This window comes from Paenibacillus lutimineralis (assembly GCF_003991425.1).
Classification (GTDB): Bacteria; Bacillota; Bacilli; order Paenibacillales; family Paenibacillaceae; genus Fontibacillus; species Fontibacillus lutimineralis.
In genome coordinates, this window is the sequence record NZ_CP034346.1 from 2,827,377 (window position 1) to 2,885,047 (window position 57,671).

Here is a 57,671-nt window from a genome sequence, read left to right on the forward strand (position 1 = left end):
ATTATACAAATGAACTGCTCTTTTGGGCAGTTTTTTGTTGCCTTGATCGCTCCCTTGAACCGTAGAATTACTCCGTCTAGTGGTGGAGAGAGGGCTTTAATCCAAGGTAATATGAACAAGTGATAATGAAAATCATTCGCATTGATGGATGAGGTTCGAAAACAGCGATAGATAGGAGTGAAAAGATATGAAATACAGATTCACTGTAATGTTTCTTATTGTATTGTGTGGCATGATATCGATCGCTGCCTTCAATCCGATTATCGGTCCGCTATCCCGAAATTTGGGTCTTAGCGAGCTTCAGTCGGGATGTCTGGTGTCGGTAGCAGGTCTTTGCTGGCTGCTTGGAGGGTACTTCTGGGAGAAACAAACCTTCATGAGCAGGAAGAAGATGCTGGCGTCCATTATGTTCGTCTATTTGATCACGCTGGTCGTATTTGCTCTGCTTGCCGATTATGCAGCAGATCACTGGCAGGGTTCGTCGGGGCTATTCTGGATTTTCTTCCTGCTGCGCGCTGTCGCAGGCTTTTTCTTCGGCGGAATTCCGGCTAAGGCGCAATCTTATGTAATGGGATGGACAACACAAGAGACGCGGACGAAGGGGATGGCTTTATTCGGAGCGGCGAACGGACTCGGGTTCGTATTAGGCCCGGCGATGAGCGGAGGCATGGCGTCGATTGGACTGACCGCTCCGATGTACGCTGTAGCCATAATGCTTGCCCTGATGATGATTCTACTGGGGTTGTTGATCAAGGACGAACCGGAACAGAAGACGATCCGTAGCGCCAAGGCTTCTTCACTCTCGCCGCTGGACGGAAGAATTCGCCTGTATCTATGGACCGGTCTGATGCTCTCTTTTGCCTTGAATATTGTTCAAGTGACAATTGGTTTCTATGTCCAGGACAATCTTGGATATGATGCCCGCCAGGCCACACAATTGATCGGGCTGGGACTGGCTCTGTCAGGAGTCATGGTCGTACTCTCACAGATCGTAATCAGTAAGCTGAAGTGGAAGTCTGATCATGTGCTGCGGGTTGGATTGCTGTTCGTTGTACTCGGACTGCTGGGGCTTGTCGCTTTCATCCGCTATGCCTATGTCGATTTCCTTCTTCTCGGAATCGGGATTGGCTTTACATTGTTAGGCTATAGTGCAGGAGCGTCGCTGGCCGTACGGGATGAGGAACAGCGGAGTGTCGCTTCCTATATCGCTGCTTTGCAGGGAGGGGGTTCCTTCCTGGGACCTGTGACAGGAACCGCATTATATACGGCAAATATAGCCGCTCCATATTCGTTCTGTGTGCTGTTGATCTGTGTGACCGGGCTCTTCTCATTAAGAAGAAAGACGGTTCGTGTTCCATCTGACCTATCACAATAAGACTTCAAATGAAGCGCGCGAGAAGGAAACAAGAAGGGAAATTATAAATAAGGGAGTAGGTTGGATCCAAACACTCTCATCGGCGGTTGGTTCCAGACTGAAGTGGATGTAGAGGCCGTGATGGCAGCCGAACCGGACTTGATTCTGGCTGGCCCAACGCAGGAGAAAATCTATGATCAACTGTCAAAGATCGCCCCGACCGTTAGGGTTCCGTATGGATTTAACGCTTTTCGGGACCGCTTTGCTTTTGTCTCCGAAGTGCTGGATAAGCATAAGGAAATGGAGGACTGGACGGCGGAATACGAAGCTCAAGCTACGAAGGACAAGGAGAGAATTCTAGCAAAGACCGGGACAGAGACGTTCGCGATCATCGAGGCGACGCAGAAGGAGATTAGAATTTATTCCCGCACCGGCATTGCTGATATGATCTATAACGATCTCCAGCTTCCACAAGCCCTGGGCCTGCCCGAGCCAGACGCATGGGGCGGCAAAGGGACCAGCCTTGAGGGGCTGTCCACGCTGAATCCTGATCATCTGATTTTGATGGCCGATAGCTCGGACAACGTACTGGAGAAGAGCAGTATCTGGAACAGCCTGAAGGCCGTCCAGGCAGGCAAGATATATCGTATGACAAGCCGCCAGAATTACAATGAAGCCTTCTTTGCCCTGGGCAAGAAATCGCTGATGAACCAGCTTGTCGAGGATATCCTGAAAGGCTCGCAATAAGCGTTTTGTGGAGGAGGGATTCAATTGACTCATAAAAAAGGCATGTCCCGATTGTTTGAAATCGCCGGGGAAAGACGAGGTTTGCTGATGCTCTCCGGTTTGTTGTCTTCGATAAGCGCCGTCTGTATGCTGGTGCCCTATGCCGCTGTATATTTTATTCTGAAGGAGCTGCTGGAGCATGCCGCCGAGCCGTCCATGGCCGATGGAGCGATGATGGTGCGTTGGGGGATTATCGCCCTCTGCGGTCTGCTGGGAAGCCTCGTCATGATGTATGCCGGAGGGATGGTCTCGCATGTAGCCGCTTTTCGAATTTTATATGGATTGAGGGTGAAATTGTCGGCCCACATCGGCAGGCTGCCGCTAGGCTGGTTGAATGGCACGTCAACGGGAGCGGTGAAGAAGACGATGGAGCAAAATGTGGAGAAGGTAGAAACCTTTATTGCCCACCAGCTACCCGATCTTGTTCATGTCGCGGTCACCACCCTATTCATGATTGTAGTCATGTTCCTGCTCAACGTATGGCTGGCTATCGCCTGCATTGTGCCTATCGTTCTTGCACTGGTTGTCCAGACCTTGCTGATGTCCGGCTCGAAGACGCAGGAGAATGTGCGGAAGTATCACGATTCACTGGAACGGATGAACGCTTCTGCTGTTCAATATGTAAGAGGAATGCCGGCCATTAAGGTATTCGGGCAAACGGTGCAATCCTTCCGTCAATTTTATGAAGATATGATTCGATATCGTGATTTTTGCTTGAAATACACCGACCAATTTCAGACCGGATATCTGGTATTCAAGGTGATTCTCGGCTCCTTCGCCGCGTTCGTTCTGCCGGTAGGCGTGTATCTGCTAAGTCGTGATCCGGGAAACGTTGCATTTGCTTCCGTGCTGCTGTTCTTCCTGATCATGGCCCCGGGCATCTCTTCTCCGATGTTCAAGATCATGTCCTTGACCTCAACGCTTAGAGATATCCGTGAAGGGGTAGAACGCATTGACCGTATTCTCGAAGAGCAGCCTGTATCGGAGCCGATACATCCGCAGCAGCCGGAGTTCTATGACATAAGCTTCGATCACGTCTCATTCGCTTACGATGCGGAGGCCGGAAGCATGGAGGTATTATCGGATATTTCGTTTACCGCCAGACAAGGGGAAGTTACGGCGCTTGTAGGCCCGTCCGGAGCGGGCAAATCGACGGTGGCAAATCTGGTGCCCCGGTTCTGGGATGTGAAGTCCGGAGCGATTCGCATTGGCCATGTTGATATCCGGGATATGGCTACCTCCGATCTGATGAATACCGTTGCTTTCGTGTTTCAAGATTCATTCCTGTTCTATGATACGGTGTATAACAATATTGCCGTCGGTCGGCCTGACGCATCACCGGAGGAGGTGCATGCAGCTGCGAGGGCAGCGCAATGTCACGCTTTTATTGAACAGCTACCGCAGGGCTATGACACACTGATCGGCGAAGGAGGCGTATATCTGTCAGGTGGGGAGGAGCAGCGGCTCGCCGTTGCCAGGGCGATCCTCAAGAATGCCCCTGTGCTTGTGCTGGACGAGGCCACTGCATTTGCCGATCCCGAGAATGAATACGAGATGCAGCTGGCCCTGAAAGAGCTGATGCAGAAGAAGACGGTCATCGTGATCGCGCATCGTCTGTCCACAATCAAGGATGCCGAGCAGATTCTCGTGATGGAAAGCGGACGCATCGCCGAACGGGGAGGGCATCAGGAATTGATCTCAGCTGGAGGAATCTATGCCCGAATGTGGGCCTCATACCTGCATACTGAGAATTGGAGCATTGGCCAGAAGGAGGGGAAGGCTGGACATGAACATGCTGCGCAACATTACCGCGGGTAATCCCCGCGCCTTAATTAGACCGGTACTGTATACGACGTTGGCCAATTTGATCGGTATAGTTCCTTTTGTGCTGCTTGTGGAGGCGATCAGGTTAATCTTTCAAACGTTTACCAATCCGGGAACTACTCTCGATACGACACGCCTGTGGTGGGTATGCGGAGGGATTGCAGTGTCATTGGTTCTCCTGTACATCAGTGAGGTTCCTGCCTATCGCGCCCAGTATCGCATTGCTTACAGCGCCGCCGCTGACGGCCGAGCTCGTCTGGCCGAGCATTTGCGCAAGCTGTCACTGGGCTTCCTGAACAAGCGTGATCCGGGGGACCTGGCCAATATGATGATGGGCGACTTCACGCTGCTGGAGCATGGCATCTCACATCTGGTCCCGCAGATGCTTGGAGCGATTGTCATGCCGCTCCTTGCTCTCGTAGGCTTATCGGTGCTCGATTGGCGCATGGCCCTGTCGTTGTTCGCTGCGCTTCCGGTCGCTATTTTGCTGCTGCTACTGACCACCCGCCTGCAACGCAGGCTGGGGGCTCAGCATATGCGGGCCAAGATCGATGCGGCCAACCGCTTTCAGGAATATTTGAATGGTATCCACGTCATTAAAGCCTATAATTTGAGCGGAGAGCGCTTTGCCCGCCTGGAATTCTCATTCAAAGAATTGATGCGGCAGAGCATCCGTCTTGAAGGATTGTTGGGGCCCATTGTATTGACGGCGATTGCCTGTATCCGGGCCGGCTTAACCTTTATGGTAATTGTCGGCGTTCATTTGCTGCTCGGCGGCAGCCTTGATTTGATGACCTTCGTGGCATTTCTGATCATCGGAACCCGGATATTCGAGCCGCTGACGATTGCGCTGGTAGGCTATGCCGAGTTCCGTTATCATGAGCAAGCTGGTGAGCGCATCGTCCAACTGCTGCAGGAACCTGTGATGCAGGGCGACAGACAGCCCGCAGCAGGACATGATATCGAGTTCAGGGAGGTTACCTTCGGCTATTTGGAACAGCCTGTTCTGCAAAATGTAAGTCTCAGTATGCCGACAGGTTCTTTCACTGCTTTGGTCGGGCCTTCAGGCAGCGGAAAGAGTACCATGCTCCGCCTCATTGCCCGCTTCTATGATCCGAATCAAGGGACAGTGACCATGGGCGGGGAAGCGATTCATGCGATGGATCCGGAAGCACTGCTGCAGAAGGTTTCCATGGTGTTTCAGGATGTGTATCTGTTCCAGGACACGATTGCTAACAATATCCGCTTCGGAAAAGCAGATGCAACCCGAGAAGAGATCGAATCTGCCGCACGGCTCGCCTGCTGCCACGATTTCATCATGAAGCTTCCTGACGGCTATGACACGCTGGTCGGCGAAGGAGGCAGCACGCTGTCAGGAGGAGAGAAGCAGCGGATTTCCATCGCCAGGGCGATTCTGAAAGACGCCCCCGTCGTGCTTCTCGATGAGGCGACAGCTTCGCTCGACCCTGAGAATGAAGCGGAGATTCAGAAGGCGATTGACCAGCTTGTGCAAGGAAGAACAGTTATCGTTATTGCGCATCGCCTTAAGACGGTACGTCATGCTGATCAGATTGCCGTATTGGATCAGGGGCAGATTGTAGAGACAGGCCGGCATGAAGAGCTGTTGTCATTGAACGGCCTGTATGCCCGTCTATGGGGTCGACAGCATGAGACCGGAGAGTGGAGTATTTCTTCCTGAGCAACGACTTGATCACATAGACCCTTTTAACGATTAGCTAAAGGGAGTTATAATAATAAAAGTTAATTTTTACAGCTTTTATGAGTATATCAAGCTCTCAATCGCTAATTGGCAAGTAGAGTGATCATCTATTGAAAGGGCTGTGCGACGATGTCCGTAATGACGAAGAAGGCTTTGGCTTCTACTCTTAAATCGATGATGGAACGATCCTCATTGGAGAAAATCACGGTGAAGGATCTGGTTGCCGAATGCGGAGTGAACCGACAGACGTTTTATTATCATTTTCAGGATATATATGATTTACTAGGCTGGATTTATAAGACGGAGGCGCTGGACGCGATATCCAACTGTCGTACCTATGATACCTGGCAGCATGGCTTCCTGAAAATATTCAATTATGTTTTAGACAACAAAAAATTCTGCCTCAGTACCTATCGTTCTATGGGGCGAGAGCATTTGGATCTCTTCCTGCATCAGGCGGTATTCGACCTGTTGATGGGTGTGATTGAAGAGGTCAATGCCGGCAAGCAGGTGCGATCGGAAGATAAGAAATTCATCGCCAACTTCTATACCTTTGCGTTCATCGGCATCATGCTGGAATGGATTCGCAATGGCATGGGTGAAGACCCCAGCTTGATTATTGATCGATTAAGCATCTTAGTTGAAGGCGATGTTGAGAAGGCGATCAGTAAATATGTGCACATTAGCTAGCGCGGGACCGGTTGAAATACAGAATCAAATATTTAGACATTTTAAGGGTTATGTATGAATTTTATACATAGCCCTTTTACTGTTTAGTGTAAACGTTCTACATGCGCAGTATAGTGAATTTGCAGGGAAGATAATCATGTGTAGGTTGCGCTAAAATGAAATTCTAAATGGAGGTTATAAGCATGTATTACAGCAATGGAAACTACGAAGCTTTTGCCCGTCCTAAAAAACCACATGGTGTGGATCAAAAATCTGCCTATTTGATTGGCTCAGGTCTAGCATCACTGTCCGCGGCTGCCTTCCTCATACGTGATGGTCAGATGAAAGGTGAGAATATTCATATTCTTGAGGAACTCGATATTTCTGGAGGCGGATTGGACGGCATCTACGATGACGGAAGAGGATTCATTATCCGCGGTGGTAGGGAAATGGAAAATCACTTCGAGTGCCTCTGGGATTTATTCCGCTCCATTCCTTCATTGGAAACAGAAGGTGCATCGGTACTCGATGAATTTTATTGGCTCAACAAAGAAGATCCGAACTACTCCCTACAGCGTGCGATTCTTAAACGTGGTGAGGATGCGCATACCGATGGCAAATTTACACTTACACAAACCGCTTCAATGGAAATTATCAAATTATTCTTCACCCCAGAAGAAGCGCTTGAAGATTTGAAAATTACAGATGTCTTCTCTGAAGATTTCTTCAACTCGAATTTCTGGCTTTACTGGCAGACGATGTTTGCGTTCGAACCATGGCATAGTGCGATGGAGATGCGCAGATATATTGCTAGATTCATCCATCATATCGGTGGATTGCCTGACTTCTCGGCACTGAAATTCACTAAATATAATCAGTACGAGTCACTTGCGTTGCCACTGATGAAGTACTTGGAAGACCAAGGTGTTACCTTCCAATATGCTACGACCGTAACCAATGTAGAATTTGAGATTACAGGTACAAAGAAAGTGGCTAAAAAGCTCGCATATGTTCAAAAAGGACAAGAAAAGCACATTGACCTGACTGAAAATGATCTGGTCTTCATTACGAACGGCAGCAATACGGAAAGCTCCACACTAGGAGATAACAACACACCAGCCGTAATGAATACTTCCCTCGGTGGAAGCTGGGAGCTATGGAAGAAAATCGCGGAGCAGGATCCTGCCTTTGGCCGTCCAGACAAATTCTGCGGCAACATTGCGGAAAGCAACTGGGAGTCTGCTACAGTTACAACGCTGGATGACCGAATCCCTCCTTACATCGAGAAAATTTGCAAACGGGACCCGTTCAACGGCAAAGTCGTAACCGGCGGTATCGTAACGGTGAAGGATTCGAAATGGCTGATGAGCTTTACGCTGAATCGCCAGCCTCACTTCAAATCCCAGCCAAAGGATCAGCTCGTCGTGTGGGTGTATAGCTTATATTGCGACGTGCCAGGCGATTACATCAAAAAACCGATGAAAGACTGTACGGGTATTGAAATCACAGAAGAGTGGCTCTATCATATGGGCGTACCTGAAGCAGAGATTCATGATATGGCCGTAAACTCCGCCAACTGTGTTCCTTGCATGATGCCGTATGTTACCTCTTACTTCATGCCAAGAGCAGCAGGCGATCGTCCGAACGTCGTTCCTGATGGCTGTGTTAACGCCGCCTTTATCGGCAACTTTGCTGAGACACCGCGAGATACGGTGTTCACTACGGAGTACTCCGTCCGTACCGCCATGGAAGCTGTATACACATTGTTAGACATAGACCGCGGTGTTCCAGAAGTATTTGGATCTGCTTATGATGTCCGTGTGCTGTTGGATTCCACAGCGAAAATGATGGATGGCAACAAACTCACCGACATGGAGCTTCCTGATACCGTCAAATTAGCTGCGATGACGGGAGTTAAGAAGATTTCTAACACAAGAATCATGCAGCTTTTGAAGGAGTTTAAGTTGATTTAGACTAGGGAGTATCAAGTATGGGAGATTGCCTGGACGGGCGGTCTCCTTATTTTTTATTTTTTTGATTGACTATTTAATCAATGAATATTATGATTCCTTTATAATCCATATTTACATCAAGGAGGCGGTACGTCATGTCCCCAAGAATCGATGAACAAAATCAGCAAATTCGTGATGCGCGCAAGCAGCAATTGCTCGAAGCCGGAGCGAAGGTGTTTGGGGAGCGAGGTTATGCGGGTACGAAAGTAAGTGATATTGTCGGAGAAGCACAGCTAAGCCATGGGTTGATTTATCATTATTTCGCTTCCAAAGAAGACATCTATATTGAACTCGCCAGAACTGCGTTTACAACGTCCTATGAGACGATCCGTCAAGTTGTAGAGAGCGGCGGAAGTCCGTATGAACGGCTGAAGGCGTTGACAGAAGGAATCTTTGCTCATACCGCAGGGAGTGGTTATTTCTTCCTCATCGCCTTGCAGACCAATACATCGAAGACGGTTCCAGACGAGGCCACGGCAATATCCAAGGAATACTCGGGACAAAGCCTGCAATTGCTTGAGCAATTATTTCGCGAGGGTCAGAAGCAAGGGGAGTTCATTGATACCGATCCGTTTAAGCAAGCACTTATGTACTCTTCCATGCTGAACGGTGTAGTTTTCACACGCTTAACCTATCCCGAGCTGGAGGATTTCCCGCAGGTAGATCAAATCTTGAGAATTTTCACGCATGCACGTGAAGAGGAGTGATCTGAAGGAAATGGAAATGAAGGGATTATCTATATATAGAAACGAACAGGGGAGAGACCGCTTCTTGGCAGCATATGACCAAGCGTTAAGCGAGTGGCCCATCCCCTACGAAATTAGCAATGTATCCACCGAATTTGGTGATACGCATGTCATTCGATGCGGGAATCTAGCCAATCCGCCTCTACTGCTTATTCATGGTATGACCGCTACGTCACTGATGTGGAGCGCGAACATCGCCGAATGGTGCAGGGACTATTACGTATATTGCATCGATGTTCCTGGAGATTTTGGGAAAAGCACGCTGCTGAAGCCATTATCCAGTAAAGAGGCGGCAGCACAGTGGCTGTTGGAGCTCACCCAGGAGCTTCGCTTGGAGAAGTTTCATTTACTGGGGCATTCGATGGGGGGATTCATATCCTTGAATTTTGCGCTGGTTCATCCAGAGCGAGTGCGCTCACTTACTTTGCTGGCACCTGCCGGTTCCTTCGCACCGCTGTCCAGAATGTTCTATCTGCATATGTTCCCAGCGGTGATGTTTAAGACGCAGTGGTTGATTGACCGGGCGTTTACCTGGTGTATGTCGAGACAAAATAGCCTTGATCTATTACCCGCATCCTACCGGGCGTTGATGTCAGCAAGCTATAAGAACTGTTTTCCTCGGCTTGGTCTACTTCCTACGGTTTTTACAGAGGCTGAACTCTCTCAATGCTCATTTCCAGCCTTATTTATCGTCGGGGAAGATGAGGTCATCTACCGTCACTCCATTTCGGATGTACAGGCGAAGGCTCGGATGATTCCTGATATGACCCTCGCAACCGTGCCCAAGGCCGGGCATCTCCTTAGTGTTGAACAGAAGCAGCAAATTAATGACCTGGTGATTGAATTCCTGAGCAAACAACAATGGGGGTGAAAGCGACTATAACATATATTTCAGATGTCCTAGATCCAACCGGATTTAAATCAAATCACGCTTGAACTTCCTAAGAAGGTATGTTAACTTTTAATAAAACTGATAATGATAATCATTATCAGTTTTATTTGTTTCAACTATCCATATCTTCACAAGGGGATGAAGACTGTGCATACCGAAGCACCGAATCATGGCTCAATGGCTGCAGACCACTTGCATAAAACAGATTTACAAGGAATCAGAGTGTTTATAGGAAGCCACTATGATGAACCACTGTCTATCACACAGCTGGCCAAGATGGCGAACATTAGCCCCAAATATTTTGTGGATTTATTTAAAAAAACGTTCGGCCAAAGTGCGATGGAGTATTTAACGGACGTTCGCATTCAACATGCCAAGCGATATTTGGCGGAATCCGAAGAGCGGTTGCGGGATATTGCCAAGAAGGTAGGGTATAAGGATGAATTCTATTTTAGTCGTAAATTTAAGAAGGAAGTAGGTGTGTCGCCCTCTGAATTCGCCAAAAATACTAGGAAGCGTGTGGCAGTATGTTCCCCCTCAGCCATCGGACATTTGCTTGCGCTCAATATCATTCCGAAGATCGCTCCCATCGATCCCAAATGGACTCCGTATTACTACAACCTTTACAGCAGCAAAATAAAGTCGCATCTTATTCCCACCAGCCCTTATTACAAATTAGCATTTGAGACCAATCTGGGTAAGCTGAGTCAGGCACGTCCGGATGTTATCATCGGTTCTGAACAGCTGCAAATGAGCGAGGACAGCAGGTTGAACTCGATTGCGCCGATACATTACATAACAGACCAAAAAGGCTGGAGAGATCAACTGCTTGATATTGCCGCTTACTTGGATAAAGAAGCTGTCGCACAGCAGTGGATACGAAATTACGAGAGTAACGTCCAAGCTGCACGGGAGCAGTTGAGGTCTTCGCTGGGGAATGATCGTATTTTGGTCCTGCGGATTTACCGTACGCAAATGTTCGCATACCGGAATCGGGGACTCCAGGAGCTGCTTTACGACGATTTAAATCTTCAGGATGCTTGCGACAGAGAACTGCACAGCCACCACTTGCCTATGGCACTGCAGGAATTGCAAGAGATAAATCCTGAGCGAATTTTGTTGACTATATGTCCGGAGGCTTCAACACGCAAATTTTGGTTAGCATTGCAGCATTCAGCCGGATGGAAGCAGCTCCAGGCCTTACAGAACGGTCATGTGTATATGATCAGTGCCGATCCTTGGTTTGAGTATTCAGCTATGGCCATGGCCCGGATGCTGGACGAAGTACTGCTCTTATTTACCGGAAATTGTCCAAATATACTTCTGGATAATGACTATGGCGAATCCCTAGTAAAATAAGTATACTCAAAGTCAATTGAGAACGATTATCAACTAAGGGGGATATATCATGTCGGGACTTTGGGGTATGAGAGAAAAGGGATGGAAAACTCTATTTTTAGTTCTATTAAGCTGTGCAATCATAGGGAGTCTGCTGGCGGGATGCAGTACCAAGGCGGAGAACGGCGCTGGGGCACCCGGACCTAAACAGCAGGCCGGAGAGGTCAAAACATCCGCCGAAGCGGACAAAGGGAATAGCAGTGAGGAATCCCAAGAACGAATCATAAAGGACGAGCTGGGGCATGAGGTCAAGCTAACGGGTACACCGACGAAGATCATTGCTCCTTATCTGGAAGAGTCTCTACTGAAGCTGGGGGTAATCCCGGTTGCACGATACTCTAATGCCAAGGATGGACATCGCGATTGGATAGAGGGACTAAGCGATGTGCCAATACTGGATTTCTCCGAGGGATTGCCTTCGCCTGAAGTAATGATGTCTTATAGTCCCGACCTTATCATATTGCAGACGGAAACCTTTGCGGCAAATGGGGTCTATGAAAACTATGCGAAGGTTGCACCGACCTATGTTTTTAAAAATGCCTCCGGAAATGTTGAGCAGTCGCTTGCTGCCATAGGAGATCTGCTCGGCAAATCCGCTGAAGCTGATGCGGCATTGCAGGATTACCGCGAGAAAATAAATGAAGCTAAAGAGAAATTGAGCAAGGTTATGGAGAATAAAAAGATTGCGATTATACGTTTTGCTCCTAAAGGAGTCAATATGATGGGAGGAAACTATTTAGCTGGATATGTGCTTCATCAAGAACTGGGACTCGGCAAAACGAAGCTGATCGGGGATGCAAACAGCGTCGCCCTCTCACTAGAGATTGTTCCCGAGCTGGATGCGGATTACATATTCGCTATAGATCAAGGGGGAGACCGTACTATGATGGATAGCTCGATTTGGAAGAGCATGTCGGCTGTCAAGCAGGGACATGTCTATGAAGTGGACAGCGGCTATTGGCTCGGAAGCGGCCTAATTGCTTATGAGAAAATTATCGATGATGTGCTGCAGTTTCTGATTCCCCAGGAGGGCTAGCGATGGAACCGATAATATCAGAAGCAACGCCTTCCGATTTTGCATATCACCAAGTGAACATCCCCCATGCAGAGCAATGGGCAATGACTTCACACGAGGGGCGGCGAACCTATCGGATTATTGTAGCCCGTCCTTTGGGAGAGCCTCCGCCAGACGGATATCCGGTTATCTACTTGCTAGACGGCAATTCAGTATTCGGCACGATGGTAGAAGCACTGAGATTACAGTGCCGCAGACCGGATCATACAGGAGTGATACCTGCAATAGTCGTCGGCATTGGGTATGAGACGAATGGTCCGTATGCGCCGGAACGCTTCTATGACCTTACACCGCTGCCATCGACGGAATTTCGCAAGCGTTCCGATAACGAACGGATTCCTGAGCAAGGCGGGGCAAGGGAATTTCTACACTTTATTGAAGAAGAGCTGAAGCCGCGAATTGAAGGGCGATTCCCGGTAGATCGCACGCGGCAAGTGCTATTCGGGCATTCTCTCGGCGGATTGTTCACCGTGTATGCGCTATTCAGTAAGCCAGAGTCCTTTCAATATTACATTGCGGGTAGTCCATCACTGCACTGGAACAAGGAATACTTGCTGGACTTGGAAAGGGAATTTATCGCTCTTACAAGAAAGTTACCAGTCCATGTCCGGGTACTCTTTGGCGTAGGTGAACTGGAAAAATCGCATGAATGCGGCAATTGTGCTCGGGTCCAAGCACTGACTGAACGCCTGACGGCGATTTCGACGGACATCGGGGTTAGGGCCGAATATAAAGAATTCGAACAGGAAGGCCATGTGTCAGTGTTGCCGGTATTGATCAGTCGGGCGCTGAGGTTCGCATTGCATCCTCACTCTGAAGAGGAATAATCAGGGAATGTTCATAACATAGACATTGACTCCTTATGCTTTTATCGTTATAGTACCTTTGTGCTTCAATGCAAGAAAGCCCGAAAGCAGAGAAGCGTAAAGGTGGTAAATCATTCTGTAGCTTCATTGGAGCTGAGAATATTATCCCTTGGCAACAACAATTGAATAAGGAGTCCTTACATCATGAACCGAGAGCTGAGTTTCTCAAAGAGTATTTTTCTTATTGTTTTTATTCTAGCGCTTTTATTTGTCTCCATTTTTCTCTTGAAATCGGAGCCGCATCTACCACTGTTGGCAACGACCGTTGGTACAGCAACGATGCTGCGCCTATTTGGCTTCCCCTGGAAGAAGCTCGAATCGGCGATTATTCAGGGAATCCAGACGGCAATTATGCCGATTCTCATTCTGTCACTGATTGGCATTCTTATCGCTGTATGGATGATGAGCGGAACAGTCCCAACGATTCTATACTATGGAATGGACTATATTAAGCCGCAATTCTTCGCGGTGAGTGCATTATTTGTTACGATCATCGTCTCCATGTTTACGGGGAGCTCATTTACTACGGTGAGTACGGTCGGTGTTGCCTTCATGGGCATTGCATTAACGACGGGAATATCACCAACTTTGGCAGCCGGAGCGATTATCTCTGGAGCCTGCTTCGGGGACAAAATGTCGCCACTATCCGATACGACGAATTTTGCACCTGCCGTAGCAGGCATATCCATATTCACACATATTCGCAATATGATGTACACAACGATCCCGGCACTGATCATTACTACTGTATTTTTCATGTTCGCGCCAAAGCCTGAAGCGATGGATCTATCTTCTATCCAGCAGATCAAGCTAGCCCTACAAGAAGGGTTCCAGATCCACTGGTTGACACTCCTGTCGCCATTTGCTGTTATTGCTTGCTCTTTTAAAAGGGTGTCTATTATTCCAACCCTAATCATAGGGATCGTCACCGGGCTTCTGATCACGGCATTCGTTCAGCATCAGACGGCAATCGATGTTTGGTTCAGTGTCATGCAGAGTGGTTATCATAGCTCGATCGCCAATGAGACCGTAGCTTCCATCGTTAACCGCGGTGGATTGCAGTCGATGATGTGGTCTGTATCGCTGATTCTGATCGCCCTTTCGCTAGGAGGATTGTTGCAGCATTGCGGCGTTATCGACGCTTTTTTCCGCAAAGTGATTCAGCCCTTGAAGCGAAGCAGCGCTATCGTTCTAATGACGGGAGCTTCGTCCATCGCGGTCAACGGGATGACAGGGGAACAATACTTGTCGATTCTGTTGCCTGGCCAAATGTTCAAGGACGAATATAATCGCAGGGGAATTCCAGCCAAGACGCTGTCGCGTACGCTGGAGGACTGCGGCACACTCGTGAACCCGTTGATTCCATGGGGAGTCAGTGGTGCTTTCTTTGCCGCGACCCTTGGGGTTCCTGTCATCGAATATCTGCCTTATGCGACTTTCTTGTGGATGAGTCCGTTCATCACTTTTGCCTATGCTCTCATCCCGAGATTGCAGAAAAATTCGCTTGGTCAGGAGCAGGTAGTCTCAGGGTAAATCATATGGAGCTTGGTTATGGATCTGGCTTTCAGACAAACAGGGTTTTGAAACGAGTAATTCCGTTTCAACCCTGTTTGTTTATTTTGTTGCCAAATCTATTGGAAGTGTTGGAGGATCACTTTTTTATGGTGCGCACTTTGTATATAATATTATTAATGCACCAATGGGTGGGAGGACAGGCCATGAACAAAGAAGAACAGGTCATGATGGCTTTAAGGGACGTATTCAACAAGATGGCTTGGCTTAATAAGTTTAAGATGGAAGACAGTCTTAAGGGGTATAAGCCTTCTGAAGTACATTGTATTGAATACATTGAAAAAAATGTGGATTCCAACGTCACAAAGCTTGCAGAATCCTTTTATATGACTAGAAGCGCTATGAGTAAAATAACTAAGAGGCTCATAGAAAAGGGCCTTATTGAAAGCTATCAGAAGCAGGATAATAAGAAAGAAATCTATTATAGGCTTACTGAGCAGGGGAAAGTCATTTATGAAATTCATGAGAAATTGCACAAAGGGTTTCAGGAGCGGGACAAAGGCGTATTTGAGCAGGTGACTGTGGAACAATTCGACAGCATGCTCAGGTTCGTGGAAAAGTATAGTAAGCATTTGGATGCAGAAATAAAAAAAATGGGTATGGACGTGAAGTCGGAATAAATTGAATAATGAAGATGAAACCACAGGCAGCCCAAACTCTATGGAGAACGGGCTGCTTTTTTCTCTGTTTTTTTGTTGACAAGGAAACAAAACTGCAATATTATTGTTGACGAGGAAACAAAACCACAGAATTTCGAAAGGAGAATGTAATGTTCAAACATCAATCACACAATAAACAGAACACAGATCAAATGGTAGATAAACACGCATTAATATTCGGTCTCATTTCTGTGTTTCTTTGTGGAATAGGCTTCAGCATCATCGCACCTGTTGTCCCATTCTTAGTGCAGCCTTATATAAGCAATCCGGGGGAACAAGCTATAGTTGTTACACTGCTCACCTCCGTTTATGCAGTCTGCGTATTTTTGGCGGCCCCCGTACTTGGAACTTTGAGCGACAAATATGGTCGTCGTCCATTACTCTTAGTATGCCTATTGGGTTCCGCAATCGGCTACTTCGTTTTTGGCATAGGAGGAGCTCTATGGGTACTATTCGTCGGGCGCATCATAGAAGGTATAACTGGTGGAAGCATAGGCACGATTTTCGCATATTTTGCAGACATCATTCCTCCAGAACAGAGAACCAAATATTTTGGATGGGTGAGTGCTGTTGTAGGTGTGGGCACCGTCATTGGCCCGACTTTGGGAGGATTACTCGCCAAGTTTGGTTATGCTGTACCCATGTATTTTGGAGCAATAATAACGTTATTGAATGTTGCTTATGGATTCTTCTTTATGCCGGAGAGCCTCGACAAGAAGAACAGACTGAAAGAGATTACCTTTGTGAGGCTGAATCCGTTGGCACAGCTTGCAAATATACTTTCTATGAAAAACTTAAAATGGCTGCTTGTCTCAGCGTTCTTGCTTTGGTTGCCTAACGGATCTTTACAGGCGGTATTCTCACAATTTACACTGGATACTTTCAGCTGGAAACCAGCAATAATCGGACTTATGTTCTCCATATTGGGTGTCCAGGATATCGTCTCACAAGGTTTCATAATGCCAAAGCTGTTGATAAGACTTAGTGATAAACAGATAGCAGTTCTTGGAATGGGATCAGAAATTATAGGCTACAGCCTTATTGCGATGTCTGCTTTGTTCTCTTTCTATCCACTTCTTATCGCTGGCATGTTCATATTTGGTTTTGGTGATTCGATCTTTGGGCCTTCATTTAATGGGATGCTCTCTAAGTCTGTAGATTCCAGTGAACAAGGGAGGATTCAAGGAGGTAGCCAATCTATTCAGGCTTTAGCAAGAATGATTGGACCTATCATTGGAGGTCAAATCTATGTATCACTTGGTCATGCCGCACCCGCTTTTATGGGCATGATCCTTATTGCAGCAGCAATACCCATTTTGTATAAGAGGACGCAGGTGGATATGAGTAATCCCTAACGAAACTACAGATCGTTATTTCCTCGAAAACGGTGGTAAATTTATTCTAACGAATCTCCATATCGTTATTTAAGAGAGAAACTAGCTTTAAGCCAGTAATTCAGTATAATAGCGATACCCAGTTTCGTTAGAATTTGAAACCACCTTTTTTAGGCTAGAATAGCGATACTCAGTTTCGTTAGAGAAGGTTCAATGATTCGTTAACCGAAGGATGTGAGCACGCTCTGCTCAATAATCTCCTTGAGTTCTTCGCTATGTGCTTCGTACTGCTTAGCGGTAATGCTACCGCTTTTTAGGCGGTCATCCAGTTGCTTCTGTAATTGATTGGTCTGCAGTTCAATGACTTGGTCAATATCGCCGTCTTGATCAGCCGCAATGTCATACAGCGATTTACCTTCATATAACGACTCATACAGCTCCTTGTCGGAAGTTTGATTCAGAGCTTCTAGCAAATCATCCTTTCCAGGATTTCTGTTGTCAACTGCTGACAGTCTGGCGACCGAACTTGCGCTTGTGATGGAGCCGCTTAACGCGGTGTTTCCGAAGGAAATTACGGCTACCATCGTTCCGACGATCATCACTCGCTTTATGTTCATAGTAGAACCTCGTTTCATAGTTTTAAGTACACATGATGTTGGGTTAAGTGAGAAATTAATCTTGATACTATTGTAGGCAGCCAACCTGAGGGGAACCTTAATTGTTCTTTAATATAATCTAAAAAAAATGGAAAACTGATGATTCAGTTTTCCAATCTAATTTCAATAATTACATCTTTTTCTCAAACCCCTCCATCGGTGCCAATGTAGCTTCATAGGTTTCTCCTTGTTCACCATCAGTAGTAAAATGAATCACATCTCGAAATGAGTTTTCCAAGTAAGCTTGCATCGCTAACGGAATGCGCAGCTGGTCCATATCGTAAGGCGAAATTTGATAACGTATACTGTTAAGTTCGCCGCTTGCCACTTTTTGTACCCATTTTGGTTCTCTAATGAATTCTCTTCCGATTCCGACCAGAGCTGCACCGGCATCGATAACAGCTTTTGCATCTTCTGGCCGCTCTACCGAGCCCACTCCAATTAGCGGTTTGCGGTTATTCAGGACTTTAACAAATTTAGTCAGGATCGGTTCTTTATCATCAGGTTGATTTAAGGAGGTCCGTCGATAACTTCCCATAGACAAATGAATATAATCCACAGGTGTATCTGTTAGAGCTTCAGCAAAGGCCAAAGAATCCTCAAGCCGAATTCCCGGGGTCTCCAGTTCTTCAGGGGAGAGACGGTATCCTAGAACAAACGGCCGATCTGCATTTGCCTTAATGACAGAAGAGACTTCTTCAATTACTCTCAGAGGAAATCTCATACGCTTCTCAAAATTTCCTCCCCATTGATCTGATCGTCGATTGGAGTTCTCTGAGAAAAATTGTTGAAGGAGATACGTATTGGCGCCATGAAGTTCAACTCCGTCAAATCCTGCCTTAATTGCCCTTAGAGTTGCTCTGCCAAAATCTTTAATCATATTTTCGATTTCCTCATTTGTTAACTCGCGTGGTTCCTCTGAATCCTTTGGATATGCAGCAGCAATAGGGCTCGCACTTGTCGGTTGAATGCCTCTTAGAATTTTTGAATTGGTCTTGCGGCCTGCATGAAAAATTTGAATTACCGCTTTGGTACCGTTTTGCTGGATGGCTCTTGCTATTTTGGAAAGTCCTTTGACAGTAGAATCATGAGCAATGGAAAGCTCGCCCTCAAACCCTTTTCCACCATCTGTAACATATGCGACACCTGTAATAATCATGCCGGGGCCTCCGGCGCGTTCCGCATAGTAATCCACCTCGTCATTTGTAATGGAGCCATCATAAAAGCTGGACATGGTTGTCATCGGTGCCATGACGACGCTATTATTTAATACTAGCCCTTTGGGGGAAAATGTGAATGGCTCCAGAAAGTTTTGGTTCTTCATACTCTACTCTCTCCTTAATAGGGGATTGCCCTATGAATATATTTTCGTTAACATAATACTTTGATATATTCAATATGAATAGTATGCACTTTTTAGGTAGATACTATCATAAAGGAGAGTGTAGAATGGAGGAAATGGAACCCGTAAATGTTGAACCGTTTGCTTACGCAATGTCATTGATCGGAGGCAAGTGGAAGATGCATATATTGTTCTGGCTGTGGAAGAAAGAGGTTTTGCGATACAGTGAGTTAAAAAGAGTGCTGGGGAAAATTACACATAAAATGTTAAGCAGTCAATTGAAAGAATTAGAAGAAAGCGAATTAATTGTTCGAAAAGAATACGCTCAGGTGCCGCCCAAGGTAGAATATTTCCTTTCGCCTAAAGGTTTAACTATAATGCCTGTATTGGAAAGCCTGTGTTCGTGGGGGAAAGAGCACATTGCCAATGATGAACGATACATTCATGATTTTCACTGAGGGTATTTTTCATAACCTGTGGAAATTTAGAAGCGGAGATCAGAAGTACTTCTGAGTCTTGTCTGCTTGTATAGCAATTATAGTGATAAGAAATGAAGAGAGGCAGCCTTATCGTGGAGGCAGCCTCTCTTCGTCTTGTATAGGACGGATATATGTGATTCTTTGATCAGTAAATTCGGAAATTGCCGCTTAGAGCGAGTAGGGCGAAGAAATACAGACAATTGTCGTAATAGCGCCGTTCGCCGCTGCGAAGAGGGGTATTCCAGAACAGGTGCACGAATCGTTCCGCATCTGGGCCGTCCGCGGCCAGAGATGCCATCGCGTTAGTCGCCAGCAGTCCGATGGGATGCAGCGCCGCTTCCTCAAAAGGCTCACCGTCAATCGTATAGCGACGGTAGTCCGACACATCAATATCATGGAAGAAATGTTGAATCCGGTTCGACTGCTCCACCTGCCAAGAGTCCTTGCGGAACCATTCCCAATCGAGGGCAATATTCGCGGCAACCCGGTACGCATCGCTGAAGAAATGACGGAAGTCGCCATGGGGCTGAGGGTCTGCAGGCGTTCCATCGTAATTTGCATATTCTGCTGCCAGTCCGGTGACGGGATGACAGGCCTTATGCAAATAGCTTCGGCTTGCTTCAGCAGCTTCGCTCCAAAATGCTCGATCCTGCTCATCAGCATGTAGAGCGAACAATTCATAGAAATGGGGGAGATGATAGGACGGATCGCTAAATGAAGACTCTGGCACAAATTTGATGAGCTTGGTTGCCGGATCAAACATGGGATCGCCTTCCCCATTCTCGCCTTGATGCAGGCAGGCGCGGAGAATTGTTCTCGCCTGCGCGGAGTAGTCGTACGGCTCTGGTCCGTCTCCCCAGCGATTCGAGGCGAATAATAACGCCATCGCAAAGAATTCTTCACCATCTGGTGCAGGTCCCGGAGACAACCGCGTGCCATCTGGCTTGCAATGCCAGGCGAAATAATCTTTGTAACGTCCTTCCGTATGCTGCATGAATTCCTTAGCGAATGCCCACAGTCGGTCAAATTCATCTTTTTTGTTCATCTGAACAGCCATCATCATTCCGTAGGATATGCCCTCGGTTCTCACATCAATATTGCCGGTATCAAGCAAATATCCTTTATTCTCATCCAACGGGTAGTAGATCCGCACATCAGAATCCCCGTAGAACAGTTCATTCCATGTGTCCTCAAGCTTTGCGTTAATTTCTTCCTCAGAATAGCCGATTTCCTTGAACAAATTTCTATATTGCTTTGTGTGATAAGCAGCTTTTTCGAAAGTTGTCATCGCTTCCTCCAGGATATCTTTTTGTCCAAAGTATACCATATGGGGAGGTGTATAAATTAAAGCGTTTCCCCTAATTAATATAGATTTTCGAAAGAGATCAGAAAGAATAAATCCATAATGTGATGAAATTCACATATTAAAGAAAGCTTATTTATAGAGGTTTGTAGGCGGATTAGTAAAGTATTGTCAGTAGGTATGCTGACAATATAGCGTTTTCATTTTGTTGAGTATCTCTCAGATGTCCAATACGATGGGTACATAACGAGCGGTAATTAGCCCAATAGTCCGCTCGCAAAAAAACTATAGGGAGGCTGTCATATGGCCCAAACAACATCTTCCACTTCGTCTGGTTCTGCACGGGTGGGAGTCCAAAAATTCGGACGTTTCCTAAGTGGTATGGTGATGCCAAATATCGGAGCGTTCATCGCTTGGGGCTTGATTACGGCTTTGTTCATTCCAACAGGTTGGATTCCGAATGAATACTTAGCCAAGCTCGTTGATCCGATGATCAAGTTTCTGCTTCCACTCTTGATCGGCTACACCGGGGGTACGATGGTACATAAGCAGCGCGGCGGGGTAATTGGTGCCCTAGTTACGATGGGAGTTATCGTCGGTACGGATATTCCGATGTTCCTCGGCGCCATGGCTGTTGGACCTGGGGCGGCCTGGGTGCTTAAGAAATTCGATAAAGCAGTAGAAGGCAAGATCAAATCCGGCTTTGAAATGCTGGTTAACAATTTCTCGCTGGGCATTATCGGCGGCGGGCTCGTACTGATCTCATACTCCATCGTAGGGCGTATTATTGAAGCGGTTACAAGCGCTCTCTCGACGGGTGTGGATTTTCTAGTCAGCAATCATCTGATTCCACTGGTCAACATTCTGATCGAACCGGCCAAGGTACTGTTTCTAAACAATGCGATCAACCACGGCGTACTAAGTCCGATTGCCGCTGAGCAAGCACTTAGTGCGGGTAAATCGTTACTGTATATGCTGGAATCAAACCCAGGCCCTGGTATTGGTATCCTGCTTGCTTACATGTTCTTCGGTCGTGGTAGTGCTAGACAATCAGCATCAGGAGCTGCGATTATTCATTTCTTCGGCGGGATTCATGAGATTTACTTCCCGTACATTTTGATGAAGCCTCGACTCATTTTGGCCGCTATAGCTGGTGGTGTAACAGGTACGCTTACATTCTCGCTGCTGAACGCTGGACTTGTTGGTCCGCCATCGCCGGGAAGTATTATCGCTTATCTAGCTATGGCTCCGCGTGGAGAGATTATACCAGCATTGAGCGGTGTTATTACGGCAGCGATTGTCTCCTTCGGTGTTTCAGCACTGTTGCTGAAGACGGAGAAGAAACAAGAAGAGGATCGGGATGAATTGGAAGAAGCAACCAAGCGTGTCAAGGATATAAAAGCGGCAGGGTCACTAGCTTCAAGTGGGGTTGCAGCAAGAGAAGCAAGCGCGTCCATCGCCATGGAAGCTTCTGGGGAACTGAAGAGTAAGGAAGAGGTTCGTAAGATTATTTTTGCTTGTGATGCGGGTATGGGATCAAGTGCAATGGGTGCTTCCATTCTGCGCAAAAAAATGAAAGCGGTAGGGTCACCGATCGAAGTTGGTAATACCGCGATTGGCGACATTCCGTCCGATGCAGATATCGTAGTTACGCATAAGACATTAACGGATCGCGCCCGTGGAATTGCGCCGCAGGCCGAGCATATTTCCATCGACAACTTCCTGAAGAGCCCGGAATATGACGTACTTGTTGAACGTTTGAAATAACATTACACGATAAGCCAAGGGTGAGCAATTGTCAGCATCCTACGCTTATTACGACCGCTTTTTTGGAGGCATGATCTATGGAAATTACACAGCGCATGAGACAGATCCTGGACTTGCTTCTCCGCAGTCCCTATGAATCCACCGTTGCCGAGATTGCCCAGAGTATTCGTGTGAGTCCACGAACGGTGCATAGGGAGCTTGATGCGGTAGAGAGCTTTCTGCATCGCAGGGGGATCTTGCTTCACCGGAAGGCGGGTTCGGGTCTTAGTCTGGATGGGGAGCCTGAGCGGCTTGAGCATATTAAATTGGAGCTCCTCACCCCAGCTAATGCGGAATACTCAGCGGAAGAGCGTCAGATCTTCCTGCTGTACAGACTACTTGAATCTCATGAACCGATTAAATTGTACGCACTGGCTCACGAGATGAAGGTAACGGTGTCCACCATTTCCGCAGATCTCGATGATCTGACCGATTGGATTGGCAAGCAGGAGCTTCGGCTTATACGACGACGAGGTTATGGAGTTGAGATCAAAGGTTCTGAACCAGCGATCCGTGAAGCCATTCGGGATCTTGTTGGAATTCGCTTCGATGACTTGACACTCATATCCGGAGCCGATCAGAGCTTACTTCATCCAGTGGATCGCCGGATTGCTTCGATGGCTTGTGTCGACTCGATTAAGACAATCGAAGAGATATTGTGGAAGTGGGAAGACCAGTCTCTGGAGGAGTCGTTCAGTGAAGAGGCTTATACTGATCTGCTGATCCACCTATCGATCGCTGCGGACCGTATAGGATCGAAGAAGGAAATCAGCGAAGCAGAGGCTGGACGGATTGTCCGCGGCAGACAAGGAGCAAGCGAAGAACAAATCACAGAGGTCGAAAGCTTATGTAAACATCTTGGTGAAGCATTGAATCTGGAATATTCAACGGTTGAGATGGTATATACCGCAAGCTTATTGGAGAAGGCGAGAGGGCACGTGAGCGAATCGTTGCCTGCTGATGACCTGCAACTGGCTGGAGCGGTCCGATCCCTGATTCATTATATGGCAGAATTTGATGATCAGGATTATATGGCAGATCGCTCGTTAAGGGACGGATTATTCACTCATTTGGGAGCAGCTCTGGAACGGATTACTGCCGGACAGCGCATTCGCAATCCATTAATGGATACGATTCGCAAGGAGTATGGGGAATTGTTCGGCCGAGTCCGGCAAGCGGCCAAAGCTGCTTTTCCTAACAACAGCATCCCGGATGAAGAGATCGCTTTTCTGGTCATGCATTTTGGAGCTTCCCGGGAACGTATCGGGCAGATCCATCCAAACATTCGGGTGGTCATCGTCTGCACGAGCGGGATCGGTTCTTCCAAGCTGCTGGCTGTACGACTGCGGAAGGAATTCCCACAGATCAAGATCGTAGGTCAGGCTTCATGGTATGAGGCAGTGCGAATCCCAAGGTCGGATTATGATCTGATCATCAGCACGGTGGAGTTGCCTCTGCGCGAAGATCAATATTTGAAATTAAGCCCGCTGCTGAATGAAGATGAGACGGTTCAGCTTCGGACTTATATTAAAGGCCGTGGCTCGCGGCAGCTGTTGCAGGAGCAAAAGCCTGGTAATTTACTGCATCATGCATTGGACGATGATTTCCGTACAACTGCGAGGACGCAAGTGAATCAAGAGCAGTCAGTTGGAATTGCTGCCATAGACGATCTACGCTATCTCAACAAAAGTGTTCAGCTAAGTATCGAGATATTGGAAGCATTCCGTGTGATTCCGCTGCAGATCAGCGGCACGCCTAGTCTGATGAAATGGCTGCATGCTGCATGCTATCATCCTCAGATCCAGAAGGTCGTTGATGAGCCCGATGTAGTCGCCAGACTACTTCTCGAACGAGAGAAGAATGGAACGCAGATGATTCCTGGAACGGAACTAGCGCTCTTTCATACCCGATCGGATACGGTGAAAAGGCCGCTACTGATGCTGTTTGAGCTAGATCATAGCTTCAGTATGGAGGAATCAGGGGAGGCTGAGTTATCACGGTTTCTACTTATGTTGGCACCAAAGCAGTTATCTAGAGAAAGTATTGAAGTGTTAAGTGAAATAAGCGCTACCTTGTTAGATATAGAAATCATGAAAGCGCTCGCGGAAGGTCAGGAACAGCAGATCAGGGAGCTGATGTCGGCCCATCTTCGCACTTATCTATTAAACAAACTGGAGAGAGAGTGATCATCGATGAGTATTTTATCCGCAGAACAGATTCGATTAAACGTGAAGGTATCAGACAAATACGAAGCGATTCGCTTAGTTGGTCAAATACTGGTCGATACCGGGCATGTTGATGAGGATTATATTGAGAAAATGATTGAACGCGAGGATAATCTGTCTACTTATATGGGGTCTGGGCTTGCGATCCCCCATGGCACGAATGAATCCAAAGCCATGATCAAATCGACAGGACTTGCTGTATTGCAAATTCCAGATGGAGTGAATTTTGGCGGAGATGAGCCGGCAGTGCTTGTCGTAGGGGTTGCGGCACAGCGGGGAGAACATATGGGAATTCTGACCAACCTCGCCATGGTCTGTTCCGATGATGACAGCATGGAAAGTCTTCGTACTGCAACATCTGCTGAAGAGATTCTAATGCTCTTTGAAAGCGGGATGGAAGAATGAAGGCTCTTCATTTTGGCGCGGGCAATATCGGCAGAGGTTTTATCGGCCTGTTATTGTCCGAGTCAGGCTATGATGTCATCTTCTCAGATGTAAATGAGACGGTCGTTCGGGCTTTGCAAGAGCGCGGAAGTTATGAGGTCAAGATCGCAGATGAATCAGAACAGCGTATCCCGGTTCATAATGTATCCGCTATTGACGGGCGAAATCCTGCCGTGGTTGCCGAAGAGGTTGCCTCAGCTGATCTCATTACGACAGCCGTTGGCGTAACGACTCTTAAGCATATCGCTCCGGGCATTGCTGCAGGAATTAAACTGCGCATGGAGCGCGGTGGCCCTAAGCTTCATATTATTGCTTGCGAAAATGCAATCGGAGCGAGTACGCAATTAAAAGAGCATGTTATGAACCTGTTATCAGTTCGGGAGCAAGAAACGGCAGTCTCGCTAATTGCTTTTCCAGATTCGGCTGTGGATCGTATCGTTCCTCTTCAATACCATGAGGATCCGCTTGAAGTTACGGTAGAACCGTTCTATGAGTGGGTTATTGATCGGCAGCAAATGTTCAACGATGTGCATGAGATTAGCGGGGTTCACTATGTTGATGATCTGATCCCTTACATTGAGCGCAAGCTCTTCACCGTGAATACGGGCCACTGCAGCACGGCTTATGCCGGTTATCACAAAGGATATTCAACGATCCTGGAAGCCGTGAAAGATGAAGAAGTCATCAACCTCGTGTACGGAGCGCTGCAGGAGACAGGGAGCATGTTGGTGGAAGCTTACGGTTTCAAGGAAGAGGAACATGAAGAGTATATCCGTAAAATTATGGACCGCTTCCGCAACCCTTATCTAAGTGATGAGATCGTTAGGGTTGGGCGTTCACCGATCCGTAAGCTGTCACCTGAGGATCGTCTTGTTCGGCCAGCGCTTAAAGCCTGGGAACAAGGAGGCGTTACCGAGCATCTGGCCAAAGTAATGGCGCTGGCTCTCAAGTTTGATTACGCGGAGGATCTTGAAGCCGTGAAGCTGCAGGATTTGATTGCTGAAAAGGGAGTTCGCCAGGCCTTTGCTGACATAAGTGGGCTTGATCTTTCGCATGAATTAACTCAATCCGTGATGGATGCATATGAGAAATAAATAGAGAAAGTAGAAACTGAACTTCCTAATTAAGCTAGTTTGGCTTCTATAATAGGAGGGATTGGAATGAGCCATTTACTGACTGGCGTACCTGCTTCACCAGGGATTGCTATCGCGAAGGCTTACCGGCTGGAAATGGAAGAATCCATACCACAGCGTAAAGAGATTGAAGACAAAGCTGCCGAGATGCGGCGTCTAAAAGAAGCCATTGAATCAGCAAAGGTCGATATCGACCGGATCAGGGAACAGACCCTGGAACGGTTAGGGCCGAAAAAGGCAGAAATATTCGAAGCGCATTTATTTTTACTGGATGATCCGGAATTGACCGATGCGGCATTGGCTCGAATTGAGAGAGAGGGCGTCTGTGCGGAATTTGCCTTGTATGATGTGGCAGCAGCGATCATGGACGCGCTGCGGTCAATGGACAATGAAATGCTGCGCGAACGAGCGGCGGATGTCGAGGATATCACGAGACGAGTGATCAACAAGCTGGAGGGACGTGCGCATCATACGTTCTCCGAGCTGAGTGACGAGGCAATCCTATTTGCCAAAGACTTAACCCCATCGGATACGGCCCAACTGAATATGGATTATATACGCGGCTTTGTTACGGAAATGGGCAGCCGTACATCTCATTCAGCCATCATGGCTCGTTCCTTAGAGCTTGCAGCTGTAGTTGGCGCGGGAACCGATGCGTCACATATCAGAACAGGTGACACTGTTATTTTGGATGCGACGAGTGGCAAGATTATTGTGAACCCCTCACGTAACCAGATGGAAGATTATTCTGAGCGTAAGCGTAAATATGAAGATGATGTATTACGAATGAAAAGCTATGTGGATCGACCTTCGGTAACTGCGGATGAAGTACATGTGGAATTAGCGGGGAATATCGGCGGGATCGATGATCTGGAGAAGGTTTTGGCCAATGGGGCTGATGGGATCGGATTGTTCCGGACAGAGTTCTTGTATATGGGGCGTTCAACGTTCCCTTCGGAAGAGGAGCAGTATTCCGTCTACAAGCATGTATTGCAGAAAATGAACGGCAAACGGGTGGTCATCCGAACTCTCGACATCGGGGGAGACAAGGAACTAAGTTATATGCAGCTGCCGCAAGAAATGAATCCGTTCCTTGGTCTTCGGGCTATCCGTCTCTGTCTGGATCGGGAGGATCTGTTCCGAACGCAACTAAGAGCACTACTCAGGGCAAGCGCACATGGGAAGTTGGCTATTATGTTCCCGATGATCTCCATATTGAGTGAGCTGCGTGAAGCGAAGCGGATCTTGAACGAAGAAAGAATTCGTCTGGAGCAAGAAGGAGTCATGATCGCAAGTGAGCTTGAGGTTGGCATTATGATCGAGACTCCGGCTGCTGCCCTTGCTGCGGATCTACTGGCAGAGGAAGTAGATTTCTTCAGCATTGGGACAAATGATCTGATTCAATATACGATGGCTGCGGACCGGATGAACGAATCCGTCTCCTACTTATACCAGCCGCATCATCCAGTGATCCTTCGTATGGTACAGCTCGTCATTCAAGCTGCGGATCACCGCGGTAAATGGGTGGGAATGTGTGGAGAAATGGCGGGGGATGCATCCGCGATTCCACTGCTGCTTGGTCTTGGTCTGCATGAGTTCAGCATGAGTGCATCATCCGTGCTTCCGGCGCGGGAACTGCTGTCACGGTTGTCCAAGCAGGAATGGTCTCGGCTTGCGGTAGAAGCGCTGAGCATGAGCAGTCAACAAGAGGTGCTTGATTTCGTAAATAACCAGCTGAGGAGTGAAGCATAACGATGATATCGCAAGTGTTTACCGTCATACACCCGCAAGGATTTCATGCGCGACCATCCAAAGCTTTCGCCGAGAAGGCCTATTTATTCCCTTGTCAGGTGACTCTATTTAAAGGAGATAAGCAAGCTAATGGCAAAAGCCCGCTTGGTCTGTTGACGCTCGGAATCTCAGCCGGGGATGAGATTAGACTTGAGGTCGAAGGCGAGCAAGAAGCGCAGGCTTTCCAGGAGCTTGGCCGTATGTTAACGCAAATTTACGAGGAATAGAATAAGGGTAAGCAACCGTCCTGGTCTATGATTTCAGAAGCCCAGGACGGTTGTTTTTTTGCGTATGTATAAAAATAACGTCGAAAATGTGCATTGCGGATGCCGAAACGGGAGTATAAAATAAGCTTGAGCGAAATGAGATTGAGAATCATTATCGACTGATCGATAGATTGATAGATTATTTCGTTGATCATTGATATAGGAGAGGATCATGTTATGGGAAAATCTCGCCGATGGGCAGCGGTCTGCCTGGCTGTTCTGCTTAGCCTGTCCGTTGCCCTTGCCGGATGCGGCAAGCAAGGGGAGTCAAATAAGCAGGCAGGACAAGTCGGCAAAGAAGGGACTGCTCAGCAGCAGACCAATCCTGCGGGGGAACAGCCATCAAGCGGTACCCGAACCGTAAGCGATGAATTCGGAGAGGTTGAGATTCCTGTCCATCCTCAGCGCATTGCCGGGGTCTATTTGGAGGATTATCTGGTCGCACTTGGCATAACGCCGGTCGTTCAGTGGTATCATCCGAACTGGGGCAAGCAAGACTATCTCGATTTGGATGTTCCCCAGTTCGATATTACAGGCAGCGTTGAAGCATTGCTGGACGCGTCTCCGGATCTGATTATCGTGGATGGAGTTGTTGATGCCGCCAAGTACGAAATATACTCCAAGATCGCTCCCACCTATCGCTTGCCCGAGAATATACTGCAGAATCCTCCGGAAATTCTCTGCACGATCGCTGATCTGGTGAATCAAAAAGAGAAGGGCGAAGAAGTACTTAAGCAATATGACCAAAAGGTTGAGGATGCAAAAGAAAAATTGAAGAGCGCAATTGGGGATGAGACGGTAGCCGTCATCCGTCTGAATATTGGGGATAAGACACTCGCCTTATTCGGCATCGAAAATCGGTACTCAGGCAATATTTATAAAGAAATCGGCCTGACGCCTCCAACCATGGTGAGCGAGATGAAGGATTTCCATGCGGTTATCTCAGAAGAGGTGCTTCCGGAATTGAATGTGGATCATATTATTGTGTTCCCTTCGAACGGCTATTGGGATTCGGCGGAAAATAGAGAAGCTGAGAAGTTGTTCGATAGTCCGTTGTGGAAGTCTATGCCTGCCGTGAAGAATGGACATGTATATCAGGTCGATCGGACGCATTGGCAATCCGGTGCGATCTACGCGAATATGAAGAAAATCGATGATCTACTGAATATCTTCATTAAATAAGATTCGTGATATTTGTAGCCTTATGAATTGAAGAAAACACCGTCAGGAGAGCGATCCTTATTAGGGATGAGCTTTCTTGGCGTTTGTTATATCTATTTATATAACAACTTGATAGGAAAGGGATAAGATGAGCCACGCAGGATTAATGAACATACCCTACTCCATGTTATTCTCTATGTTTGGCATGGATTATTGCTACTTGCCCCCAGAATCACCGAATAACGCGATTATAGCGAAACATCATATCATGCTCATTACAGTTCGCGGGGAAGGAACGCTTACTATCGATGAGGTCCTTTTGAATATGAAGCACGGTAAAGGTTATTTAATCCCTCCCGGCTCGGCCTACCGCATTAGACCGGGCAAGGAAGGGATCAGCTATTATCTGATACTGTTCGGGATGCTGAGGTTAAGAGAAGGGGGGAGCGCCGCTGTAGAGGAAGTAATTCCGGAGCGGTTATTGTCCCCAGGCGAATTGAACTGCCAACCGTTCTCCCAATGCATAGATCGCCTTGAAATATTGTATCAAATGATGGATTGCCGGGCTGAGCTTGAGCTCTTTGAGCAGCAGATCAGGTTCCAGGATTGGCTTCGATTCATTTTTAGGCAAAATGGGTTCGTGGGGAAGGAGAGGGATACGCGTCAAGCCGTGGAAGCTTCGATTCAGCATATTAAGCAGAACTATCAAGAGTCGCTCACGGTAGATCACCTGGCCACGCAGGCGAATATCACACGCTGGCAGTATACGCGCATTTTTAAGGAAATGACCGGTAAGGTACCGCTGGAATATATTAATGATTTCCGAATTGACCGGGCCAAGCAGCAGCTGCTAATGTCGAATGACCGCCTATTCGAGATTGCGCAGAACGTCGGGTTTAATAATGAGTATTATTTCAACCGGCGCTTCAAGAAATCGGTGGGTGTGTCGCCCGGACAGTATCGACGTAGTTATATGGGCAAGAAACGGGTATTTGCGCCATTTCTGGAGGATTTCCTGGTGGCCCTTGGCGTCACCCCTCTCATACAGTGCAGTCAAGCGGAATGGGGGAAGCAAGAGTATCTTAAACTGGCTAATGTGCCTGTATTTGATGTCGGAACAGGAGATATGGATGCGCTATCGTCACATAAGCCTGACATCATTATTATGGACGGCGGGTTCAGTCGCTGGATTTCTTCAGATGTGCTGGGAAGCCTCGCACCGATGTACAGCCTCTCTCATCCTGGGGAAGATTGGCGCTCCACTTTAGAGACTGTCGCAGATTTACTAGACTGCAAATCAAAGGTTGTCGATATTATCGGGGACTATGAACAGAGATCCGATAAGGCGCGTAAATTGCTTAAACCGTTGTTACAGCGGCAGAGTGTAGCTTTTCTGCGTATCTCAGCGCTTGGGATCAGCCTATATGGGGATGAAAACCATGGCTATACAGGCCCGATCCTCTACCGTGATCTCGGTCTGACGCCTCCCTTGCTTGTGAAGAAATTGACCAGGGATGCGAGGAAGGTATTGCTAGAGCCGCTGGAGCTATTAGAGCTTGATGCTGATCATTTGTTTATCACATTCGATAAGCGTCATTCCGCAAGAGATGGAGAGGAGAGGGAGATTTTGAACTCACCACTCTGGCAATCGCTCCGAGCAGTGAGGAGTGGCAGCGTGTACGAGGTGGATTTTTATACATGGATGAACTATGGGATTCTATCTCACCGCAAAAAAATAGATGACGTGCTGGCAGCGCTGACTTCAGGCTAGATTCAACCTTTAAAGAAAAAAAAGGATTGTTTGAATATCCATCTCGTGGTAAATTGATAATGATTATCAATATCAATTACAAAAGGAGAGGAACTATTTTGCATAAATCTTCAAGGTTGTATATTTTGCTAGTTTGTCTGCTAGGAATAGCTGTGCTATTGGCAGCATGTGGACAGTCTACAGGGAATTCATCTTCCTCTGGCCAGGGGGAAAAGAACAATACTTCAGGCAATGTCCCAACAGCTTCATCATCGAATGCCTCCGATTCGGCGGAGACGTTTATATTCCAAGCTGGGAACGGAGACGTTGAAGTCCCTAAAAACCCGCAGCGTATCGTCGATTTGACGAATTTCTATACAGGTTATTTCCTGGCGATTGGAGTGAAGCCTGTCGGCGTACTCTCCGGAGCGATGGAAAATCCATATTTTGCAGGGAAGCTGGATGAAACGGAGGATCTCGGAGTGGATCCTTCGCCGGAGAAGATTCTTGAGCTAAACCCGGACTTGATCATTACATTCACCGGCAGTGAGGGAATCGACAAGCTGGAGCAGATCGCCCCTGTCGTAGCTATCGACTATGGGAAGAAGAATTATAAAGATCAGATTATTGATTTCGGCAAGCTGACAGGCAAAGAGAAAGAGGCTGAGGATTGGGTAGCTGGGTGGAAAGCAAAAATTGATGATCTGAAGCCGAAGGTACAAGCGGCGGTCGGGGATAAAACCGTATCTATCCTTAATCCATATTCCAAAGGGTTGTATGTCTTCGGCCACAACTATGGCCGTGGCGGAGAGATTATTTATGACGAATTTGGCCTTAAGGCGCCGCCTGAAGCGCAGAAGGAAGCGATCGACAGCGGAACAGGCTGGGCTTCCATCTCTCTTGAGAAGCTGCCGGAGTACGCGGGCGATATCATCTTCACCTGTCCCTGGGCCGGCGATACGAGCGATCCGAAGATCGTCTATGACAGTGCGATTTGGAAAGGACTCCCTGGCGTAAAAGCGGGGCATGTATTCCAACTAAATCCACACAGTGATACATACAGTGATCCGGTATCGCTTGAAGCGCAGCTGGAGTTCATCTCAAGCAGCCTGTTGTCAGTTCAATAGGATGAACAGTCTGGCAGGTACCGATTGGTTGCTTCAGGGCCGATGGCGGAGAACATGGAAGCGGATGATGCCGTGAATGCAGTGACCGGCAAATACTAGCGATTGCCCGCAGCAATGCAAGCAAAATGGCCGCTTCGTTAGAGCGGTCATTTATGTTCGAACTGAAATTCTGATAGGTAAAGGTGGCTTAAAATGAGTCTTGGCAAGATAGATATGAATCTTACACAACAGAATGAAGAGGTTAAGGAAGTGACGTTCCGTTCACATCCGTGGGCGGCGGCAATCATTCTGGTTGGAGGCGTAGTGGCTCTGATTCTCAGCATCGGTCTGTCCGTATCCTTTGGGGCGGCGGATATTAAGTTTACAACCGTCTGGGAGGCGATATTTCGCTACAATTCCGATCTGACACAGCATCAGATTATTCAGGAACTCCGGCTGCCGCGCGTTCTCGGTGGAGCGATGGTTGGCACTTGCTTCGCCGTAGCCGGAGCCATTATGCAGGGAATGACGCGCAATCCGCTAGCCGATTCAGGTCTGCTTGGTTTGAACGCCGGTGCTGGCTTTGCCTTGGCGCTCTGCTTTGCTTTTTTCCCTGGTCTGCCATTTATGTACCTAATTCTGTATTCCTTCCTGGGAGCCGGAATTGGGGCAGGGATTGTCTACGGCATCGGCTCTATGGTCAAAGGCGGACTAACGCCACTGCGTCTGGTTCTGGCCGGGGCGGCTGTATCCGCATTGCTGTCCGCGCTTAGCGAAGGAATAGCTCTCTATTTCCGTATCGGGCAGGATCTCGCTTTCTGGTATGCGGGTGGTGTTGCAGGTACGAGCTGGCTACAGCTTAAAATCATGTTCCCTTGGGTGCTTGCGGCTGTAGTTGGAGCGATTATTCTGTCCCGCTCGATCACGATGCTTAGTCTGGGCGATGATGTAGCTAGGGGTCTGGGACTTCGCAGTGGTACGGTGAAGCTATTCGGCGCTACTATTGTGCTGATTTTGGCCGGAGCAGCTGTCTCGGTAGTAGGCGCTGTCGGCTTTGTAGGCCTGGTTATCCCTCATTTGACCCGGAAGCTGGTTGGGGTGGATTACCGTCTGATTATCCCGTGTTCCGCAGTTCTCGGAGCTTTGCTCGTCGTGTTTGCGGACCTGGCGGCAAGAATGGTCAACCCGCCATACGAGACTCCACTCGGTGCTCTGATTGCACTGATAGGGGTACCCTTCTTCCTCTATATTTCACGCAAGGAAGGGAGGGAGCTGTAATGGCGCAACCAACATTTGAGACGGACAATAATAATTCGAATATTTCATCTGAAGACAGACGTCAGTATAGAAGAAATGTTACCGTTCTGCTTACGCTTGGGCTGCTCATTATCATTGCCTTTGTACTAAGCATGAACACTGGCTTTATCCGCCTCTCACCGCTAGACACGATCCGAACCTTGTTTGGGGGAGGAACCGAGAAGGAGCAACTGATTCTGTTCGATTTCCGCTTGCCCCGCATCGTAATATCCGTGCTGATTGGTGCCGGACTGGCCGTGTCTGGCTGTATTATGCAGGGCATATCCCGAAATGCGCTTGCCGATCCGGGAATCCTGGGCATTAATGCTGGAGCCGGATTAGTTGTATTAATCTTCGTAGCCTACTATCCGAATATGGGCACAGCTTCGATATTCTTGCTGCCTGTACTGGCATGGATTGGCGCGGGAGTGACGGCAGCCATTATTTTCTCCTTATCCTATAAGCGCCATAAAGGTCTGCTGCCAACGCGCCTGCTGTTGACCGGTGTAGCCGTTGCCGCAGGCATCAGCGCAGCGACGATTGTTATTACATTACGAATTAACCCGGAGAAGTATCAGTTCGTGGCTACCTGGATGGCCGGAAGTATCTGGGGAACGAACTGGAAGTTTGTTCTGGCGCTGCTTCCATTCATTGTGATTCTACTTCCGTTCGTATTCTCTAAAGCGCGGACGATGAACGTGCTCAATCTGGGGGAGATGACAGCGATCGGTTTGGGCGCAAAGGTGTCCAGGGAGCAGATTGTGCTACTTGCAGCTGCTGTAGGACTGGCGGGCTCCTGTGTAGCAGTCAGCGGCGGCATAGGTTTTGTGGGCTTGATCGGACCGCATCTGGCCAGAAGGCTCGTAGGACCGAAGCATCAAGCGTTATTGCCGGCGTCTGCGTTGACTGGATCTTTCATGGTCATCGTAGCTGATATGTTGGGGCGTTTGATTCTGCAACCGTCCGAAATACCCGCAGGTATTATCGTTGCCATTGTCGGAGCGCCATATTTTCTATATTTGCTAGCTCATTCACGATAATAGAGCCGATTTTGCGATCGGGGATTTGCCATAAGTTCGTAGGAAGGGAGCGTATACTCTGTGCTAAGGAAATTTTTCTTCTATTATAAACCATATAAAGCCTTGTTCCTGGTTGACTTCTGCTGTGCCGTTGTCGCAGGGTTACTCGAATTGTTCTTCCCGATTGTCGTAAACCAGTTCGTCGATAATTTGCTGCCGAGCGGAGATTGGATGTTGATCTTCTGGGCTTGTCTTGGACTGCTCGCTGTGTACGCGCTGAATAGTCTGTTGCAATATATTGTCACCTATTGGGGGCATCGGCTTGGCATCAATATCGAGTCAGATATGCGAAGCAAGTTGTTCAACCATGTGCAGAAGCTATCCTTCCGCTTCTTCGACAATAACAAGACCGGACATCTCATGGCCCGAATGACCAGCAATCTGATGGAAATCGGGGAGATGGCCCATCACGGCCCAGAGGACTTATTCATCGCGGCAATGACGCTGATCGGCGCATTTGCACTGATGTTGTCAATCAACTGGAAGCTGGCGCTGCTTGCCGTCATCATCATTCCGGGACTGGTCTATCTGGCGCTCTATTTCAACCGCAAGATGATTCACGCGTTCCAGCGCATGTTCCGAGATATCGGCGAGTTTAACGCCCGGGTGGAGGACAGCATTGGCGGGATTCGCGTTGTACAAGCATTTACTAATGAGAAGTTCGAAGCCGAGCGTTTTGCTGAAAATAATGAGCAGTATCGGCAGACAAAGTTTTTCTCTTATAAGATCCAGGCCCAAAACCTTTCCATTAGCTACTTCCTGATGAGAATCGTCATTTTATTTGTACTCGTCTGCGGTACCTGGTTTGTTATTAAAGGGGAGATGACGAGCGGAGAATTCGTCGGATTTCTACTGTTATCCAATGTGTTCCTCGGCCCGATCAACAAGATCAATGCCGTAATCGAGAGCTATCCGAAGGGGATGGCTGGCTTCAAGAGCTACATAGAACTGCTTGAGACCGGAGCCGGATATCGCCGACAGCCCGGATGCGATTGAGGTTGATCAATTGCGCGGCGACATTGAGTATCATCAAGTTACGTTTGGCTATGAGAATGAAGCCAAAGTGCTGGAAAATGTCGATCTAAGGATCAGAGCTGGGGAGACGATTGCTTTTGTTGGTCCGTCCGGTGCCGGTAAGACGACGCTGTGCAGCCTGCTGCCGCGTTTCTATGAAGTGGAATCAGGCATGATTACTGTTGACGGCATCGACATTACCCGGATGAAGTTAGCTTCTCTACGGAAGCAGATCGGGATTGTTCAGCAGGACGTCTTCTTATTCTCAGGCACAATCCGCGAAAATATCGCCTATGGTGATCTGATCGCAGCGGATACGGATATTTGGGAAGCCGTCAAGCGTGCTCGGTTGGATGAGTTCATCGTATCATTGCCGGATGGCCTGGAGACGGTGATCGGGGAACGCGGCGTGAAGCTATCCGGTGGACAGAAGCAGCGGCTGGCGATTGCCCGTATGTTCCTGAAAAATCCACCGATCCTCATCCTGGATGAAGCGACATCAGCCCTGGATACGGAGACCGAGAAAGCGATCCAGCAGTCCCTCAGTGAGCTGTCGGATGGCCGGACGACATTGGTGATCGCGCACCGCCTGGCTACGATCAAGAATGCGGACCGGATTATTGTAGTTACGGAGCAGGGGATCGTCGAGCAGGGTAGACATAAGGACCTGGTCGCAGCTGGTGGAGTGTACAGCAAGCTGCATGAGGCTCAATTTGGGTCGTAAAGGGAGAAGCGGCCGGAACATGCTTCTGCAGATCGCCTGTTCGTCGTTAAGTTTGACTATGATCCTGATTTTGTGGATGAAGTGGACAATAGCTCCCTCTGGAATTGGAGGATGCCATAAGACTGCCGCACGGGTATGAGACACAATTGAGCGCGGAGGGCAGCAATTTAAGCCATGGACAACGACAGTTACTAAAAGAGTTGAGTTGTCATTTTTGGGTGATTGAAGAAAGACCAAGTCAGAGCACATTTTATGCTTCTGAGCTTGGTCTTTCTGTTGGCTTTAGACTGGGAGTATCACACAAATTTGTGAAATGGTGAATGGGAAGGAGCGGTTATTAGTGCAATAAAAAACTTTGATCACAAGTCTTTTTGCAAGCACGAAAATTTATGAAAACAGCGTAGTGACGCGGCTTCTCAAGCTTAGGCACATCGTATCTCGTACCCCATTGGTTGAAATTGTATTTTCAGGATCGATATATTTTTTGTTAAAATAACTTATCTGATGGTAGGAAACCTGCCATGAGGTAACAGTGAAGAGGAGAAATTTCGGGCGTGGACTGAAAAGGGGAGAACATATGAAATCTAAAAAGCTCGCATTGTTTACCATAACACTGCTGATCTTCATGCTGACCGGCTTGTCTGGCTGGACAGGAGGAGTCGCGGCAGAGCCGAGTTCTGGCAAAACTTATGTAATCGGTACAGACATTACGTTTGCTCCGTTTGAATTTCAAGATGTGAACGGTAAATTCGTCGGCATTGACATGGATCTATTGGAGGCAATTGCCCGGGATCAAAATTTCAAGTATGAAGTGAAGCCGCTTGGCTTCAATGCGGCTGTTCAAGCGCTGGAGTCAGGACAGGTTGATGGTGTCATCGCAGGAATGAGTATCACCGATGAGCGAAAGCAGAAATTCAATCTATCTGAACCGTATTATGATTCCGGCGTAGTTATGGGGATTAAAGAGAATAATGACAGTATCAAAAGCTACGAGGATTTAAAAGGGAAGAAGGTCGCTGTCAAGACAGGGACTGAAGGCTATCTGTTCGCAGAATCCATCGCTGCGGAATATGGTTTCAAGATTGTGCCGTTTGATGAATCCTCACAGATGTATGACGATGTGAAGACGGGTAATTCTGTAGCTTGCTTCGACGATTATCCGGTCTTGAGATACGGAGTGGAACAGAACAATGGACTGAAAATCGTAACCGAGATGGAAAAGGGCGGTTCCTACGGTTTTGCCGTGAACAAGGGTAAGAATCAGGAGCTTATGGATAAGTTCAATACGGGTCTCGCTAATCTCAAGACAAGCGGTGAGTATAAGACGATACTAGGGAAGTATCTTGGTGAGGATAGCTCCGCACCGGTAAGTCAAAGCCGCTGGGGGCTGGTTCAGGAATCCCTGCCAGCGTTGCTTAAAGGTCTAGGTAAGACGCTACTGTATACGATCGTATCGCTATTCTTTGCTTTTATCCTGGGACTTATTTTCGGATTTATGAAGGTCAGTCGAAATCGCTTCTTGCGCGGCGTAGCGACCGTATTCGTCGATTTGTTCCGCGGCATTCCGCTGATCGTTCTAGCATTCTTTATTTACTTTGGAATTCCACAAGCGCTTGGCTTCACGATGCCGCTGTTCTTGGCGGCAATTCTGACGCTTAGTCTGAATGCAGGTGCTTATGTGACAGAAATTATCCGCGGGGGTATCCAGTCCGTTGACCGTGGACAGATGGAAGCGGCTCGTTCGCTTGGACTACCTTACCGCAAGGCAATGATGAAGATCATTATCCCGCAGGCGATTCGTGTAATGATTCCGGCATTTATTAATCAGCTTGTGATTACACTCAAAGATACTTCGATTCTGTCTGCGATTGGTCTTGTCGAGTTGACGCAATCCGGTAAGATCATTATTGCAAGAACATTCGCTTCGTTTGATATCTGGCTGGTGGTCGCTATTATGTATCTGGTGGTTATCACCGTTCTAACGAAAATTTCTGGCAATCTGGAAGGGAGGGTGCGCCGTGGGTAAGATTCGTGTCGAAGGCTTAAAGAAAAGCTACGGCACCAATCAGGTGCTGAAAGGAATCGATATGCAGGTTCAAGAAGGGGAAGTCGTCTGCTTGATCGGGCCTTCCGGTTCGGGGAAGAGTACCTTTCTTCGTTGCATTAATCGCTTGGAGGAAATTACGGCAGGACGGGTCATCGTTGATGATCAAGACATCAATGATCCGAAGACAGACATCAATAAAGCCCGCGAAAATATCGGTATGGTGTTCCAGCATTTCAACCTGTTTCCACATTTCAGTGTGCTGAAGAACATTATGTTCGCTCCAATGGAGTTGGGGAAGATGGATGCAGCGAAAGCACGTGATACTGCACTGGGCTTGTTAGAAAGGGTCGGACTGTCGTATAAAGCCGATGTCTTCCCGAATCAGCTGTCGGGCGGGCAGAAGCAGCGCGTAGCGATCGCTCGCGCGCTGGCGATGAATCCGGACGTCATGCTATTCGATGAGCCTACCTCGGCACTTGACCCCGAGATGGTCGGTGAAGTGCTCGGTGTCATGAAGGATCTGGCACGTGAAGGTATGACGATGGTTATCGTTACGCATGAGATGGGCTTTGCCCGTGAAGTGGCTGATCGTGTTGTATTCATGGACGGCGGCTATACCGTGGAAGAAGGTCCACCGGAAGAAGTGTTCGGCAATCCGAAGAACGATCGTACAATCAGCTTCCTGGAGAAGGTGCTATAATAATTCGAATCCCCTCGAAGTGAACAAGTGCTGTAATAAGGCATTTATTCACTTGGAGGGGATTTTTGTTTGATCTATCGATACATGCAGATAAGTCTGACTGAGCTGGTGAATACAACCAAATTGAATGAATCGCTGGAAATCCAATCATACTATCAGGAAGAATGTGAATTCCCCATAAGAATAATTAGAAAGAGTGATTCATTTGAAATGGACATCAGTGTCCTATCTTCTTCTCTTGCTGCTGCAGAGTCCAGATGCTGTTCAAGAGCAAGATGAGTTAACGGTAACTCACGAAGGGAAGCCAATCTCAAGCCTGACACGGGAGGCGCATCGTCTGCCGGTATTTCCTCTTCTCGATATGAGCCGATATGAACGATGGATGGATGAGTTAGATCGGATTACCTATAAGGAAGCAACTAATGCGCGTATTAACAGTTCGGGAAGGATCGATCCGGGGCTGAATGGCTATAAGCTGGATAAGAAAGAATTTCTGAAGGCTTACTATGAATATATGTATAGCAGCGGTTCTACTACGATCGAGGTTCCGACCTATCCTGTCTATCCACGAGTGGATACGGAACTGCTTGCTTCCCTGCGTTCCAAGCAGATTGGCTATTATGTAACTTATTATAACTCCGGAAATGCAGATCGTTCTTATAATATCGCCTTGGCGGCTAAAGCGATTGACGGTACTGTAGTATTTCCAGGAGAGACCTTCTCCTTCAATAAAGTAGTTGGAATTCGTACCACCGACAAAGGGTACAGACGAGCAGGAATTATCGTAAGGGGAGAAATGTCAGAGGGAGTAGGAGGCGGTATATGTCAGGTATCCTCGACACTATTTAACGCAGTTGACCGGGCTGGGTTGAAGGTTGTTCAGCGTTATTCCCATAGTCGTCATGTGTCTTATGTTCCTCCCGGCAGAGATGCGACTGTAAGCTGGGGAGGTCCTGACTTTGTGTTCGATAATGAATACAATCAGCCTGTTCTCATCCGTGCATTCGCCGGAGGCGGAAGCATGGTCGTGAATATTTTCTCATCCGATGTCATTGAATATTTCCCTAGAAGGATTCCGAGCATGTCCAATCAGCTTCCCGAGGAAATTGAAGATATCCGGATCGAACCTGAACCCGCATCAGGAAGATAAACAGCAAAATGGTCAAAAATGTTGATGAACATATAAAAAAAAGACATGTTATACATAGTTAAATTATGCTAATATTTTGTGGAACGTTATTACGTCATTACTGACATAATTCTACATAATCAGTAATGGTTTTGTAACGCTGACATTCATAGGGGGGGATTCATCATGTTTAAAAGGTTACAGACCAAACTTATTCTCATTTTCGCTTTATTGCTCATTGTAGCTATGGTTACCTCGCAATTTATAACTGGTTCTGAAATGAGCCGCAGCTTCAAGAAGGAATTGGATTCGATTGGGGCTGCCCAATCAATAACGTTAAATCAGGTTACGGAATTACGTCTTGATAATTTTTCCAAGGACATATTGCAATTTAGCGAGCAGGATGAGATCAAGGATATCTTAGTGAATAAAGGCTCGCTTACTTCATCCATGACAAAACAAATGAAATCCTATACGAAGAATAACCCAGAGGTATCTGCGATTTATATGGGAGACCCAAAAAAGAATATGTATGATCCTGAGGATAATGTATATGAGTCAACATATGATCCTCGGACCAGGCCATGGTACAAGCTGGCTAATGACAACAAGGATCATGTGACATTCACCGAGCCATATATGGACCTGATAAGTAAGAAAATGAAAGTATCGATCTCTAAAGCGATTGTAGAGAATGATAAAGTACAGGGCGTCATTACACTTGATTTAGATCTTGAACAAATAACGGAACAAATTAATGAGACCAATGTTGGATATAATGGTCATGGATTCATCTTGGATAGTGAAGGGAACCCGATTGTACTGCCAAATTCAGATGGTAAAAATCAAATGGACAAGCCCTATGTTGCAGATATGTATAAAAAGGATGCAGGGAAGCTTCAGTACACCGATGAGGGTACGAAAAAGATTACATATTATACGACCTCTGCTCTTACAGGCTGGAAGATTGGTACTATATATAATGAGAAAAATCTATTGCAGCTCGTAAATAGTATCGAGCAATTGAATGTAATCATTACACTAATTTCCATCGTCGTGTCCAGTATTATCGTTTATTATGTTGCTAGATACGTTACGAAGCCAATTACCCAGTTAACGAATCGGGTACAATTAATGGCCGAAGGAGATCTGACTGTTCAAGGCGAGGTCAAATCCAAAGATGAGATTGGACAATTAACCAGTCATTTTAATCTAATGGCGCAAAAAATGCGTGAGGTTATATCTCGGGTTATTGATTCCTCTGAGAAGTTGTCAGACTCAGCTGTCAGTCTTAGCGCTGTATCTGAGGAGACGAAAGCAGCAAGCGAAGAGATTGCTCATGCGATGTCAGATGTGGCCAAAGGCTCGATGGAAGGTGCGACTAACATAGAGAATATGCAGCGTGTTACTATGGATCTGGATTCTCAATTCACGTTAATTCAAGAGACGATGGATGAAATGCAGGATAACTCCAGTAAGACGCAGGAGGCGAGCGTTGATGGTAGAGATAAGCTTAATGTTCTCCAGACGCGTTCGGATGAATCCTTCCAAGAGATACAAGCGATCGAGCAGGTATTAAGCATTCTTGTTGAGAAGATTAATGATATCAAAGAAGTGGCAGCGACGATGAATGGCATTTCCGGACAGACGAATCTGCTAGCCCTGAACGCTTCAATTGAAGCTGCGAGAGCCGGGGAGGCTGGCAAGGGCTTCTCTGTTGTAGCTTCGGAGATTCGCAAACTGGCTGAGAAATCTGCCGAACATGCCGATCAAATTCGCGACACCATTGTTGGTATTGTTGAAAATGCAGAAAATGCAACTGAAGCGATGACCAAGACGAAGGAAATTACGCTGGAACAAAATGCAGCGGTTAAAGATACAGAGACGGCTTTTATGACGATTCAGGAATTGATGGATCAAGTCATTCATTCTATCAATCAAATGTCTGGTGAAATGAAGAAAACAGTGACATTAAAGGATGATGTAGTACAGTCGATCGAGAGTCTGTCCGCGATTTCAGAGGAATCGGCTGCTGCTGCTGAGGAAGTCAGCGCTTCAACGCAGGATCAATTGAAGGCGATCGATACGGTCTCGCAAGCAGCGGAAGACTTAAGTCAATCCAGCAGCGAATTAGAGCAATTGGTCAAGAGATTTAATATATAAAACTATAAATCGAACCGAATTGTCAGAAATAACCTGAGCAGTTTTTTTGCTCAGGTTATTTAATTTATGCTGTTAAAAGACGATATATCCAAGTAGGACGTCCAGTATTTGATGCATCTGCAGCAGTAAATTGTAAACCTACATTCTTAGGGGGAAAACATCTTGTTAAACAAATTGCAGAACAAACTCATTTTCATCTTTGCGTTATTACTTATCATAGTTATGGTTGTATCGCAATTCGTAACAGGAAACCAGATGTCAAAAAAATTTAAAGCAGATTTAGATATTGAAGGAGCGGAGCAAGCTGAAACATTAACGAAAATGACGGATTTACGGATAACCAATTATGCGAAAGACCTTCTAGTTTTTAGTGATGATCCCCGCATCAAAGCAATGATACGAGACAATAAGGGAACTTTTACGCCAGAAATACGAGATGAAATGGTTAATTATATTAAGGTGAAGCCGGAGGTTTCATATATTTATATTGGAAGTTCGTCAAAGCGTATGTACGATCCTGATCCATCCAATACCTATGATGACAGCTATGATCCAAGCACAAGACAATGGTATCAAGTGGCCAGTAAAAGTCCGAAGGAAGTGCAGTTCACGAAGCCTTATCTTGATAGTGCTAATCAAATGAAGGTGGCCATTTCAAAGGCCATTGTGGAGAATGATCAAGTAATCGGTGTCATCGCTCTTGATCTGCCTTTAGGCACGGTAACTGAGCAAATCAATGAGATAAGCGTAGGTTATAATGGTTATGGCTTTATTCTGGATGCTGAAGGGAATGTAATTGCCCATCCGGAGGATGGGGGAAAGAACTTGAAAGAAGAATCGTATATAGACAAAATGTATCAAAATAATATTGGAAAGATTCTATACACAGATCAAGAAAGCACTGAGAAAATCATTTATTATGCGACAATGCCGAGCACGAACTGGAAAATAGGCGTTGTCTATAAAGAGTCAGAGTTATTAAAGCTCGTTCATCAAGTTCAGCGCTTAAATATGTTCATTACCCTTATTGCCATTGTGGTATCTAGTGTAATTATCTATTTCATCGCCCGTTATTTTACGAAACCAATCATGCATTTAACGAAACAAGTACAGTTAATGGCCAATGGGAATCTAACCGTACGAGGCGAGGCCAAATCGAAGGATGAAATTGGACAATTGACAGGTCATTTTAATGAAATGGTGCAGAAAATGCGTGAGGTTCTATCACATGTTATCACTTCTTCCGAGAAATTATCGGATTCGGCTGTAAGTTTAAGCGCGGTATCGGAAGAGACAAAGGCTACGAGCGAAGAGATTGCACATGCGATGTCAGATATGGCCAAAGGCTCGATGGAAGGTGCGACTAACATAGAGAATATGCAGCGTGTTACTATGGATCTGGATTCTCAATTCACGTTAATTCAAGAGACGATGGATGAAATGCAGGATAACTCCAGTAAGACGCAGGAGGCAAGCGTTGATGGTAGAGATAAGCTTAATGTTCTCCAGACGCGTTCGGATGAATCCTTCCAAGAGATACAAGCGATCGAGCAGGTATTAAGCATTCTTGTTGAGAAGATTAATGATATCAAAGAAGTGGCAGCGACGATGAATGGCATTTCCGGACAGACGAATCTGCTAGCCCTGAACGCTTCAATTGAAGCTGCGAGAGCCGGGGAGGCTGGCAAGGGCTTCTCTGTTGTAGCTTCGGAGATTCGCAAACTGGCTGAGAAATCTGCCGAACATGCCGATCAAATTCGCGACACCATTGTTGGTATTGTTGAAAATGCAGAAAATGCAACTGAAGCGATGACCAAGACGAAGGAAATTACGCTGGAACAAAATGCAGCGGTTAAAGATACAGAGACGGCTTTTATGACGATTCAGGAATTGATGGATCAAGTCATTCATTCTATCAATCAAATGTCTGGTGAAATGAAGAAAACAGTGACATTAAAGGATGATGTAGTACAGTCGATCGAGAGTCTGTCCGCGATTTCAGAGGAATCGGCTGCTGCTGCGGAGGAAGTCAGCGCTTCAACGCAGGATCAATTGAAGGCGATCGATACGGTCTCACAAGCAGCGGAAGACTTAAGTCAATCCAGCAGCGAATTAGAGCAATTAGTCAAGAGATTTACGATATAGGGCATTAATCCATAGGAAAACAGCGGTAGTCCAGGCATGGTTGCTTGGAACTGCCGCTTTTTTGTGACGCATGGATAGTATTGACAAACGGAATGAGTGAAAATATAATAGTTGCAGCAACTATAATCAGATCAACTATTTGGAGGAGGACGACATTGGAGTTAGAGAAATATATTGGCGTAAATGTACAACGTGCTGCTCTTAAATTGAATAATTACTATCAAAAAGTAGTAAACCCGTTCGATATTACCGTAGATCAATGGGAGATATTAGTGATCCTGTGGGAAAAGGAAGGAATCACCCAGAAGGAAATTGCCGAGCGTCTGCATAAAGATCAGACGAATATCGCCCGAATGCTGTTTAAGCTGGAGAAGAAGGGCTTCATCTACCGGGTAGTACATGAGACAGACCGAAGGTCCCTACGGGTATATTTAACGCCTAAAGGCCGTGAAGTGAAAGATGATATCCTGACTCCGTCCCTGGAAGCTTATGAGAATACAGTCAAAGGTCTGTCCGAAGAAGAAGTTGAGACCTTCCGCAGGATTCTCTCGGTCATCTACAACAATGTCAAGGATTACTGATCCGCGGTACACACTGTGCCTATCCGCTTCATTGTTCGTCTGCTGGATCGAAGCAGTTGTGTAATGAAGCGGTATATAATTAACACATAGTTGCCATGACCATTATCGTTCAGACTAGTAAATGGCGGATAGAATTTTGCTAATGATTTCGGTATAGAGAGGTCAAATAATGCCTATATACTTGCTGCAGCAAGTAATGGCGAGTCAATTATTTAAATCTGAGAGATAGAGAGGGATACGATAAATGAAAAAACAAAACCGAGAAGCAGGAGTATTTGGCCCCAGCTACAGGGCGCTTACCATTGGAATTATTCTTGCCGTTACTACCGTTGCATTCGAGGGACTCGCTATTACAACGATTGCCCCGAGTCTAGCGCAAAGGTTGAACGGACTTCATTTATACGGCTGGATATTCAGCGCATTTCTATTGGCACAAATTGTGGGCACGATGGTAATCGGGCAGCGGATTAACAAAAACGGTGTATTTGTTTCCTTTCTTACAGCGATTTCGCTTTTTGTGGTTGGTATTATAATTGCAGCCTTATCGGTCAACATGGTTATGCTGATCCTCGGCAGACTGTTTCAGGGTTTTGGCGCCGGGGCTGTCATTACCTGTGTGTATTACAGCATTACTTTAGGCTATCCGGATCAGATGAGGACAAAGATTCTTGCCATGTTCTCAAGCGCATATATATTGCCAGCTTTAGTTGGTCCTTATATTGCTGGACTGCTGTCTGAGCTTCTATCCTGGAGATTTGTATTTTGGCTGGTGCTTCCCTTTATCGGTTTGGCGGTTATCCTAACGCTTCCCGCGTTCCGCAAACTGACGGTACAGAAGCAAGAAGGCGCTAACGGTAGCCGTAAAGAAGGGATGGCGGTGCTTCTGGCAATCGGAACGGGAATGCTGTTAAGCGGGCTAGGCATGATTACGGATTGGAAGGGGATCTTGCTTGCTCTGGCGGGGGGACTCCTTATGATACAACCATTGCGCAGGCTGCTGCCTAAAGGAACCTTTACGGCGAGAAAAGGATTGCCAGCGACCATTGCTTCAAGAGGCTTGTTTGTCGCCTGTTATAATGCTACGGAGAGCTATGTGGTTCTGGCCTTGACAGAAGTGAAGAATCTACCAGCGGATTTGGCGGGACTCATTGTCGCTGCAGGCGCGTTAAGCTGGTCAGCGGCCGCTTGGCTACAATCAAGGCTGGATACCAAAGATCATGGCGCAGGCCGAGGCAAACGAGTAAGTCTCGGAATTTGCTTTATGATTATCGGTGTAGCGGCAGTTATACTTGCGGTTAGCCTGCCAGGCGGTGGAATAGTATACGCGGTTCTTTCGCAAATTTTCACGGGGTTTGGCATCGGACTGGCACACCCAACCACAGGGGCGATAGCTCTTCAACATGCGAGTGTCGGGGAAGAAGGAGAAATCTCTGCTAGTCTTCAATTTACAGACGCCTTCAGTCCCGGGTTAAGCATCGGAATTGGCGGCGCTTTGATTGCGGTAAGCCAGACACTGAGCATGGGGCTGTTAACAGGAATTTTATTGGCTTTATCACTCCAATTGTTGTTCGTTATCGTGAGCTTGACAGTATCTTTTCGAATACAGCAGACTCCACTAGATAACCGGGAAGTATTGAAAATGTAAGGCCATTGAAAAGCCCGCGTTGACGGCGATAGGCCGTTCTGCGGGCTTGCGCACTATATTTTTAGATAACTAGCTGTTTAATAACGTTCCAGCACCAGATTCGTCTTTAAGGAGTCGGCAGGTACGAGCCAACCTTTGTTATTGAGCAGATTCATCAGATTGGTACGCTTGGAGGCTGCCGTCTGGTAGTCGTCAGTCTTGAAGGAGATTTCCACAACATACTCCGTTCCGCTGCCGTTCGCGCCAATGATCGGCCACACCTCAATATCCGTCTCCAGTCCTTCGAATGTGCCGCTGTATCTGCTTGCCAGAATCGGACCATGCGCGTATGCTTGCAGCAACCTGGCTGTTCCCCAACCTGGCGCATTCGTCTTATCAAGCTTGCCAGGGATCTTGCTTACCAACAAATTGAGCGCCTCAGATTCATTAGGCAAATTCAGCCCCTTGGAGGTCGATTCTTCTTTATCGTTCGAGAAGCTCAGCGTCTGTTTGCTGTAGCCCCAATCCACCTCAGCCTCGTAATTCGTGTCCGCTGCGCTGAAGCCGTCGAGGTTAGCCTGGGTCAAGGCAGCGTTGATATCTCCGTTCACCACGGGATAGCGTTTCTTATACGTCAATTCGTATTTCTTCTTATCTTCTTTTTTGCGGAAACGTACATTCCAGCCTGAATCATTCAATGACAGATCCGTTGTATCGAAATATTCCACGAGCATCCGTGCTGCAGGCTCATTAATCTGAAAAGCATCTTTGACCTCATTTTTTAGTGTAAAATCCTGCTTCAACACAATGTCATTGCTTAGCAGAAATTTGACCTCATAGCTTGGGACTGCGTTGGCTGCGGCTTCTACCTTGGCCGGGGACTGCCAGCCTGTAGCTAGCATTACTGCGCTTAATGCGGCAATCATGAAGGTTCTGCCCATCTTGGTCTTGTTCAATTTCATCATTTCAGCTCCTTTGAATAGTAATATGGAAATCTATGGTTCGATATCTACTCTAAGGCTGAAGTGTCAATTTCAGATCAAATGAACGGCGGATTCCGATCAAAAATTACAAGATTTATTCTTGGTCACCTAAGAGTGGCTATTGGACAGAAAGGCTCCATTCTTGGAGAAGCTCAATGAACCGGCTGCTTGTTACAGACATATAGCGGTCCTGATTGGTGATCGCATATACTTGGCGTTCGGCGGGGAGGCCAGGGATCAGCCATATCCGCAGCAAGCCGCGGTCAGCCTCGGATTGAACGGCCATTCTGGAAATAAAAGAGATGTGCTCGCCGAGTATAACTGCCTGCTTGATCGCCTCCAGAGAATCAAGCTCCAGTCTAGAGAAGGGGCTAATACCATGCTGTTCTAGCCATTGATCCGTTATTCGCCGAGTACTTGATGCCCTGCCATGCAGCACGAACGAAGAGGCGGCGATCAGTTCCGGCGTCCATTCTTCAGATGCGGCGAAAGGATGGGCCGGGGAGCAGGCCAGCACTAGCTCGTCCATGCACAGAGCATAGGCTTTTAACGGGTTCTCGTGGAAGGAGCCGGTAGAAATGATGCCAATATCGACTTGATGCGAGTGCAGCATCTGAGTGATGGCCGGAGCTGTCTTGACGGATAGAGAGATATGTATGCCCGGATAAGATTTGGCGAATTTATCGAGCAGCTTCGGCAAGATGTATGTTGCAGGTACGTAGCTGGCCCCAATCGAGAGTGTCCCTTGCCGCAGGGTATCAAAGTCTTTGACGACCCGCTGGGCTTCCGCGGCGAGTGCATTGATTTTAGTTGCATAATGAAGAAGGGCATAGCCGGCATCCGTTAAAATAATTCGCCCCATGCGAGCATCGAATAATTTTACGCCGAAGTCCCGCTCCAGATTTTTCATATGAAAGGTGACCGTAGGCTGCTTGAGCCCAAGCAGGTCGGCAACGGTGGTGATCTTATGGTGCTTCTCCAGCAGTTCTATAATTTCCAGCTTCAATAAATTAAGGTTCATCATCTGTCATTCCCGCCTTTATAGTCTAAGATTCCCTCCATATAGATTTAATCTATGAATATAAACGCAGTTCATTGAAATAATTAATTTTCATTTTACATAACGCTAATACTCCCTTTGATTCCCGCAGGTAGACTAACTTATGTAGGAACGTAACAGCAAGAAAACGTACCAAATGATAACAAGGAAGGAAAATCATCAGATGGATTTGAACATAAGCGGTCTCGGCAAGAGCTTCGGCGGCAATGTCGCGCTGCATCCAACCGATCTGAGCATCCGTCAGGGGAAGTTCACAACGCTGCTCGGCCCATCGGGCTGTGGCAAGACTACGCTGCTGCGCCTGATCGCCGGTCTGGAACAACCGGATACAGGAAACATCAGCTTTGGCGAGGATATTCTGTATAGCACTGCTAGACAAGTGCCGCCTCATCGGCGCGGCTTCGGGATGGTGTTCCAGGACTTCGCTCTCTGGCCCCATATGACGGTCTTCGAGAATGTAGCTTTCGGGCTCCGGGCGACCGGGCGTAAAGACGGGATTCAGAGCAGGGTGATGGAGGCGCTGGACAAGGTCAAGCTTGGTGGAATGGAGCAGCGATATCCTCATCAGCTGTCAGGCGGTCAGCAGCAGCGGGTGGCCTTCGCAAGAGCCGTGGCAACCCGGCCGAAGTTGGTACTATTCGATGAGCCGCTGAGTGCGCTTGATGCGGTGCTGCGGGATGAAATGCGCCTGGAGATGATGTACTTAGTCCGCGAAATGGGGCTTACCGCTCTCTATGTGACGCATGATCAGATTGAGGCCATGTCCATGTCCGATCAAGTGATTGTTATGCAGGGCGGGCGAGTATTACAGCAAGGTTCGCCTGAGGAGATCTACAATCTGCCCAAGCATCCGTTTGTAGCCAGGTTCATTGGGAAGTCGAACTGGTTGGCTGACGGGCAGTCCATGTTCAGACCGGAACATATCCGCTTTGAGCCAGGTAGCGAACAGGAGGTTCAGTCTTACAACACCGTCGTAATTCAGGTAAGTTATGTTGGGGATCGTTATGAGGTCCGATTGAAGACGGATGAGGCGGTCGAGCCATGGCTGGCCCACTATCCAGAGCGACTAAGTGAAGGGACAGAACTGACCATCTATGTACCACAGAGATGCATTCACCGTTTGAATGAAAGCTAATCAAAATTCAATAAAATGATTAAAAGGGGAAATGATGATGTTCAATTTATCACGTAATGCATGGAAAAAAGGAAGTGCGCTCGTTCTATCATTAGCACTTGGCGCTGCATTAGCCGGCTGCGGAAGCGGTAATGCCAGCCAGAATACAGCAGCTCCAGCTAGTGCTGAGAATAAGCCAGCACAAGCTGCAGACAAGATTCTTACGGTATATACAGCTGGACCGGAAGGACTAGCGAATAAGCTGATCGAAGAATTCCAGACGCAGTCGGGCGTAAAGGTGGAGATGTTCCAAGGCACCACCGGTAAAATTCTGGCCCGTCTCGAAGCAGAGAAAGCCAATCCGGTAGCTGATGTCATCATTCTCGCTTCTCTGCCGTCAACACAAGGTTTGAAGAACGAAGGATTGACGCTTGCTTATCCGGAAGCTAAAAATGCCGATAAGCTGAACAAGGATTGGTCCGATTCGGAAGGTCATTACTTCAGCACAAGCGCATCGGCGCTCGGCATTGCTTATAATACGAAGCTAGTAACGACTCCGCCAACTTCCTGGAGCGATCTGGCTAAGCCGGAGTTCAAGGACCAGGTTAATATTCCCGACCCGTCGCTGTCCGGATCTGCGCTGGACTTCATTACAGGTTATCTTAGCGACAAAGGTGAGAGCGGATGGTCTCTGTTCGAGCAATACAAAGCGAATGGTGTAGCGATGGCTGGCGCCAACCAAGAAGCGCTTGATCCGGTTATTACTGGCGCGAAGAGTGTTGTAGTGAGTGCGGTGGATTACATGACTTATAAAGCAAAGGCCAAGGGAGAGCCGATCGATATCGTCTATCCGCAAGAAGGAACGGTAATCAGCCCTCGTCCAGCAGCCATTCTTAAGTCTACCAAGCATGAAGAGAATGCAAAGGCATTTATTGATTATTTACTCTCTGATTCGGCTCAGAAGCTGGTCTCTGATGCAGCACTTCTGCCAGGACGTACAGATGTTAAGGCCGAGAACCGCGCTAACTTAGATGAAATTCCCCTGCTTACGACAGATTGGGCATGGATGGGCGAGCATGGCCCGGAAGTAACTGATCAATTCACGAAGCTGTTCAAATAATATGAATAATACGGTACTACAGCGTCAATTCAAAATCTGGTCGATGGTACTTGCGCTTCTGGTTCTTGGTCTTCTCATCGTCGTTCCCTTGGCCGAAATCTTCATACAAAGCGTATACCGGGATGGGCAGCTGACATGGTCAGCCCCATTCCGCACGCTGGCAAATTCCGAGATGGTGGTTGTACTGCTATCCTCGATCTGGCTGGGCGTATGCGTCATTTTGGGAACGACTGTGCTCGCTTTGCCTCTCGCCTGGGTGATGGTCAACACCAGACTGGGACGGCTCCGCTGGCTGGAGATCGTATTCCTGATTCCCTTCATGACACCGCCTTACATCGGTTCGATGGGCTGGATTCTGTTCATGCAGAAGAACGGCTACCTGGAGCAGCTTGCTCCCGGTCTCGCCGGGCTTAGGGAAGCCTTCTTCTCTTTCGGAGGAATGGTCGCGATTATGAGTCTTCATCTCTATCCCTTCCTGTATTTGCTGCTGCGCGGGGCGCTGGAGCGGATCGGTGGGAATATGGAGGAAGCGGCAGCGGTAATGGGTGCACCGTTCTTGTATCGCTTCCGACGCGTGATTGCCCCGTTGCTGCTATCTGCATTTGGTATGGGAGCCATGCTCGTCTTCGTCAAGACGATTGCTGAATTCGGCACGCCGGTTACGTTCGGCAAACGCATAGGCTACCAAGTGATGACCTCGGAAATTCATAAGTATATCTCCAGCTGGCCAATCGATTTCGGCAAGGCTACCTCATTGGCATCCGTACTGTTATCGACTTGTCTGTTGGTCTGGTATGCGCAATCTCTGTTGAACCGTAAATATACGTATGGTCTGGTTGGTGGAAAAGGAGTACGTCACTCCTCAATGAGCAGCGGTCGCTGGCTGCAGTGGACTGGAGGAATCTACGCGGTTCTTCTTCTGCTCGTATCGGTGGGTATCCCATATTTCTCCATCATCGCGGCTTCTACGATGAAGCTGCGCGGAGTTGGGCTCGCCTGGAACAACTTCACGATCGATTTCTACAAGGAGCTTCTGCGCTGGAATTCACCTAGCATGAAGGCTTTGATAAATAGTTTATGGTTATCTTTGGCTGCTTCTACCATTGCCGTGGTGCTGGGTACTTGGTTCGCTGTAGCAATCGGGCGGTCCAAATCTCGTATTCAGCAGTCGATTGATCTGTTCAGCCTACTGCCGAATACGGTACCGGGAATCGTCTTGGTCGTCGGATTGATTCTGCTCTGGAATGCTCCGTGGATGCCGATCCCGCTGTATAACACCTACGGCATGGTCATTCTCACCTATGTTGTATTATTTGTTCCTTATACGGTGCAGTACGTCAAGAGCGCCTTCACTCAAATTGACCCTTCGCTATTCCAGGCGGGTCAGGTGTTTGGCGGAAAGCCGGGATATATATTCCGTAGAGTGCTGCTGCCGCTCATCATTCCGGGGATGCTGGCCGGATGGATGATGACCTTCACCATTGCTTCGCGTGAGCTTGTTGGCTCTTTGCTGATCTTGCCTCCGTCCGTGCAGACCTCGGCGACGTATATTTACGCCCAGTTCGAGCAGGGGCAAGTATCGCTCGGCATGGCGATGGCCGTTATCTCCGTGGGAATAACGACGATTCTGCTTATGCTGCTGGAAGTCCTCGGCTCCCGGAAGAAGTGGAACACTGCCTAATGGAACTGAAAATATGGGGTGGAGCCGGCGAGCATGGCCGTTCTTGTTATGTGCTAACAGGAGAACAGCATCGGATTATGCTCGATTGCGGTGTCAAGAAGGAGGGAACGGGACAATATCCCTTGCTTGATGTCAATCTGATTCCTGAGCTGACGGCAGTATTTCTGTCTCATGCGCATGAGGATCATTCTATGGCTCTGCCGCTTCTATATAAGCACGGTTATCAAGGAGAAATCTGGACGACTAGGCCAACGGTATCTCAGTTGGGGCTATATTTTGCAAATTGGGGTAAATATGTAGCTAGCCGAAACGGAGAGCTGCCCTACGAACCCGCACATATCTCTGCCTTACGATTTCGTATTCTGGAGGAAGGGGCCCTGGCAGGACAATGGCTGCAGCTGGACGATGGATTGAGATTGCAGTGGGGGCGGAGTGGTCATATGCTCGGTTCTGTCTGGTTCCGAATTCAAATGGAGGGGCAGCAACTGTTCTTCTCGGGAGATTTCAGCCGGGAATCTGCTCTGTTGGCAGCCGATCCACCATGTACACCACGTCCTGAAAGTCCTACTGCTTCTACTTCGTCTATGTCAGAGACGGTCTTATCCATTATGGATAATGCGTACGGAATGGATGAGGAATCCCAGGAGCAGAAGATGAATGCACTCCAACAATTTATACTCGAGGTGCTGGGGCGAGGCGGACATGTGCTGCTGCCGGTTCCCGCATTTGGACGAGGACAGGAGCTGCTGGTGTGGATGTTAAGTAACTTCCCCAATCAGCCGATCCTGCTGGAGCGGGCGATTTATGAAGGGCTGCGACAGATGGCGGAATGGGAGGCATGGCTAAGACCAGGGAGCCTTCATTCGATAGAGGAAGCGATAAATGTACCTCATGTACATGTACCAGGTAGCCAGGAGGAACGGCTGCAATTATTGGAGGGAGAAGCGCCATTCATCATCTTCACGACAGATGGCATGATGGAATCTCCCCGTGCCCGATGGTATGCGGAACGTCTCTCATTGTCATCCGCTCATGCGATTGTCATTACGGGTCATGCAAGTCAAGGCACATTTGCTAGGCGACTACTTAGAGGAGAGACTGAGGAGACGTATTGCGAGACGGTGCAGATGGGCTATAAAATCCATCAAGGTCTGGAAGATGTTCGCTATATGCTGCAAGAGGTTCCAAGTCGTCACACCGTATTGGTTCATGCTCCTAAGCTGGAGACGGACCGGGTCATTGTTCGCTTGGCCGGGGAAGGTTACCCAGGTTTGCACTCCTTGCAGGCGGGGGATGTATTACAAATATAGGAGTACAATAATCCTTCGTCAGACGTTATGCCTGACGGGGGTTTTTGGCGTTCTCACCAGTTCGTAAAGGTGATAGAAAGGGATAGATATTTACCCCTTAATTAGACAAATTTATCCCTAATAATACATAAAAAGATAAAATATAACTTTTATAGGAAATATAATCCAAAATGGCGAATGGACATGAAAATCGCCTATGTATTCGTTTTCTTGAGGGGTTAGACGGTTTTACTACGGAAGGATGATTAGCTAGTCTTAGAACTAGAGATAGAAAGAGAAAGAGAAAGAGAGGAGGAGCCCTACTTGTCATTCTTGTTGTATGTAACGGCAGCTGTGTTTCTAATATTTCAAACTCTGTACACGATCATTCCTCTTGTCTGCAGTAAGGTAAAAAGGCTCAATCCTGAGCTTGTGGAGAAATCGTTAGCGGTGCTCGTCCCGGCCTATAACGAAGAGCTGACGATAAAAAATTGTCTGGATGCGATGGCTGGCCTGAATTATAACAACTATGAGATTATCATCATTAACGATGGATCCAAGGATAAGACCCTGTCCAGACTGGATGAGCTGCTGCAGCTTGAACCTGACTGCCGAACACCCGCACACCAGTTAGCCTATAAGCCGATTTTAGGCGTATACCGCTCAGTCTATTACCCTCATATCCTCGTCATCGACAAGCAAAACGGCGGCAAAGCCGACTCTCTGAATGCAGGGATCGATTATGCTATATCTGAGATCGTCATTACATTAGATGCCGACAGCATGCTAGAAACCGACGCCTTGAAATACGTCAATCAATACTTCCATAACAGCGATATTATTGCCCTCGGCGGTACCGTCAAAATTGTACAAGGTGCGGAGAAGCGGGACGGGGCTATTGTCGAGAAGTTCAGAGGCCCTGGGCTAATCAAAAGCCAGATCATAAATTATACACATGGCTTCTATGTACGCAAACTAACGCAGTCCTTTTTTAACTCCATTGTCGTGATATCCGGCGCTTTCGGCGCATTTTACAAGGATGTTCTAGTACAGGTCAACGGATTCCGCAGCACAGTCGGAGAAGATATCGATATTACCTTAAAAATTCACGAGTATTTAAAAGCCAATCGCTTGAAGAAGAAGCTGGTATATGCGCCGGAGGCGGTCTGTTATACCGAATGCCCGGAAAATTTACCTAATTTCTACAAGCAGCGGATCCGCTGGCAGAAGGCGTTCATTGATTGTATTCTAATCTATTGGTCGCGGCTATCGAGCCGTTTTAGCGTAGGGGTAAATCTGTTCTTTGCTATTGACGGCTTCATGCTCGGTACCTTCTCGGCATTTATGATGCTCGTCTATATCGTGCAGATGATATTCTTTGCCCGCGGCAACCTGATCCACGCGTTTATATTCATGCTTATCACGGTGGTGATCAATGCGCTGCAAATTGTGATTTCATTTGTCCTCTGCAGAAAATACGGCAGCAGTTATAGGATTCAAGACTACATTAGGATGTTCATTTTTAGTCAACTGGAATTGCTCACTTACCGGAATCTGCTGCTTTATATCAATGTTGTTGGGACATTAAAGTATTTTGATAATGATGAAGGCTGGGGATTCGTGGAGAGAAAAGGCGTTGCAGCCATCAGTCAAAATATCGCATCTGGATCGCATTCAGGATAGAGGGGGGACTCCTATGAACACAGCTATAGCCAATAAACGAATCATATACGTAGATTGCTTGAGAATTCTATCGATTATTGCTGTTATTGCCCTGCATTACACGGCGGAAATATTGACCACATCAAATAACTTTAATACGCCTTCCTGGTGGATCAGCAATTTTTTCAACTCCATATCGCGGTTTGCTGTTCCTGTATTTTTTATGATTAGTGGAGCAATGATCTTGCGGACAGAGGTTCATTCCTATAAGGCTTTTTTTAAGAAGAGGATCGTACCATTGCTAATCTCGCTGGTTAGTTGGTCGCTAATCTACGGGTTGTACAACCAATACGTGATTTTAAAAAGCAATATGAATGGCTTCGAATTTTTTCTAGATTTTTGCTATCGTCTGCTGACAGATCGTAATTACGTGCATCTTTGGTTCCTTTATGCGATCATCGCCATTTATTTAACGGTTCCGCTGCTCAGTAAACTCATCAAAGCCTGTAGTGAGAAGGATCTGAGATATTATTTGACCTTATGGTTTGTTATAAGCATCGGGGGCCGCTTGCTGTACGATATCGTAGAACGGCTGACAGGTATAGGGATAAATATACCGCTCTTAAACATTCCGTTCTTTACAGGATATCTCGGTTATTTTATATTAGGCTATTATTTATATCATTTTAATCTACCCGCGAGAATGAAAAATATCATGTTCAATCTAGGCTTCCTCTCGTTTTTTATTGCCCCTGTTGCGACTTATTTTGTGTCCGTATACCGAGGTGTGCTTGACGAAATGTTCTATGGTAACTATTCCATTACCACTTTTTTTATGGCTGTCGGCATGTTCATTTATTTCCAAGCTAAAGAGGAGGCGCTGAGCGCTAAAGTGAATCATAAAGTACAAATACTGATCGGATCTGTCTCCAAAGCCAGCTTCAGCGTATATCTGATTCATCTGCTGATCGAGTTGATGGTATCGGGTAGAACGGCGTTTGAGGCATCGGTACTGGAGGCGATTCTGGGCCTTCTAACGAATATTTCCTTAATCCTCATGATCAGTTATGTCACCGTCAAAATTTTGAATTTGAATAAGGCGACGACCTATATTCTATTTGGCGGAAGAGGGTGATTCCATGAAAATCAGTTTATATACAAAAGTGTTTGTGATTGTATTGCTGGCGGGTATGGGCTTCTATTTCTATCAAATTTCAAGTGCAGAAGACCGTAAAATAACGGCGGTGTACGTGGAAGCCTGGAGGGATGCAGCCAATTTCCACTTGTCCGAGAAAAATGTCGATATCGCCTATATTGCCTTTGCGAAGATCGCGGGAACGAAGCTCTATTTTCATGAAGATGAGGTAACAAACGAGCAGATCAAACGGAATATTCAGAAAATGAAGGAGAATAACCCTACAACACGATTCGTGCTTGCTGTAGGTGGATATGGAGTGGATGGATTCTCTGATGCAACACTGGACGGAAACCGTTATTTATTTACGGAGAGCATTGTTGAGTTGATTCGAGAGCTGGATTTGGACGGTGTGGATATCGATTGGGAGTATCCTGCATTTCATGCCTGGGACACACAGAAGTCACGTCCCGAGGATACACAAAACTTCACCAGCCTGATGAGGGAGCTGAGGGAGAAGATGTACCGACTGCCCTTCAAGAGCAAGGGGTATCTACTGACCTTTGCTGCGGGCACGCAGGTTTGGTATTTTCAGAACGTTGAGGTTCAGAAGGTTGCTGAATATGTCGATTACATCAATGTGATGAGCTATGATTTGATCGGCCAATGGTCGGATCAGACTGGCTTTAACGCCAATCTATATATGGACCCCGGTAACAAGTCGCAGATTAGCGTCGATCAGATCATTACGATGTA

At 47.2% G+C, this 57,671-nt stretch carries 45 protein-coding genes and 1 pseudogene (1 of these 46 only partly in view); 41 read left to right on the top strand and 5 right to left on the bottom strand.

The features are described 5' to 3' along the window. Positions 1-187: 187 nt before the first annotated feature. The 14 genes from EI981_RS12055 (at position 188) to EI981_RS12120 (ending at position 16,928) form a co-directional block, all read left to right on the top strand. Complete coding sequence (locus EI981_RS12055) at positions 188-1,375, top strand: MFS transporter (RefSeq protein WP_126998432.1); 1,188 nt, start codon at positions 188-190, stop codon at positions 1,373-1,375. 60 nt (positions 1,376-1,435) lie between these two features. Beyond that, positions 1,436-2,101 (top strand): ABC transporter substrate-binding protein, encoded by a 666-nt coding sequence (locus EI981_RS12060; protein ID WP_227011811.1) that lies wholly within the window; start codon positions 1,436-1,438, stop codon positions 2,099-2,101. Positions 2,102-2,125: 24 nt separating this feature from the next. Continuing rightward, entirely contained in the window at positions 2,126-3,958 is a 1,833-nt protein-coding gene (locus EI981_RS12065; protein ID WP_126998435.1) for an ABC transporter ATP-binding protein, read from the top strand. After that, entirely contained in the window at positions 3,927-5,663 is a 1,737-nt protein-coding gene (locus EI981_RS12070) for an ABC transporter ATP-binding protein (protein ID WP_126998437.1), read from the top strand. The genes EI981_RS12065 and EI981_RS12070 overlap by 32 nt, the downstream gene beginning before the upstream one ends. Positions 5,664-5,822: 159 nt before the next feature. After that, positions 5,823-6,374 (top strand): TetR/AcrR family transcriptional regulator, encoded by a 552-nt coding sequence (locus tag EI981_RS12075; RefSeq protein ID WP_335926379.1) that lies wholly within the window; start codon positions 5,823-5,825, stop codon positions 6,372-6,374. A 182-nt stretch (positions 6,375-6,556) separates the two neighbouring features. Further along, entirely contained in the window at positions 6,557-8,326 is a 1,770-nt protein-coding gene (locus EI981_RS12080) for an oleate hydratase (RefSeq protein ID WP_126998441.1), read from the top strand. Positions 8,327-8,460: 134 nt separating this feature from the next. Further along, on the top strand, positions 8,461-9,072 hold the full coding sequence (locus EI981_RS12085) for a TetR/AcrR family transcriptional regulator (protein WP_126998443.1): 612 nt from the start codon (positions 8,461-8,463) through the stop codon (positions 9,070-9,072). Continuing rightward, positions 9,053-9,982 carry an alpha/beta fold hydrolase gene (locus EI981_RS12090; protein ID WP_126998445.1) on the top strand — a complete coding sequence of 310 codons (930 nt, stop codon included), beginning with the start codon at positions 9,053-9,055 and terminating at the stop codon, positions 9,980-9,982. Before EI981_RS12085 ends, EI981_RS12090 begins: the two co-directional genes overlap by 20 nt. A 159-nt stretch (positions 9,983-10,141) precedes the next feature. Further along, positions 10,142-11,362: a helix-turn-helix domain-containing protein gene (locus EI981_RS12095; protein WP_126998447.1), complete on the top strand. Its 1,221-nt coding sequence runs from the start codon at positions 10,142-10,144 to the stop codon at positions 11,360-11,362. Positions 11,363-11,411: 49 nt separating this feature from the next. Beyond that, the gene (locus EI981_RS12100; protein WP_126998449.1) at positions 11,412-12,437 is read left to right on the top strand and encodes an ABC transporter substrate-binding protein; all 1,026 of its coding nucleotides are present in this window, start codon (positions 11,412-11,414) and stop codon (positions 12,435-12,437) included. A gap of 2 nt (positions 12,438-12,439) precedes the next feature. Beyond that, entirely contained in the window at positions 12,440-13,303 is an 864-nt protein-coding gene (locus tag EI981_RS12105; RefSeq protein ID WP_126998451.1) for an alpha/beta hydrolase, read from the top strand. Positions 13,304-13,486: 183 nt separating this feature from the next. After that, positions 13,487-14,875, top strand: a complete 1,389-nt coding sequence (gene nhaC, locus EI981_RS12110) for a Na+/H+ antiporter NhaC (protein ID WP_126998453.1) — start codon at positions 13,487-13,489, stop codon at positions 14,873-14,875. Positions 14,876-15,060: 185 nt separating this feature from the next. After that, positions 15,061-15,534, top strand: a complete 474-nt coding sequence (locus EI981_RS12115; protein WP_126998455.1) for a MarR family transcriptional regulator — start codon at positions 15,061-15,063, stop codon at positions 15,532-15,534. 149 nt (positions 15,535-15,683) lie between these two features. Further along, positions 15,684-16,928 (top strand): MFS transporter, encoded by a 1,245-nt coding sequence (locus EI981_RS12120; protein WP_126998457.1) that lies wholly within the window; start codon positions 15,684-15,686, stop codon positions 16,926-16,928. Positions 16,929-17,128: 200 nt separating this feature from the next. Here EI981_RS12120 and EI981_RS12125 read toward each other — a convergent pair whose 3' ends face one another. After that, positions 17,129-17,524 (bottom strand): hypothetical protein, encoded by a 396-nt coding sequence (locus tag EI981_RS12125; RefSeq protein WP_126998459.1) that lies wholly within the window; start codon positions 17,522-17,524, stop codon positions 17,129-17,131. Positions 17,525-17,693: 169 nt separating this feature from the next. Beyond that, positions 17,694-18,887: an NADH-dependent flavin oxidoreductase gene (locus tag EI981_RS12130; protein ID WP_126998461.1), complete on the bottom strand. Its 1,194-nt coding sequence runs from the start codon at positions 18,885-18,887 to the stop codon at positions 17,694-17,696. A 125-nt stretch (positions 18,888-19,012) separates the two neighbouring features. Between EI981_RS12130 and EI981_RS12135 the strand changes: the two genes are divergently transcribed. After that, complete coding sequence (locus tag EI981_RS12135) at positions 19,013-19,363, top strand: winged helix-turn-helix transcriptional regulator (protein WP_227011812.1); 351 nt, start codon at positions 19,013-19,015, stop codon at positions 19,361-19,363. 166 nt (positions 19,364-19,529) lie between these two features. Here EI981_RS12135 and EI981_RS12140 read toward each other — a convergent pair whose 3' ends face one another. After that, a complete protein-coding gene (locus EI981_RS12140; protein ID WP_126998463.1) occupies positions 19,530-20,672 on the bottom strand; it encodes a family 8 glycosyl hydrolase in 1,143 nt (380 codons plus the stop codon). A 318-nt stretch (positions 20,673-20,990) separates the two neighbouring features. Here EI981_RS12140 and EI981_RS12145 point away from each other — a divergent pair, with 318 nt between their 5' ends. The 19 genes and pseudogenes from EI981_RS12145 (at position 20,991) to EI981_RS12235 (ending at position 46,892) form a co-directional block, all read left to right on the top strand. Further along, positions 20,991-22,454, top strand: a complete 1,464-nt coding sequence (locus EI981_RS12145) for a PTS mannitol transporter subunit IIBC (protein ID WP_126998465.1) — start codon at positions 20,991-20,993, stop codon at positions 22,452-22,454. Between the two features lie 77 nt (positions 22,455-22,531). After that, complete coding sequence (locus EI981_RS12150; RefSeq protein WP_126998467.1) at positions 22,532-24,679, top strand: BglG family transcription antiterminator; 2,148 nt, start codon at positions 22,532-22,534, stop codon at positions 24,677-24,679. A gap of 6 nt (positions 24,680-24,685) precedes the next feature. Continuing rightward, entirely contained in the window at positions 24,686-25,123 is a 438-nt protein-coding gene (locus tag EI981_RS12155) for a PTS mannitol transporter subunit IIA (protein WP_126998469.1), read from the top strand. Further along, the gene (locus tag EI981_RS12160) at positions 25,120-26,256 is read left to right on the top strand and encodes a mannitol-1-phosphate 5-dehydrogenase (RefSeq protein ID WP_126998471.1); all 1,137 of its coding nucleotides are present in this window, start codon (positions 25,120-25,122) and stop codon (positions 26,254-26,256) included. Before EI981_RS12155 ends, EI981_RS12160 begins: the two co-directional genes overlap by 4 nt. A 66-nt stretch (positions 26,257-26,322) precedes the next feature. Next, positions 26,323-28,047 carry a phosphoenolpyruvate--protein phosphotransferase gene (gene ptsP, locus EI981_RS12165; RefSeq protein ID WP_126998473.1) on the top strand — a complete coding sequence of 575 codons (1,725 nt, stop codon included), beginning with the start codon at positions 26,323-26,325 and terminating at the stop codon, positions 28,045-28,047. A 2-nt stretch (positions 28,048-28,049) separates the two neighbouring features. After that, positions 28,050-28,313, top strand: a complete 264-nt coding sequence (locus EI981_RS12170) for an HPr family phosphocarrier protein (protein ID WP_126998475.1) — start codon at positions 28,050-28,052, stop codon at positions 28,311-28,313. A 216-nt stretch (positions 28,314-28,529) separates the two neighbouring features. After that, positions 28,530-29,534: an ABC transporter substrate-binding protein gene (locus tag EI981_RS12175; RefSeq protein ID WP_126998477.1), complete on the top strand. Its 1,005-nt coding sequence runs from the start codon at positions 28,530-28,532 to the stop codon at positions 29,532-29,534. 247 nt (positions 29,535-29,781) lie between these two features. Further along, positions 29,782-31,284, top strand: coding sequence for a helix-turn-helix domain-containing protein (locus EI981_RS12180; RefSeq protein ID WP_227011813.1), 1,503 nt, complete (start codon positions 29,782-29,784; stop codon positions 31,282-31,284). 98 nt (positions 31,285-31,382) lie between these two features. Beyond that, positions 31,383-32,390, top strand: a complete 1,008-nt coding sequence (locus EI981_RS12185; protein ID WP_227011814.1) for an iron-hydroxamate ABC transporter substrate-binding protein — start codon at positions 31,383-31,385, stop codon at positions 32,388-32,390. Positions 32,391-32,582: 192 nt separating this feature from the next. After that, complete coding sequence (locus EI981_RS12190; protein ID WP_418789050.1) at positions 32,583-33,647, top strand: FecCD family ABC transporter permease; 1,065 nt, start codon at positions 32,583-32,585, stop codon at positions 33,645-33,647. Continuing rightward, on the top strand, positions 33,647-34,705 hold the full coding sequence (locus EI981_RS12195; protein WP_126998481.1) for a FecCD family ABC transporter permease: 1,059 nt from the start codon (positions 33,647-33,649) through the stop codon (positions 34,703-34,705). The genes EI981_RS12190 and EI981_RS12195 overlap by 1 nt, the downstream gene beginning before the upstream one ends. A 60-nt stretch (positions 34,706-34,765) precedes the next feature. Continuing rightward, a pseudogene (locus tag EI981_RS12200) lies at positions 34,766-36,482 on the top strand (ABC transporter ATP-binding protein). A gap of 625 nt (positions 36,483-37,107) precedes the next feature. Further along, positions 37,108-38,508 carry an amino acid ABC transporter substrate-binding protein/permease gene (locus EI981_RS12205; protein WP_227011896.1) on the top strand — a complete coding sequence of 467 codons (1,401 nt, stop codon included), beginning with the start codon at positions 37,108-37,110 and terminating at the stop codon, positions 38,506-38,508. Further along, positions 38,501-39,229, top strand: a complete 729-nt coding sequence (locus EI981_RS12210) for an amino acid ABC transporter ATP-binding protein (RefSeq protein WP_126998485.1) — start codon at positions 38,501-38,503, stop codon at positions 39,227-39,229. Before EI981_RS12205 ends, EI981_RS12210 begins: the two co-directional genes overlap by 8 nt. Before the next feature lie 205 nt (positions 39,230-39,434). Then, positions 39,435-40,379 (top strand): VanW family protein, encoded by a 945-nt coding sequence (locus tag EI981_RS12215; protein WP_193556456.1) that lies wholly within the window; start codon positions 39,435-39,437, stop codon positions 40,377-40,379. A gap of 165 nt (positions 40,380-40,544) precedes the next feature. Continuing rightward, positions 40,545-42,521, top strand: coding sequence for a methyl-accepting chemotaxis protein (locus EI981_RS12220; protein WP_126998487.1), 1,977 nt, complete (start codon positions 40,545-40,547; stop codon positions 42,519-42,521). A 162-nt stretch (positions 42,522-42,683) separates the two neighbouring features. Then, positions 42,684-44,666 carry a methyl-accepting chemotaxis protein gene (locus EI981_RS12225; protein WP_126998489.1) on the top strand — a complete coding sequence of 661 codons (1,983 nt, stop codon included), beginning with the start codon at positions 42,684-42,686 and terminating at the stop codon, positions 44,664-44,666. 155 nt (positions 44,667-44,821) lie between these two features. Further along, entirely contained in the window at positions 44,822-45,247 is a 426-nt protein-coding gene (locus EI981_RS12230; protein ID WP_126998491.1) for a MarR family winged helix-turn-helix transcriptional regulator, read from the top strand. Between the two features lie 244 nt (positions 45,248-45,491). Beyond that, a complete protein-coding gene (locus EI981_RS12235; protein ID WP_126998493.1) occupies positions 45,492-46,892 on the top strand; it encodes an MFS transporter in 1,401 nt (466 codons plus the stop codon). Positions 46,893-46,969: 77 nt separating this feature from the next. Here the strand turns inward: EI981_RS12235 and EI981_RS12240 are convergent, their stop codons facing one another. Next, entirely contained in the window at positions 46,970-47,833 is an 864-nt protein-coding gene (locus EI981_RS12240) for a CYTH domain-containing protein (protein ID WP_127004622.1), read from the bottom strand. A 139-nt stretch (positions 47,834-47,972) separates the two neighbouring features. Then, on the bottom strand, positions 47,973-48,875 hold the full coding sequence (locus tag EI981_RS12245; protein ID WP_127004624.1) for a LysR family transcriptional regulator: 903 nt from the start codon (positions 48,873-48,875) through the stop codon (positions 47,973-47,975). A 202-nt stretch (positions 48,876-49,077) separates the two neighbouring features. Here EI981_RS12245 and EI981_RS12250 point away from each other — a divergent pair, with 202 nt between their 5' ends. From EI981_RS12250 to EI981_RS12280, 7 genes are all read left to right on the top strand, one after another. Then, on the top strand, positions 49,078-50,049 hold the full coding sequence (locus tag EI981_RS12250; protein WP_126998495.1) for an ABC transporter ATP-binding protein: 972 nt from the start codon (positions 49,078-49,080) through the stop codon (positions 50,047-50,049). Between the two features lie 37 nt (positions 50,050-50,086). Further along, complete coding sequence (locus EI981_RS12255) at positions 50,087-51,148, top strand: ABC transporter substrate-binding protein (protein ID WP_418789051.1); 1,062 nt, start codon at positions 50,087-50,089, stop codon at positions 51,146-51,148. Between the two features lies 1 nt (position 51,149). Then, positions 51,150-52,829 (top strand): ABC transporter permease, encoded by a 1,680-nt coding sequence (locus tag EI981_RS12260; protein WP_126998499.1) that lies wholly within the window; start codon positions 51,150-51,152, stop codon positions 52,827-52,829. Next, the gene (locus tag EI981_RS12265; RefSeq protein ID WP_126998501.1) at positions 52,829-54,139 is read left to right on the top strand and encodes an MBL fold metallo-hydrolase; all 1,311 of its coding nucleotides are present in this window, start codon (positions 52,829-52,831) and stop codon (positions 54,137-54,139) included. The genes EI981_RS12260 and EI981_RS12265 overlap by 1 nt, the downstream gene beginning before the upstream one ends. 303 nt (positions 54,140-54,442) lie before the next feature. After that, positions 54,443-55,801 (top strand): glycosyltransferase family 2 protein, encoded by a 1,359-nt coding sequence (locus tag EI981_RS12270; RefSeq protein ID WP_126998503.1) that lies wholly within the window; start codon positions 54,443-54,445, stop codon positions 55,799-55,801. Positions 55,802-55,814: 13 nt separating this feature from the next. Continuing rightward, on the top strand, positions 55,815-56,915 hold the full coding sequence (locus EI981_RS12275; RefSeq protein ID WP_126998505.1) for an acyltransferase: 1,101 nt from the start codon (positions 55,815-55,817) through the stop codon (positions 56,913-56,915). A gap of 4 nt (positions 56,916-56,919) precedes the next feature. Further along, a protein-coding gene (locus tag EI981_RS12280; RefSeq protein ID WP_126998507.1) for a glycoside hydrolase family 18 protein crosses the window boundary here: on the top strand, positions 56,920-57,671 show its 5' portion. The gene runs 385 nt beyond the window's last position; only the first 752 of its 1,137 coding nucleotides appear in the window; the start codon lies at positions 56,920-56,922; the stop codon falls past the right edge of the window.

What these genes read in the sequence shown, in the direction of transcription:
- EI981_RS12235 (WP_126998493.1), top strand. Translation starts at nt 45,492, where the DNA reads ATGAAAAAACAAAACCGAGAAGCAGGAGTATTTGGCCCCAGCTACAGG.
- EI981_RS12160 (WP_126998471.1), top strand. Translation starts at nt 25,120, where the DNA reads ATGAAGGCTCTTCATTTTGGCGCGGGCAATATCGGCAGAGGTTTTATC.
- EI981_RS12205 (WP_227011896.1), top strand. Translation starts at nt 37,108, where the DNA reads ATGCTGACCGGCTTGTCTGGCTGGACAGGAGGAGTCGCGGCAGAGCCG.
- EI981_RS12105 (WP_126998451.1), top strand. Translation starts at nt 12,440, where the DNA reads ATGGAACCGATAATATCAGAAGCAACGCCTTCCGATTTTGCATATCAC.
- EI981_RS12130 (WP_126998461.1), bottom strand. Translation starts at nt 18,887, where the DNA reads ATGAAGAACCAAAACTTTCTGGAGCCATTCACATTTTCCCCCAAAGGG.
- EI981_RS12085 (WP_126998443.1), top strand. Translation starts at nt 8,461, where the DNA reads ATGTCCCCAAGAATCGATGAACAAAATCAGCAAATTCGTGATGCGCGC.
- EI981_RS12120 (WP_126998457.1), top strand. Translation starts at nt 15,684, where the DNA reads ATGTTCAAACATCAATCACACAATAAACAGAACACAGATCAAATGGTA.
- EI981_RS12140 (WP_126998463.1), bottom strand. Translation starts at nt 20,672, where the DNA reads ATGACAACTTTCGAAAAAGCTGCTTATCACACAAAGCAATATAGAAAT.
- EI981_RS12125 (WP_126998459.1), bottom strand. Translation starts at nt 17,524, where the DNA reads ATGAACATAAAGCGAGTGATGATCGTCGGAACGATGGTAGCCGTAATT.
- EI981_RS12250 (WP_126998495.1), top strand. Translation starts at nt 49,078, where the DNA reads ATGGATTTGAACATAAGCGGTCTCGGCAAGAGCTTCGGCGGCAATGTC.
- EI981_RS12115 (WP_126998455.1), top strand. Translation starts at nt 15,061, where the DNA reads ATGAACAAAGAAGAACAGGTCATGATGGCTTTAAGGGACGTATTCAAC.
- EI981_RS12090 (WP_126998445.1), top strand. Translation starts at nt 9,053, where the DNA reads ATGCACGTGAAGAGGAGTGATCTGAAGGAAATGGAAATGAAGGGATTA.
- EI981_RS12175 (WP_126998477.1), top strand. Translation starts at nt 28,530, where the DNA reads ATGGGAAAATCTCGCCGATGGGCAGCGGTCTGCCTGGCTGTTCTGCTT.
- EI981_RS12275 (WP_126998505.1), top strand. Translation starts at nt 55,815, where the DNA reads ATGAACACAGCTATAGCCAATAAACGAATCATATACGTAGATTGCTTG.
- EI981_RS12245 (WP_127004624.1), bottom strand. Translation starts at nt 48,875, where the DNA reads ATGAACCTTAATTTATTGAAGCTGGAAATTATAGAACTGCTGGAGAAG.
- EI981_RS12095 (WP_126998447.1), top strand. Translation starts at nt 10,142, where the DNA reads ATGAAGACTGTGCATACCGAAGCACCGAATCATGGCTCAATGGCTGCA.
- EI981_RS12255 (WP_418789051.1), top strand. Translation starts at nt 50,087, where the DNA reads ATGTTCAATTTATCACGTAATGCATGGAAAAAAGGAAGTGCGCTCGTT.
- EI981_RS12055 (WP_126998432.1), top strand. Translation starts at nt 188, where the DNA reads ATGAAATACAGATTCACTGTAATGTTTCTTATTGTATTGTGTGGCATG.
- EI981_RS12180 (WP_227011813.1), top strand. Translation starts at nt 29,782, where the DNA reads ATGCTCATTACAGTTCGCGGGGAAGGAACGCTTACTATCGATGAGGTC.
- EI981_RS12100 (WP_126998449.1), top strand. Translation starts at nt 11,412, where the DNA reads ATGTCGGGACTTTGGGGTATGAGAGAAAAGGGATGGAAAACTCTATTT.
- EI981_RS12145 (WP_126998465.1), top strand. Translation starts at nt 20,991, where the DNA reads ATGGCCCAAACAACATCTTCCACTTCGTCTGGTTCTGCACGGGTGGGA.
- EI981_RS12080 (WP_126998441.1), top strand. Translation starts at nt 6,557, where the DNA reads ATGTATTACAGCAATGGAAACTACGAAGCTTTTGCCCGTCCTAAAAAA.
- EI981_RS12170 (WP_126998475.1), top strand. Translation starts at nt 28,050, where the DNA reads ATGATATCGCAAGTGTTTACCGTCATACACCCGCAAGGATTTCATGCG.
- EI981_RS12135 (WP_227011812.1), top strand. Translation starts at nt 19,013, where the DNA reads ATGGAGGAAATGGAACCCGTAAATGTTGAACCGTTTGCTTACGCAATG.
- EI981_RS12190 (WP_418789050.1), top strand. Translation starts at nt 32,583, where the DNA reads ATGAGTCTTGGCAAGATAGATATGAATCTTACACAACAGAATGAAGAG.
- EI981_RS12155 (WP_126998469.1), top strand. Translation starts at nt 24,686, where the DNA reads ATGAGTATTTTATCCGCAGAACAGATTCGATTAAACGTGAAGGTATCA.
- EI981_RS12240 (WP_127004622.1), bottom strand. Translation starts at nt 47,833, where the DNA reads ATGAAATTGAACAAGACCAAGATGGGCAGAACCTTCATGATTGCCGCA.
- EI981_RS12195 (WP_126998481.1), top strand. Translation starts at nt 33,647, where the DNA reads ATGGCGCAACCAACATTTGAGACGGACAATAATAATTCGAATATTTCA.
- EI981_RS12150 (WP_126998467.1), top strand. Translation starts at nt 22,532, where the DNA reads ATGGAAATTACACAGCGCATGAGACAGATCCTGGACTTGCTTCTCCGC.
- EI981_RS12220 (WP_126998487.1), top strand. Translation starts at nt 40,545, where the DNA reads ATGTTTAAAAGGTTACAGACCAAACTTATTCTCATTTTCGCTTTATTG.
- ptsP (WP_126998473.1), top strand. Translation starts at nt 26,323, where the DNA reads ATGAGCCATTTACTGACTGGCGTACCTGCTTCACCAGGGATTGCTATC.
- EI981_RS12070 (WP_126998437.1), top strand. Translation starts at nt 3,927, where the DNA reads ATGAACATGCTGCGCAACATTACCGCGGGTAATCCCCGCGCCTTAATT.
- nhaC (WP_126998453.1), top strand. Translation starts at nt 13,487, where the DNA reads ATGAACCGAGAGCTGAGTTTCTCAAAGAGTATTTTTCTTATTGTTTTT.
- EI981_RS12265 (WP_126998501.1), top strand. Translation starts at nt 52,829, where the DNA reads ATGGAACTGAAAATATGGGGTGGAGCCGGCGAGCATGGCCGTTCTTGT.
- EI981_RS12260 (WP_126998499.1), top strand. Translation starts at nt 51,150, where the DNA reads ATGAATAATACGGTACTACAGCGTCAATTCAAAATCTGGTCGATGGTA.
- EI981_RS12075 (WP_335926379.1), top strand. Translation starts at nt 5,823, where the DNA reads ATGACGAAGAAGGCTTTGGCTTCTACTCTTAAATCGATGATGGAACGA.